The sequence below is a fragment of the Brachybacterium sp. NBEC-018 genome, assembly GCF_024860185.1.
Taxonomy (GTDB): Bacteria; Actinomycetota; Actinomycetes; order Actinomycetales; family Dermabacteraceae; genus Brachybacterium; species Brachybacterium rhamnosum.
The window spans coordinates 3,492,177-3,548,077 of record NZ_CP100650.1 but is presented as its reverse complement, the minus strand read 5'-3'; the positions used below and the strand labels follow the sequence as shown (position 1 = coordinate 3,548,077).

Sequence of the window (55,901 nt, the reverse complement as noted above, 5' to 3'; positions counted from 1 at the left end):
GGGCAAGGGCACGGCGGCGGGGGAGGGAGGACATGACCTCGAGTGTTCCACGGCTCCCCGTGACCGGGGACACGGGCGGGACCGTAGTCTGGCCCCATGCAGGACCTCCCCGTCACGATCCCCCCGCAGGAGCACGCCCAGGCCGCCGCGATCGAGCGCGCCACCGGCACCCCGCTCGCCGAGTGGACCGCGCGCCTGGACGCCGCCGGCGCGCGCGAGCTGGGCCACCGGGAGATCGCCCGGCTGCTCGTGGACCGCCACGGCGTCGAGGAGTGGTGGGCGCAGGGCGTGACCGTCGCCTACGAGCAGGTCGTGGGGCTGCGCGTCGTGGGGCAGACCTGCGAGGGCGACTTCGCCGTCTCCGCCTCCCGCACCGTCCCCGGGGACATGGACGCGGTGCTCGCCGCCTGGAGCGCGTTCATGACCCCTGGGCGCCGCGAGCGCCTCCGGCTCGAGGAGCCCGCGATCAGCGAGACCGCGCGCTGGCGCTACTGGCGCGCCTCCGGGCTCGACGGCTCCCGCGCCTCGATCAACATCTGCGCCAAGGACGAGCAGGGCGGCCGCCCCCGCTGCACCCTCGCCGTCGCCCACAAGGGCATGGAGGACGCCGACCAGCGCGAGGCCTGGAAGGCCGCCTGGAAGCAGACCCTCACCGATTTCACCGACAGCCTCGCCACCACCACGGACACCACGCAGGAGCAGCGATGAGCACGACCCCCACCCCGTCCCTGCCCGCACCGGACGGCTCCTCCGACCCGCACCTGTGGCTCGAGGAGGTCACCGGCGAGAAGGCCCTGGACTGGGTGCGCGAGCACAACGCGCGCGCCGAGGCGGAGCTCGACGCGGTCACCGACGAGGACGGCGCGCCGCTCGCCGCGACCCTCCAGCAGGAGATCCTCGAGATCCTCGACGCGAGCGACCGCATCCCCGGCGTCACCCACCGCGGCGGCCACCTCTACAACGTGTGGACCGACGCCGAGCATGAGCGCGGCCTGTGGCGCCGCACGACGCTCGAGTCCTACCGCACCGAGGAGCCCGAATGGGAGGTGCTGATCGACGTCGACGCGCTCAACGAGGCCGAGGGCGAGGACTGGGTGTGGCACGGCGCCCGCCTGCTGCGCCCCGCCCCCGGGCAGCCCTACCGGCGCGCCCTCGTGGACCTCTCCCACGGCGGCTCCGACGCGGACACGACCCGCGAGTTCGACCTCGAGACCCTCGCCTTCGTGCCCGCCGCCGAGGGCGGCTTCGAGCGCCCCGAGGCGAAGGGCAGCCTCGCCTGGATCGACGAGGACACCGTGTGGGCGTCCACGGACTTCGGCGAGGGCACGCTCACCAGCTCCGGCTACGCCCGGCAGGCGCGGATCTGGCGCCGCGGCACCCCGCTCGACGAGGCCGAGCTCGTGCTCGAGGTCGCGGAGTCCGACCTCGCGGCCTTCGCCTCCCACGACTCGACGCCCGGCTGGGAGCGCGACTGGGCGCTGCAGGCCCACGCCTTCTACGACCAGACCCTCCACCTCGTCGAGGGGATCGGGACCGAGGACGGCGTGCGGCTCACGACGATCGACGTGCCGCGGGACCTCGAGGCGAGCGCCCACCGCGACCTCGGGATCTTCTCCCCGCGCAGCGACTGGACCGTGGGGGAGCAGGTGTTCCCCGCCGGCTCCCTCGTGGTCGGCGACTTCGCCTCCTTCCTCGACGGCGAACCGGACCTCCACCTGCTCTTCGAGCCCACGGACTCCACCTCCCTCGACGGCATGACCATCACCCGCAGCACGATCGTGCTCTCGGTCCTCGAGGACGTCGTGCATCGGCTCGAGGTCCACCACCGCGACGAGGACGGCGCCTGGGTCAGCCAGGACCTCTACCCCGAGCTGCGCGGTGCGCTCGGCGTCGCCGCCTTCGACGCCGACGAGGACGACCGCGTCTGGATCACCGTCACCGACTTCGTGGAGCCCACGGCCCTGCTGCTCGGCGACCTCGCCGAGGTGCCCCACGGCGGCGCCCCCGGCGAGCTCGAGACGATCAAGCGCGCCCCGGCCCGCTTCGACGCCGAGGGCATGGACGTCACCCAGCACTTCACGACGAGCGAGGACGGCACCCGTGTGCCCTACTTCGAGATCTCGCCGCGCGGCGCCGAGCAGGCCGCCGAGGCCGGCACCCCCGTGCCCACCCTGCTCTACGGCTACGGCGGCTTCGAGGTCTCCCTGACCCCGAGCTACCTCGGTCCGATCGGGAAGGCCTGGCTCGAGCGCGGCGGGCGGTACGTCATCGCGAACATCCGCGGCGGCGGCGAGTACGGCCCCCGCTGGCACCAGGCGGCGCTCACCGAGCACCGTCACCGGGCCTATGAGGACTTCGCCGCCGTCGCGAAGGACCTCGTGGAGCGCGGCGTCACGGACCGCGAGCACCTCGCGGTGCGCGGCGGCTCCAACGGCGGGCTGCTCACCGGCAACATGCTCACCCGGTACCCCGAGCTGATCGGCGCCGCCGTGATCCAGGTGCCGCTGCTGGACATGAAGCGCTACTCGCACCTGCTCGCGGGCGCCTCCTGGATGGCCGAGTACGGCGACCCGGACACCGAGGACTGGGAGTTCGTGCGCACCTTCAGCCCGTACCACCTGCTCGCCGAGGGGGTCGAGTACCCGCCCTCCTTCGTGCTCACCTCGACCCGGGACGACCGCGTGCACCCCGGGCACGCCCGCAAGCTCACGGCGGCGCTCGAGTCCCTCGGGGCGGACGTCCGCTCCTTCGAGAACATCGAGGGAGGGCACGGCGGCGCCGCCACGAACGAGCAGGCCGCACGGATGAACGCCCTGCTCTACAGCTTCCTGTGGAGCACGATCGGGCGGGACGAGCCCGCCGCGTGAGGTCCGTCGACCTCTTCGAGCGCTCCGCGCAGGACGACCTGCTGCTGCTGCGCGGGGACGTCATGACCGTACTGCGGGAGATCTCGGGGAAGGACCCGCGGCTGTTCCCGCTGCGGTACGCCCGGCGCACGCCGCGCCATCCGCGGCCGCAGGATCTCGAGGCCGCGCGCCGCGCCGGGGTCGCCGCCCCGCAGGTGCCGCTGCTGCTGATCCCCGACGGGCCCGGCCGCGCCTCGGTGCTGCCCTACGACCGCCTGCGCCGCACCCTCAGCGACCGCGGCGTGGACGTCATCATGATGGAGCACCGCGGGGTGGGGCTCTCGCGTCAGGACGGCGCGGGCCGCGACCTGCCGCGCCACGGCATGCGCCTCACGGAGGTGCTCGCGGATCTCGTCGCCGTCCTCGACCACGCGCACGTGCCGGAGGCGGCCGTCTACGGCGCCGGCTACGGCGGCCATCTCGCGCTCGCCCTCGCCGCGCACCACCCGGAGCGCGTCGCCTCCCTGGTGCTGGACTCCCCGCTCATCACCCCGGACGACGAGGCCGCGGGCCGGGACGCGCTGCGCGCCGCCTACTGGGACGGGAGCGTCCCGGCGACCTCCTCCACGGCGTCCGTGCTGCGGCGGCTCGTGGAGGAGGGGCAGGTGGAGGGCCGGCATGCGGGAGCAGTGGTCCTCGCGGTGCACGAGCACGGCGGGCCCGCCGCGGTGCGCGACCTCGTGGACCTCCTCGCCCTGGGCCGCGGCCGCCTCACCTGGAGCAGCGTGCGCCAGGTGCTCGCCCAGGACTGGCTGCAGTCCACCCCGTACGTCGACGAGCACGACCTCGTCGCCCCGATCGCGCACACCGAGCTCGGGTACGGGCACCATGCCGACGGCGGCCCGCTGGACCCGCTGGGTCTCGCCGCCTCGCAGGGCCACGGGGTCCCGCCCTTCGCGGGGGAGCCCTGGGACATGCCCCGCCTCGCCGCGGGGATCACCACGCCGACGCTCGTGCTCGCGGGGGAGCGGGACCTCGTGCGGCCCCCGCACCTCTCCCGGGCGCTCGCCGCGGCGATGCCGGAGGCGACGATGCTCGAGGTGCCGGGCGCGGGCCACGTGCTGCTCGAGTCGCGCACGCCGCTCGCGCAGGTCGCCGCCCGCTGGGCCGTGAGCGGGGCGCAGACGCAGCTGCCCCGCCTCACCCGGTCGCTCGCGGCGCTCCCCGCGACGCCCGCGGACCAGACCCTCGCAGGCGGTCTCCGGCTCGCGCTCGCCGCGGAGCGGTACTCGCCGTGGCGCCTGCGCGTGGAGTCCGCGCGCACACGACGGCACGAGGCGGCGGTGGACCCGACGGCCCGGCGCAGCCGCTTCGTGAAGCTCTGAGGTCGTGCCCTCCCGACCCCGCGTGACCTGCGCGGACCCCGGTGTCGGAGTCCGGAATCTCCCGATACCCTGTGCGCATGCGCCGTCGAGCCACCGGGATCCGCAGCTCCCTCCCCCTGCCGCCGCGCCGCCGCACGCCCGTGCTCGCGGCCGCCTCGTGCCTCGTCCTCGTGGGCGGGCTGACGGGTGTCGGGCTCGCCGGCTTGGGACCGCTCGGCGCTCTCGGCGGATCCTCAGCACAGGACGGCGCCGGCAGCGCCGTGGCCTCGACGCCGCCGTCCGCGTCGCCGAGCACCTCGCCGTCCGCCTCGGAGGAGCCGACGACGGACGAGCCGACGACCGAGGCGCCCACGACGGAGGCGCCCGTGACCGAGGCGCCGACGACGGACGCACCCGCGGTCGAGGAGCCCACCGCCCGGGAGACCGCGGCCGAGGACACCGCCCCCGTCGAGCCGGCGACCACGCCCTCGACGCGGAGCAGCACGACGCGCGGCACCGACGGGGACCACGGATCCTCGGGGTCGGGGTCGGGGTCGGGGTCGGGGTCGGGGTCGGGGTCGTCCGGCGGGAAGGGCGGCTCCGGTGGCCAGGGCGGCTCCGGTGGCGGCGGCACCGGCGGGTCGAGCACCCCGTCGGAGACGGAGGAGCCCGCGAGCCCGACGCCCTCCGAGCCGGTCGAGCCGGAGCCCGCCGATCCCGATCCCACGACGCCGGACCCCACGGTGCCCGATCCCGATGACGGCACGCCGACCGGCGGCACCCCTGGCGAGGGGACGCCGTCGGAGGGGACCGGCGATCCGGGGGAGCCGGGCGAGGGCACGTCGACCGGCTCGGCCTCACCGGTCACGGATCCCGCCGCGAGGACGGGCGCCGGGACGGGCGCGGAGGGCTGAGGCCCGGCCCGTCCGGTGCTCAGGACCGGCAGGCCACCACGAAGCCGCCGTCGTCCGAGGTCACGGTGTAGTCCGCTCCGTACTGCTCGTGCGCCCAGGCGGCGACGTCCGCCGGCGGGGCGCCGCTCCAGGAGAAGGCCTGCTCGTCCACGAGCACGCACTGCGGGACGCGCCGGTTCGGCCCGTGCACCCACTGCACGTCGTGGTCCGGGACCGCGCGGGCGAGCAGGGTGATGTCGGAGGCGACGACGGCGCCCTCGGGCAGGGCGTCCAGGGCGCGCTCGGCCGCGGGGAGCCGCGGGCTCTCCTGCCAGGCGGAGGGGCGCAGCACGTCCACGAGGGGCAGCGCCCCGCCCAGGGTCGCCGTCACCGCGAGGGACACGCCGATCGCGAGGCCGCGCACCACGGCGCCGGGCCGGACCGCGGAGGTCCCCGTCCAGTCGCCCGCGCGGCCCGTGCGGCGGTCGCCGAGCGCATCGAGCAGCGCCGCGATCACGACCGGCATGAGGATCGCGCTGTAGTGCCAGGTCCAGTCCCAGTAGAACTCGACCGTGCCGGTGAAGCGCCAGGCGAGCGTGGGCAGCACGAGCACCAGGAGCGGCGAGCGCAGGCCCACCATCCCCGCGAGCGCGAGCAGCATGAGCACGACCTGCCACTTCGAGGCGGGGGTGAACACGTCGAAGACGGACCCGAGGTTCCCCGTGTAGTCGTAGCGCCCGCCCACGTTCAGCAGCGGGAGGATCACGAAGGTCGAGAGCACGAACCAGGCGAGCCCCCAGGCGGCGAGGCCGAGGCCCCAGCGCCGTCCCTCGGTGCGTGACCGCTCCTCGGCGCGTGACCGCTCCTCCGTGTGCGACCGCCAGGCGATGACGAGCCCCAGCATCAGCACCGTGAGCCCCAGGTCCTCCTTGACCAGGACCAGCGCCCCGCCCCACAGCGCCGCCGCCCGCACCCGCCCGCGCAGCAGGGCCGTGAGGGACAGGGCCAGCAGCGGCACCCCGAAGGCGATCTCGTGGAACTGCACCGCGGCTGCGGCCTGCAGCCCCCAGGACAGCGCGTAGGCGAGGCCCACGAGGGTGCCGGGGACCGCGCCCAGGCGGTCGATCGCGAGGCGGGCGAGCGGGATCGCGGAGCCGCCCAGCAGGAGCGCCTGCGTCCACAGCAGCGCCGCGCCCGAGGGCCACACCCACCACACGGGGGCGAGCAGCACGAGGATCGGATGGAAGTGGTCGCCCAGCAGGTTCGCGCCGTCCCCCTTGATCGGCACGATCGGGGCGGAGAACGTGCCGTAGTCCTTCGCGAGCTGGGTGAAGATCCCCAGGTCCCAGGACGGTGCGTCGAGCGAGAGCCACTGCTGCACGCCCAGCAGCCCGTAGCCGAGCGCCGCGATCAGGGCGATCAGCGGCGGCACGAGCACCCGCGCCGTGAGCAGGCTCCGCACTGGGCGGGGACCGGCGGCGGCGACGGGGCGGGGCGGGTCGGCGGCGAGGGTCACGGCACGAGCGTAGCGGGAGCGGGACGGCGGGCCCCGGGCCGGCTCACAGGAGCACGATCGCCTGCACCACCAGGATCTTCACGACCATGCCGACGGCGAAGAGGGCGGAGTAGCCGGTCTCCGCGCGCTCGTCGTCCGTGAGCGACTGGACGTGGCCCAGCAGCACCGGCTGGCCCACGAAGCCGGCCATCGCGCCGAGCGTGCGCGGGGTGGACATGCCGAGCCGCCGGCCCAGCTCCCGCAGGGCGAGCACCGAGGCGGCCGTGAGCACCGCGGCGAGCAGGGCGATCTGCAGGCCCGTGAGGCTGAAGGCGGTCGCCGCGAAGGAGTGGCCGCTCGCGAGGCCCACGCAGGCGAGGAAGAGCACGAGCCCCAGCTGCCGGATCGTGAGGTTCGCGGCGCTCGGCATCGTCCACACGAGCCGGCCCGTCCGCTCGATCCGGCCCAGCACGAGGCCCACGACGAGCGGACCGGCGGCCGCCCCGAGCGCGACGGAGGCCCCACCGCCCAGCGGCACCGCGACGAGGCCCGCGAGCACGCCGAGGGCGATGCCGAGGCCCGCGCTCGTCCAGTCCACCTCGGTGATGCGCCGCTCGCTGTCCCCGAACAGGGCGGAGATCTCGCCCATCCGCTCGCGCGGCACGACCACCCGCACCCGGTCGCCGAGGTGCAGCGGCATGTCCGGCACGGCGAGCAGGTCCCGGTCCCCGCGGCGCACCCGGGTGATGATCCCGCCGAACCGCGAGGGGATCCGCAGCTGGGCGACGGTGCGCCCGGCGATCTGCGGGTCCGAGACCACCCAGCGGCGGTAGTCGACGACGGAGCGGTCGTCGGCCAGGTGCTCGGGGACCACGCGGCCGAGCGCCCCCGCGGCGAGCCGCACGGCCTCCGGCACGCCGACGAGCAGCAGCCGGTCGCCCACCTCGAGCGAGTCCTCCGGCCGGGCGACGCGCACCGCGCCGCCGCGCAGCAGGTAGGACATGCGCACCTGGCCTCCTCCGAGGCCCGCCGTCGCGGCGATGCCGGGGATCTCCCGCACCGTCATCGCCCGCTCGACCTCGACGGTCACGGTGAGCAGGCCCGCCGCGGAGGACGGCGCCGGGTCCCGGTGCCCGCGCAGCGGGCGGTGCGCCACGGCGGAGAGCACGAGCAGGGAGACGACCACGCCGACGGGGTACCCGATCGCGAAGCCGATCGCCGGCTGCGGGGAGCCGCCGGTCGCCGCGGTCGCCGTGTCGAGCGCGGGGGAGGCGGTGGTCATGCCGGCGAACATGCCGCCGATCGCGCCCGTGTCCAGTCCCAGCAGCCGCGCCGCACCGAGGCTCGCGGCGCCCACGAGCACGAGCAGCACGGTCGCGCCGAGCACGAGCCGGGTCTGGGTGCGCAGGTCCCGGAAGACCGTCGCGCCCGCGGCGAGGCCCGTCGTGTAGACGAACAGGGCGAGGCCGAGCGCCTGCAGCAGTGCGAGCCCCTCGCCCAGGCGCGGATCGAGCGCGCCCACGGCGAGCCCCACGAACAGCGCGCCCGCCGCACCGAAGCGCACAGGCCCCAGCCGCACCGATCCGAGGGCCGAGCCCGCCGCCATGACGAGGAGCAGGACGAGCAGCGGGGAGGCGGCGAGGAAGTCCAGCATGCGACGAGCCTAGGACGCGGGGACCGTGACGCCGCAGGTCAGAGGGTGACGTGATCGGAACGTCACCGTGTCGTCCCGGTCACGGCCGAATAACGGTTTGCGTCTCCGGGGCGGTTCCGGCCCCGTGACGCGGCGCACATGGTCGAATGCCGCCAGCGGTGCGCCCCGGGAACGGTCCCGGAGGCGCGCGAGCGCGGCGCACCGCCCGTCCCCACCCCGGAGGTCCTCCTCGATGTCCGTCAGATCCACGCCGCCCACTCCCTCCTCGCCGCCGTCGGCCCCGCGCCGGCACCTCCCGCGGGCCCGCGGGCTCCTCGCCGGGACCGCCGGCGCCGCCCTCGTCGCCGGGCTGCTCACCGCCCCCGCCGCCCTCGCCGCCCCCGCGGACCTCGACCCCCTGGGCTCCGCCTCGGAGCTCGGCGTCGACGTCCCCGTCCAGGACGACCTCCTCGACGGCGCCGCCGAGGCGATCCCCGGCCGCTGGCTCGTGCAGGTCTCCGGCGACCCCGCCCTCCAGGGCGGCAGCGCGGGCGCCAACCGCACCACCCAGAAGAAGGTCGAGGACTCGGCGGAGGCCGCCGCGGTCCCCTTCACCGTGCAGCGCTCCTTCACGGGCGGCTGGAACGGCATGTCGGTCTCCATGGACGACGCCGACGTCGCCGCCCTCCGCCAGGTCCCCGGCGTCGAGGCCGTCTTCCCGGTGCTCGCCGTCGAGGCCCCGCGACCCGCCGACGCCGCCCCCGAGGACGAGTACGGCAACGCGATGACCGGGGCGGACACGCTCCAGCAGGTCGACGGCCTCACCGGCGACGGCGTGAAGGTCGCCGTCATCGACTCCGGCATCGACTACAACAACCCCGACCTCGGCGGCGCCGGGACGGACGACGAGACCGCCGACTTCCCCGGCGAGCGCGTGATCGGCGGCTACGACTACGTGGGCGACGACTACGACTCCTCGACCGCGGGCAGCACCCCGCAGCCCGATGCGTACCCCGACGACTGCGGCGGCCACGGCACCCATGTCGCCGGCATCATCGGCGCCGACGGCGAGGTCACCGGGGTGGCGCCCGAGGCGGACCTCCTCGCGTACCGGATCTTCGGCTGCGACGGCACGAGCGACACCGACGTGATCCTCGCGGCGATGGAGCAGGCCCGGGCCGACGGCGCCGACGTCGTCAACATGTCCCTCGGCGCCTCGTTCATGACCTGGCAGGACTACCCGACGGCCCAGCTCGCCGACTCCCTCGTCGCCTCCGGCACGACCGTCGTGATCTCCGCCGGCAACTCCGGCACCTCCGGCACCTTCTCGAGCGGCGCCCCGGGCGTGGCCTCCGACGCGATCACCGTCGCCTCCGTGGACAGCACCCACCGCCGCTCGCCCTTCGCGACCGCCGCCGGCGCCGACCGCGGCTACGCGGCCGCCGAGGGCGCCGTCCCCCCGCCCACCTCCGGTGAGCTCACGCTCGTCGCGGCGGGCGAGGCCGGCACCGACGCCGCGCTCGCCTGCGACCCCGCCGCCGTCCCCGCGGCGACCGGCGAGGGCCAGGCGCTGCTCGTCTCGCGCGGCACCTGCAGCTTCCGCGAGAAGGCGCTCGCCGGCGAGGCCGCCGGCTACGACGCCGTGATCCTCCACAACAACGCCCCCGGCTCCCTCTCGCCGACGGTCGAGGGCGACCCCGCCCTCACGATCCCCGTGGTCATGGCCTCGCAGGCGGACGGCCTCGCCCTCCAGGAGGCGCTCGCCGCCGGCCCGGTCACCTGGGCCTGGCAGGAGGGCACCACGGTGCTCGAGAACGAGACCGCCGGCCTCGTCTCCGACTTCTCCTCCTACGGCCTGACGGCCGAGCTCGAGCTCAAGCCCGACATCGCCGCCCCCGGCGGCTCCATCTGGTCCACGCTCCCGCTCGAGGAGGGCGGGCACGGCTCCATGTCCGGCACCTCGATGGCCGCCCCGCACGTCGCGGGCGCCGCCGCGCTGCTGCTCGAGAAGTCCCCGGAGCTCACCCCGGCGCAGGTCAAGTCCGCGATGATGAACACCGCCGACCCGCTGACCTGGTCCCTCGCCCCGGACCAGGGCTACCTCGAGCCCGTCCACCGCCAAGGCGCGGGCCTGCTCGACCTCGTCTCCGCCGCGCATGCGACGACCAGCGTCGCGGAGCCGTCGATCTCCCTCGGCGAGGGCGAGGACGGCCCCCGCACCGTGACCATCACGGTCGCGAACGCCGCCGACGAGGACCGCACCTACGACGTCGGCGTCCGCCACGGCGTCGCCACCGGCGCCCCGACCTCGGACCCGGAGTTCTACGCCGCCGAGGGGATCGCGGAGCCCTCCGCGAGCACCGTCACCGTCCCCGCCCACGGCAGCGCCGACGTCGAGGTGACCCTCGGCGAGGACTTCGGCGAGGACGGCATCATCTACGGCGGCTGGGTGACGCTCACCGGCACCGACGAGGACCTCGTGGTCCCCTTCGCGGGTCTCTCCGGCGACTACCAGGCGCTCACCGTGCTCGACGACGCCGGCGCCGGCCTGCCCGCGCTCGGCGTCTCCGACGGCGAGGGGAACGTGGACCTCGATCCCGACGGCGGCCACACGTACACGATGCAGGACGGCGACGTCCCCTACCTCGCGTACTCCCTCGCCTACCCGGCGGAGCGCTTCGAGGTCCGCGCCTACGAGGTGAGGAAGAACGGGAAGCTGAAGATCGTGAACCCGTCCGTCGGCCACGTCGCCGCGGAGGACCACCTCGGTCGCACCGAGGCCCCCGAGGTCTGGGCCTGGGACGGCAGCTACGCGCTGAAGAACGAGAAGTCCAAGTCGGTCAAGAACGGCGAGTACCTGCTCGAGCTGCGGGTGCTCAAGCCGCTCGGCGACGCCTCGGACCCCTCGGACTGGGAGACCTACACGTCCCCGACGTTCACCATCGAGAACCCGACGCCCGGCAAGCCCGGGGCGCACTGACGCGCGGACGCGCTGACGCAGGAACGGGCGGCGATCCCCTCGGGGGTCGCCGCCCGCTCCCTGTCCGGAGGGCGGATCAGGTCAGCGTGAGAGGATCCAGTCCATGTCGAGGCGCGCGACGCTGATCGCCGAGCCCACCCCCTCGTAGGCGAGCAGGAACTCGTCCCGGCCCACCGCGATGATCACCGAGTACCCGCAGTCGCCCGGCGCGAAGACCCGCTTGCGGGTCCAGGTGGCGCCGTCGTCCGTGGAGACCTCGATCGTGCCGTTCGCCCGCGTGCTCGGCACGTGCTCCGCATGCGAGAACAGCAGCACCTTGGCCTTGGCGGAGCCTCGCGGCGCCTCCGGGTAGGCGCGGGTGAGCTGCGCGTTGTTGCCCGGGTCCACGAGGGACAGATCCCGGTGGAGGTCCTCCCAGGTCTCGCCGCCGTCATGGCTGAGGGCGATCCAGCGTCGACCCGTGCGGCGGTTCTCGCGCGAGTTCATCATGAGGGTGCCGTCCGAGAGCTCGGCGACCTTGTTCTCGTCCATCTCGGTGCCGACCCTCCCGCCCCTCTCCCAGGTCTCCCCGTGGTCGTCGGAGTAGAGCGAGTACGCGGCGACGTCCTCGCCCCCGGCGGCGTTGCGGAACCAGCCCGCGAACTGCTGGACGAGTCGGCCCCGGTGCGTCCCGTAGCGCAGCTGCACGCCGGCCCCGGAGGATGCGAACATCGCGCGGCAGTCGTCGGGCTTGGCGACCTCGGTGACGGTGCGGTGCTCCCAGGTGCGGCCCGAGTCGCGGCTCACCGAGAGGTTGGCGCTGATGACCATGCGGTCCTCGTCGTCGTTGCCGTAGACGCTCGCCACGACCCCGGCGTCCTTGGAGAACACGCTGAACAGGAAGATCGTCCCGGTCTCCGTGTCCACCACGTAGGAGGGATCCGAGAAGCCGGTCTTCTCCCCGGGGACGGTCGACTCGTTCCCCGCGCGGACCACCTCGGGCTCGCCCCAGGTGCGGCCGCCGTCGGTGGACCGACGCTGCCAGATCGAGTTCGGCGCCGGGGCGTCTCCCTCGACGGGACGCTTGTCGAAGGCGGCGAGGAGGTCGCCGTTGGGCGCGACGGCGAGCGCGGGGATGCGGAAGTTCTTCACGCCCCAGTCGCCGGGGCCGGCGAGGGGCTGCTCCTCGTAGCTGCCCTGGCGGGTGCCCTCGTCCTTCGCGGGCGGGAGCGCGGCGGCCCCGGGCCGGGCGGAGGCACCGGAGGCGGTGGCGCCGAGGGCGGTCAGTGCGGCGGCGGTGCCGATCAGGCCGCGGCGGGTCATGCGGGGTTCCATCGGGTTCTCTCCTTCATCGGGGTCCTTCTTCCTGGTTCCACCCTCGGATCGCGCGGGTGCGCGGTCAGGGGGCGAGTACATCCCGCACGTCCCCCACGAGGACGGGCGCATGGGCGGCACCGGCGTTCGCCTGGTGGCCGAGCAGTCGCACCGGTGCGCCGCCGTCCTGCGTGATCCGCAGGTCGGAGAGGGCGCAGCCGGTGAGGTACCAGACGTCGGCGAGCAGGCCCCGCGCGGTGACGTCCGTGTACCAGAGGGTGTTGGCGCTGAAGGTGGGCGGCAGCACGCCCTCGAGCACGACCCCGGAGCCGGGGTCGCGGAGGGTGCCGCCGATCGGCAGCTCGAGGTGCCGCGTCCAGCGGCGGGCGGCGCCCGCGCTCGCATGGTTGAGGGTGCAGCCCGTGACGGAGCCGTGCCCCCAGTTGTCCTTCGAGGCCTCGCCGAAGGGGCCCGGGGCGGCGATCGAGTAGAGGGCGCCGTGGCAGCCGACGATCACGGTGCCCGTGAGGGTCCAGTTCCCCGAGGAGCACCACACCCCGAGCCGGCAGCTGGTGAGGACGCTCGAGGCGAGCAGCGAGTACTCGCTGCGGTCCGCCGCGGAGAGCCCGATCGTGCAGGCCTCGAAGCGGCAGCCGGTGATCTGCAGGCCGTAGGAGAAGACGTCGTCCCCGGCGTCCCCGGTCGCGGCGATCCCCGCGCCCCGCCAGCCCACGAGGTCGCAGTCGGTCACGCGGAGGTTGCGCGCGCGGTGGGAGCGGATCGCGGTGTGCGCGGTCTCGAGCGGCACGTCGATCTCCGCGAGCGCACCCTCGGCGTCGAGACCGGGCACACCGTGCAGGCGCAGCCCGCGCAGGGTGACGTCGGCGGCGCGGTCGAGGGTGAACAGCCCGTGCTCCCGCGAGGAGGGGACGAGCACCGCGCCGTTGCCCTCCACGAGGGTCCCGCTCGGCAGGGTGACCGCCGCCGGGAGCTCGTAGCGGGCCCCGGCCTCGAGCTGCACCTGCGGCGTCGCGGCGAGCACCGCCTCCCAGTCGTCGCCCGGGTGCAGCACGGGCAGGCCGGTGGCGGCCGGCTCGGCATGGGCGGCCGGGAGCCCGTCGCCCGGGGCGAGCGAGGCGGCGAGCCCCAGGCCCGCCGCCCCCAGCCCGGCGAGCATCGCCGAGCGCGGGACGGCCCGGTGCGGGCGGGCGGTGTGCGGGTGACCGGACTGCCGGGGTCGTCGGGGATGGTCCTGCTCGGTCATGGCTGCTCCGTTCGTCGTCGATCGGATGGCGGGGTCGGGCGGGGCGGCGGCTCAGGCGCCGGTGACCGCCTCGCGGAACCAGGTGGTGATGCTGGAGGGGTGGGTGATGGCGGTGCCGACGACGACGGCGCCGGCTCCGGCGTCACGGGCGGCGGCGGCCTGGGCGGGGGTGTGGACGCGGCCCTCGGCGACGAGGAGGGCGGTGTCGGGGAGGCGGGCCGCGAGCTCGGTGATGAGGGGGAGGTCGGGGCCGACGGTGCTGTCGCGGGCGGGGGTGTAGCCGGCGAGGGTCGTGCCGATGATGTCGATGCCGAGGTCGGCGGCGTGGAGGGCGGAGTCGACGCTGTCGCAGTCGGCCATGATCGGGCCGTCGAAGCGGGTGCGGATCTCCTGGATGGTCCGGTCGAGGGTGCGGCCGTCAGGGCGGGGGCGGTTCGTGGCGTCGAGGGCGAGGATGTCGGCTCCGGCGTCGATGACGGCGAGCGCGTGGTCGAGGGTGGGGGTGATGAAGACGCCGTCCTCGCCGTCCTTCCAGATGCCGATGACGGGGACGGTGACGGCGGCCTTGACCTGGCGGATGTCCTCGAGGCCCTGGGCGCGGACGGCGGTGGCGCCGCCGTCCTGGACGGCGGCGGCGACCTGGGCCATGGTGCGGGGGTCGCGCATCGGTTCGCCGGGGTAGGCCTGGCAGGAGACGATGAGGGTGCCCGCGAGCGGGGCGACGAGGGGATGCATGGGAGCTCCTTCTCGGGAGGGACGGTGGTCAGAGGGCGTGCGCGGAGGCGTGGGCCGCGGCGCCGAGCAGCGCCGCGTGCTGGCCCGAGCGGGCGGGGACGACCGGCGTCGCGGCGACGACGTCCATCGCCTCCTGGGCGAGGCCGGCCTCGAGGGCGCGCCGCCACGGCTCGCCGTCCCCGCTCATGCCGTGCGCAGCGCTGACCCCGCCGGTGAGCACCACGAGGTCGGTGTCGAGCAGGTTGAGCGCGCCGCCCAGCACGCGCCCGGTCGCACGGCCCGCGATCGTGTAGGCGCCGGCCGCGGGGCCCTCGGGATCCGCGACGGCGAGCGCGGCGAGCGCCCGGCCGTCGGCCACGGGGGAGCCGTCGGATCCCGCGGCGCCGAGCCGCCGGGCGAGGGCGAGGATGCCGGGACCGGAGGCGAGGCCCTCGAGGTGTCCGCTGCGGCCGCAGGGGCAGGGGACCCCCTCGGCCTCGGGCACCGGGAGATGCCCCAGGTGCCCCGCCGCGCCGCGCGCCCCGGTGACGACCTCGCCGCCGATCACCTGGCAGCCGCCGATCCCCGTGCCCACCGCGAGCAGCAGCATCGAGGAGGCGTCGCGGCCGGCGCCGTGGAGCGCCTCGCCGAGACCGTGGGCGTGGACGTCGTTGAGCACCGCGACCGGCAGACCGAGGCGGGAGGAGACCGCCGCGGCGACGTCCGTGCCCGCCCAGCCGCGCAGGGCGTCGGTCGCATGGGTGATGCGGCCGCGCGCGGTGTCCACGACCCCCGCGGAGGCCACACCCACCGCGAGCGGGGCGGCGTCCCCGGCGGCCGCCACCGCGAGGTCGAGGGCCGCCGCGAGGATCTCGGCGGGCCCCTCCTGTGCGGGGGTGGGGACCGTGAGCACCTCACCCGCGGTGCCGTCGCGGACGAGCGCGGCGCTGGTCTTCGTGCCGCCGATGTCGAGGGCGAGCACCCCGCCCGTCGACCCGGCGGAGGTCGGTGCCGGATCAGGCATCGGCGAGCAGCCCGGTGCTGCGGAGGATCCCGCGGATCTTCTCCACGGCCTCGCCCTCGAGCGCGGACATCGGCGTGCTCATCGTGTTCGTCGAGATCACTCCGAGCTCGCGCAGCGCCGTCTTGAAGGCGCCCACGCCGGCCGCGGGGCCGGTCTTCCCGACGGGCTGGAAGACGATCTCGAAGAGGGCCGCGAGGCGGTCCTGCTCGATCCGCACCGTCTCCCAGTCGCCGGCGCGGGCGGCGCGGTCCATGCGCACGTAGCCGGCGGGGTCCACGTTGCCGAGGCCCGGGACGGAGCCGTCGGCCCCGGCGAGGTAGGCGCCGTCGACGACGACCTCGTGGCCCGTGAGCAGCGTGAGCGGGGAGCCGGCGGCGCGGTTCATCGCGGCCAGGCGGCGGAAGGAGACGTCGTCCCCGCTGGAGTCCTTCACCCCGGTGAGGACGCCGTCGGCGCCGAGCTGCACGAGGTGCGCGGGGGAGAGCTTCGTGTGCACGCAGACGGGGATGTCGTAGGCCCAGACGGGGGCGTTCGCCGCGGCGCCGATCGTGCGGAAGTGGGTGTCGATCTCCTCGGGGCCGGTGATCGCGTAGAAGGGCGCGGTGACGACGTAGCCGGCGAGGTCCAGCTTCTCCGCGGCGCGCAGGTGCTGGAGCACGCGCGAGGTCTGCGTGTCGATGAGCCCCGCGAGCACGGGCACCTGGCCCGCGACGAGGGAGGTGACGACCTCGAGCACCTGGGCGCGCAGCGCGTCGTCGAAGAAGGCGATCTCGCCGCTCGAGCCGAGCGCGAAGAGGCCGTCGACGCCGCCCTCGAGGTGGCGGGCCACGAGCCGCTCGAGCGAGGGCACGTCGAGCGCGCCCTCGGGGGTGAGCGGGGTGAGCAGCGGCGGGACGACACCGGTCAGGGGAGCGGTCTCGGTCGAGGTCGCGGGGGCGGTGGTGGTCATGGGAGCTCCTGAGGTCTGCGTGAGGAAGGTGAGAGGTGGGAGGGAGGGGTCAGAGGAGGGACGGTGCGGCGGCCAGCAGGCTGCGCGTGTACTCGTCGGTCGCGGAGGCGAAGACGCTCGCCGCGTCGCCCTGCTCCACGACCTTGCCGCGGTGCATGACGATGATCGAGTCGGAGACGAACCGGACGGTCGAGATGTCGTGGGAGATGAACACGAGGCCCAGTCCCAGCTCCTTCTTGAGGTCCGTGAGCAGGTTCAGCACCTGCGCGCGCACCGAGACGTCGAGGGCGCTCGTGGGCTCGTCCGCGACGATGACGTCCGGCTGGAGCGCGAGCGCGCGGGCGATCGCCACGCGCTGGCGCTGACCGCCGGAGATCTGCCGGGGCAGCACGTCGAGCGCGGAGGCGGGCAGGCCCACCTTGTGCACGAGCTCGGTGACGGTCGCGAGGCGCTGCGCCTCGGTGCCGATCCCGTGCACGCGCAGCGGATCCATGAGCGCCTCGCGCACGAGCATCCGCGGGTTCAGCGCCGTCGCCGGGTCCTGGAAGACCACGGAGACGGTGCGTCCCAGCTCGCGGCGCGCCGCCCGGGAGCGGCCCAGGCGCTTGCCCTGGAAGAGCACCTCGCCGCTGGTCACCGGCTGCAGGCCGGTCATCACCCGGGCCAGGGTCGACTTCCCGGAGCCGGACTCGCCGACGATCCCGAGGACCTCGCCGCGGCCCAGCGAGACGCTGATGCCGTCCACGGCGCGGATCGTGTCCGGTCGCAGCAGGGAGCCGGTGCGCAGCTTGTGCACGACGTGCACGTCCCGCAGCTCGATGACGGGGGTGGTGGTCTCGCTCATCGCTTCTCTCCTGCCTCGGCGGCGGCCAGGGCGCCGGGGAGGTCCCCGGTCGCGGCCACGAGATGGGTGGTGCCCGGGACGGGGAGCAGCCGCGGCGGGAGGTCCGCGCGGGCGGCGGGGTCCTGGCTGCGCGGGGCGAAGCGGTCGCCGCGCGCGAACTCCCGCGGGGAGGGCACGGTGCCCGGCACCTGCAGCAGCCGCTCGGCCTGCGCCTCGATCGAGAGCACCGATCCCAGCAGGCCGCGGGTGTACTCGTGACGGGGATCCACGAGCAGGTCACGGGTGTCGCCCTGCTCGACGACCTGGCCGGCGTACATGACGGTCACGCGGTGGGCGAGCTGCGCGACGAGCGCGAGGTCGTGGCTGACGAACACCATCGCGAAGCCGAGCTCGTCGCGCAGCCGCAGCAGCAGCTCGACGACCTGCTTCTGGACGGTGACGTCCAGGGCCGTGGTGGGCTCGTCGGCGATGACCACGCGCGGGTCCCGGGTGAGCGCCATGGCGATGAGCACGCGCTGGCGCTGGCCGCCGGAGAGCTCGTGCGGGTACGAGGCGAGGGTGCGCTTCGCGTCCAGTCCCACGAGCTCGAGCAGCTCCGCGGCGCTGCGGGTGCCGCCGCGACGGGTCAGCTGCGCCATCTGGGAGCGGATGAGCATCGAGGGGTTCAGCGAGCTCAGCGCGTCCTGGTAGATCATCGCGACGCCGTGTCCGCGCAGCTCGTTGAGCCGGCGGGCGTCGAGGTCCAGCAGGTTCACGCCGTCCAGCAGGACCTCGCCGGAGACCTTCGCGGTGCGGGGCAGGAGCCCCATCACGGCGAGGCTCGTGACGGACTTGCCGGAGCCGGACTCGCCCACCAGGCCCATCGTCTCGCCGGGGCGCACGGTGAAGGAGACGCCGTCCACGATGTCCACGTCGCCGTGGGCCTCGGGGAAGGAGACGTGGAGGTCCTTGACCTCGAGCACGGGGGCGGCGGCGGGGTCGATCCCGGTGCGGGCGGGGCGGGCGAGCTCCGCGGTGCGCAGGCGCCGCAGGGACTCGGCGAGCACGTGGTCGGTCGTGGTGTGGTCGACGGCGCCGAGCACCTCATCGGGACCGGTGTCGCCCGTGGCGGCGGTCTCGACGGCGCGCTCGTCGGCGTCGACGTCGACCGTGTGCTTCACGCGGGGGCTCGCGAGGGCGTCGGTGAGCCCCTCGGAGAGGATGTTCAGCGAGAGCACCGTCAGCAGGATCGCGACGCCCGGGAAGAAGGTGGGCCACCAGTAGCCGGCCAGGAGCACGGCCTTGCCCTCGGCGATGATGTTGCCCCACGAGGGGTTCGGGGGCTGCACGCCGGCGTTGATGAAGGACAGCGACGCCTCGAAGACGATCGCGTCGGCCACGAGCACGGTCGTGAACACGAGAATCGGGGCGAGGCAGTTGCGGGCCACGTGCTTGATCAGGATCCAGCCGGTGGAGGCGCCCATGACCTGGGAGGCGGCCACGTAGTCCTCGCCGAACTGGGCGAGCACGTTCGCGCGTACCACGCGCGCCAGCTGCGGCACGTAGAGGAAGGCGATCGCGAGGATCAGCACCGGCAGCGAGGTGCCGAACACGGCGACGAACACGGCGGCGAGCGCGATGCCCGGGAAGGACATGATCACGTCGAGCACGCGCATGAGGATCTCGGAGGGGATCCGGGCGGCGGTCGCCGCGAAGGAGCCCAGCAGCGCGGCGACCACGAGGGCGGCGCCGGTCGCGCAGAGGCCGATCAGCAGCGAGGCGCGGGCGCCGTGGAGGATCCGGCTGAGCACGTCGCGGCCCACCGAGTCGGTGCCCATGAGGTGCTCGCCGCTCGGCGGCTGCACGGGGGTGCCGGTCGCGAGCGGGTCGTAGGGGGAGATGAGGGGGGCCAGCGCCGCCGCCAGGATCAGCAGCAGCAGGAAGCCCACGGCGATCCTCGAAGCGAGGGGCAGGTCCCGGAGGCCGCCCAGGCGGCCGCCGGAGACGGAGGTGAGTCGGTTCTGGAGTCGCGCTCGCATGTCAGATGCTCCTGATCCGCGGGTTGACGAGGACGTACAGCAGGTCCACGAGGATGTTCACGACGATGAAGGCGATCGCGACGGTGAGGGTCACGCCCTGCACGAGGAACACGTCGTTGCGCTTCACGCCGTCGAGGATGAGCTGGCCCATCGCCTGGATGTTGAAGATGATCTCGATGATCACGGCGCCGCCCATGAGGTAGCCGACCCGCAGGCCGAGCACCGTGATCGGGGTGATCAGGGCGTTGCGCAGCACGTTGCGGGAGACGACGACGGGGTAGGGGACACCGGCGCCGACGGCGGTGCGGACGTAGTCGCGGTCCAGCTCCTCGACCATCGCGGTGCGGACCACGCGGGTGAGGGAGCCGGCGACGGGCACGCCGAGCGCGATCGCGGGGAGGGCGACGTTGCGGGCCCAGGTGGCCGGGTCGGCGAGGGCGCCGACCCACTGCGCGACGAGGGCGGGGAAGACTCCCCAGCCGCCGGGCACCTCGCCGAGCCACTGGATGAGCAGGATCGCGAGCCAGAAGCTGGGGGTCGCGAGCGCGGCGATCGAGAGCACGCGGATCACCTGGTCGACCCAGCGGTCGCGGAAGAGGGCCGCGAGCACGCCGAGCACGGCGGCGACGACGATCGCGAAGGCGAGGCCCAGGAAGGTCAGCTGCAGCGTGATCGGGAAGGCCTTCGCGACGACCTCGGTGACCGGGGTGCTGCCGGAGGTGGTGCCGAGGTCACCGTGCAGCATGCCGCCGAGGAAGGAGAGGTAGCGGACGATCAGCGGGTCGTCCAGGCCGTTGGCCTCCCGGTAGTTCTGGAGCGCCTCGGCGGAGGCGGACTCCCCGAGCGCGAGGCGCGCGGGGTCCGAGGGGGAGAAGGACATGACGACGAAGACGAGCAGGGTGACGCCGAGGATCATCAGCGGCAGGGAGACGAGGCGTCGTCCGACGAGTCGGAGGAGCTGGGTCACGGGAGGGCCTCCAGGAGGGCCGGGTGCGGCGGGCGGTGGCGGGCGGGGCGCGTCGCGCGGCGGCGACGGGCCCCGCCCGCGGGAGGGGTCGGGGCGGGGCGCCTTACTGCGCGGAGCCGACGCCCACGAAGCTCAGGCCGGTGAGGGCCGTGGGCGTGAAGTCCACGAGCGTGGAGGCGTCCCAGGCGGTGGGGGACTTGCGGTGCAGCAGCGGGTACAGCGGGACCTCGTCGGAGAGGAGGTCGAAGAGCTGGTGCCAGATGTCCACCTGGGCGGCCTCGTCGGTCTGCTCCATGCCCTGGTCCAGGAGGTCGTGGACCTTCTGGTAGCTGTCCGAGCCCTTCCAGTGCATGCGGCCGTCGGTCCAGGTGTCGCCGTAGTACCACCAGCGCATGAGCAGGTCGGGGTCGTTGCCGAACACGGAGGGGTCGCCGGGGGCGATGACGACGTCGAACGCCTCGGGCTTGCCGTCGATCGTGTTGTAGACGTCCGCGGACTGCTTCTCCGTGAACTCGATGGTCACGCCGGCGGCCTCGAGGGACTGCTGGATGATCGGCGAGACCTGCTTGACCCAGTCGTGGTCGGTGCACAGCAGGCGGAACGAGGTCAGGCCGGTCTCCGCGAAGAGGCCCGTGGCCTTCTCGAGGTCCTGCGCGTAGACCGTCGAGGCCTCCTTGTACTGCGGGTGGTCCTTCTGGACGAAGCTCGTGGCGGCCTCGGCCTGGCCGGCGAGGCCGTCGGTGATGACCTTCTCGATGTCGAGGGCGTAGAGGAACGCCTGGCGGTTCCTGACGTCCGCGAAGGGGTTGCCCTCGGCGTTGTTGAACATCGCGAACAGGAGGCCGAAGCCCTGAGCGGACTCGACGGTGCTCGTGGCCTTCAGCTGGTCGATCGAGAGGTAGGGCACCGAGTCGACGGCCTGCGCGGTCCTGGACTGCAGCGCGTTGGTGCGGGTCGAGGCGTCCGGGATGATCTGCCAGGTCATGGACTTCGCGAGCGCCGGCTGCGGGCCGTTGTAGGCGTCGAAGCGCTCGAAGGTGACGGCCTTGGAGGACGCGCCGCCGTCGGTCATGGTCCAGGGGCCGGAGCCCACGGGCTTCGCGTCGAAGGCCTCGGGGTCCTTCTCGACGGCGGCCCGGGGGACGATCTTCACGACGCTGAGTCGCTCGGCGAGGATCGCGACCGGGTGCTTGAGGGCGATGGTGACGGTGGAGTCGTCCTTCGCGGTGACGCCCTCGATGACGTCGATGAAGCTCGCGTAGAGCGAGGCGTTCTCCGGGTCGAGCACGCGCTCGAAGGAGAAGACGACGTCGTCCGCGGTGACGGGGGTGCCGTCGTGGAAGGTCGCGCCGTCGCGCAGGGCCACGTCGACGCTGGTCCCGGTCGAGGTGGGGAGCTCCGCGGCGAGGGCCGCGTAGACCTCGCGGGTCACCGGGTGCAGCTCGGTGAGCCCTTCGAGGGTGTGCCAGTTGACGGCGACGGTGAGGGCGGCGGAGGTCGTCATGGGGTCGTAGCCGTTGGTGCCGAGCTCGTAGGAGATCGCGGCGGTGATGGTGCCGTCCTCCTCGGCCTCGGCGCCGGCGTCGGAGGCCTGGCTCCCGGTGCCGCCGGAGGTCTCCCGGGGGGCGCAGGCGCCCACGGTCGCGACGATGCCGGCGGCGCCGGCGAGGACGGTGGTGCCGCGGAGGAAGCCGCGGCGGCTGGTCGAGGTGCTCACGGGGTGCATCCCTTCGGTCGGGCGGCCCGCTCGGGACCGGCTCCACGCTGAAGAGCTCCGGCGGGCGTGGTGGACACCGACAGTGGTGCCCTCCTGGCGGCGGTTCGCGACCCGCTGCGTCGTGAGAGCGACCGCTTCGTCCTCCGGAACATCAGACGTATGATGTCTGATGTTCGGGACTGTACCGCCTTCCCCGCCGTGGCGCGAACCACGATCCGGGGGCCGTGACCTCTTCGAGACCTTCACGGCGCAGCAGGGGACCCGGGCAGAATGGACCCGGCCCCGAGAAGGAGACGACATGGCACGCAGCAGCACCACGGAGGGGACCGCCGTGCGGCGCATCCAGGACCTCATCCTCGAGGAGGGCCTCCGCCCCGGCGATCCGATGCCGACCGAGAACGCGCTGTGCGAGCGGCTCGAGATCTCCCGCTCCTCACTGCGGGAGGCCATGCGCACCCTCGCCTCCCTCGACATCGTCGAGGTCCGTCACGGGCACGGCACCTTCGTCGGCGGCCTCTCCCTCGCGCCGCTCGTGGACGGCCTGCTCTTCCGCGCGCAGCTCGACGACGGCTCGGATCTGCGATCCCTGCGCGAGGTGGTCGAGCTGCGCATCGCGCTCGACCTCGCCGTCGCGTCCGAGCTCGCGGACCACTACCGCGGCAGCACCAACCCCGAGCTCGAGGAGCTCGTGGGGGAGATGCGGCGGCTCGCGGACGCCGGCGAGCCCTTCCCGGAGGCGGACGCCGCCTTCCACGCCGCGCTGCTCGCCCCCGTCTCCAACCACCTGCTCGCCCAGCTCGCGCAGGCCTTCTGGGAGATCCACACCTCCGCCGTGCCGCTGCTCGGGCTGCCTCCGGCGACCGACATCCTCGACACCGTCGAGGCGCACCGGGCGATGGTCACCGCGCTCGAGGCCGGGGACGCGGAGGCCTATCGGGCCGCCGTCCACGCGCACTACGCCCCGCTGTCCCGCGTGCTCGCGGCGGCCGGCGGCGCCTGAGCGCCGCGCTCAGGGGGACGTCGTCACGGGAGGGGCTCAGCCGATCGAGCAGGCCACGCCGTTGAAGCCGTGGTTGCAGTACCCGCCGGGGTTCTTCGCGAGGTACTGCTGGTGCTCGGGCTCCGCCGTGTAGTAGCGGCCGTCGCCGGCCTCCGCGAGCGGGGCGAGCTCCGTCGTGATCGCGCCGCGGCCCGCCGCGTCGAGGGCGCGCTGGTAGCGCTCGGCGCTGTCGCGCACCACACGGCCCTGGGCCTCGGAGGTCCAGTACACGGCGCTGCGGTACTCGGTGCCCACGTCGTTGCCCTGGCGGTTCGCCGTCGTGGGATCGTGCTGCTCCCAGAACGCGGTGAGCAGGGCGCGGAGGGTCTCCTCGCCGCCCGTGTAGACCACCCGCACGGCCTCCGCGTGACCCGTCCGTGCGGAGAAGACCTCCTCGTAGGTGGGGTGCGCGGTGAAGCCGCCCGCGTAGCCGGCGGAGGTCGTGTGCACGCCCGGGACCTCCCAGGCGATGCGCTCCACGCCCCAGAAGCAGCCGCCCGCGAGGACGATCTCCTCGGCGCCCGCCGGCCAGGGGGCCGGGTCCGTCGGCGCATCGGGGCCGAGCATGTCCGTGCCGAGCACCGCGTGCTCGCGCACCAGGGGATAGGCGTAGCCGGGGCGCCCCGGGAGAGCCTCCTCGCGCGAGACCATCTGCTTCTTGTGCCCGTACAGGAGGTCCATCATCTGCCACATGCCGGCCACGCTAGACCTCCCGCGCACGGCGGTGGAAGCGGAGGTCGCGCACGGAACACGGGGATCCGCCCAGGGCGTACCGGACGGGCCCCGACGGCCGACGGGGTCCGCCTCAGCGCTCCCGGCGGGGGAGCACCACGACGGTGAGCGCGGCGAGCGCGAGCACCGCGGGGACCAGCATCCAGGGGCCGAGGTCCACCCGGGAGACGAGCAGCACGAGCCCGGCGCCCGCCGCGGAGGCCACGAGCACCACCAGGTGCGCACGTCCCGTGAGCGCCCACGCGGCGCGGGTGAGGCGGCCGTGCAGCGGGATCGTCGCCGCGAGCGCCCACGCGCAGTGCGCCGCGAGCAGGCACAGCGCCACGAGCACGGCCCGGCCCGCGGTCAGCTCCGCCTGCGGCACGAGCGCGAGCACCACGGCGGCGGGGGCGAGCAGCCCGAGGTCCGAGTCCGGGGCGAGGGTCGAGGCGATCAGCCCCGCGATCGCGGCGAGGGAGAGCAGCGCCGGGCCGAGGCCCGAGAACAGGCCCCCGGGCAGCGTGAGCAGCAGCGCGGCCGCGGTCGCGGCGATGCCGAGCAGGCGCAGGCCCGCCTGCTCGGGGCTCACCGTGCGCAGCAGGAGCAGCCCCCGGGCGAGCGGGTCGACGAACCGCTGGATCCACCGCATCAGGACCGCCTCCGTCGCGGCGCGGTGCGGGCGGCGGTCAGCGAGAGCAGCACGGGCGCGAGCGAGCTCGGCCCCTCCCAGGGCGTGACCGGCACCCCGGACTCCCGCAGCTCGCGCACGGTCTCCTCCCGCTGCAGGCGCCGCAGCGCCCAGGCCTCCGCCCAGAATCGCTCGCTCGCGCGGCCGTCCACGGCGAGCGGCCGGCCGTGGAGCACCGAGGTGTCGCCCACGCTCGCGGGCAGGGTGTCCACGACGACGACGTCCGCCCCGTGCGCGACGAGCACGCCGATCTGCTCGATCGCGGGCACGGCGAGCAGCGGGGAGCAGACCACCACGAGCGTGCCCGGGCGCACCGAGCGCAGCCGCCGCGCGGGCTTCGGGGCGCCCGTGTCACGGGCGGCGCGCGAGAGGGCGTCGGTGAGCACGCGCAGCTGCCGCGGCCCGGTCCCCGGGCGCACGGGGCCCAGCAGGTGGCCCACGTCGAACACGCCCACCCGGTCCCCGGCGGTCAGGTAGTGGCGGGCCACGGCGGCCGTCGCCCGCACGGTCACGTCGAGGCTGCTGGGGGCGTCCGGTCCCGCCCACGGCGCGGGCAGGACGTCCGCGATCGTGTCCGTCACGATGAGCACGTCCGTGTCCTGCTCGGTGAAGGTCGCGTTGGTGTGGAGGGTGCCGGTGCGGCTCGTGACCCGCCAGTTCACGCGGTGCAGGCGGTCGCCCGGGCGGAAGGCCCGCACCTCCGCGAGGGCCGTGCCGTCCCCGCGCCGGCGGGAGAGGTGCACACCGCTCACGCCGATCGGGGTGGGCACCTCGACGGGGGCCTCGAGCACCGAGGCGTCCGGCAGCACCTGCACGTGCACGGGAGCGAGCTCGACCTGTGCACGCGAGGCGCCGAGCGGGTCGGAGGCGAGGACGTGCAGCGGGCCCACCGCGATCCGGCCCCAGCGCCGGGCGCGCACCGCGATCCGCACCGCGCCGTCCCCCGCGAGGGAGCCGTGCGGCGGCGTGAGGTCGCTGTGGCTGGTGAGCGGCACGGTCACCGCGGTGAGCACCCCCGGCCCCGTGCGCACGTCCACCGCGACGCTCGACCCCTCCTCGACGATCCGCCGCGACGCCGCGACCCGCGCGGAGGGCACGCCCTCGGGATCACGGCGGAGCATCGCGACGAGCGCCCACACGAGCAGCGGGACGACGACGAGGAGCACGAGCGGCCGCCCCACGAGCACCGCGAGCAGCGCCCCGCCGCAGCCCACGGCCCCGGCGCGCACGAGCGCGGCCGACGGCCGGTCGCGCAGGCGCCGGGTCGTCGCCGGGGGAGCGGGGGAGGAGGTCATCCGTCGCTGCCGGCCCGCTCGCCGGCGGGCCCGACGGTCCCGCCGGTCCCGGCTGCGGAGGGCTGCTCCGCGGCGGGGACCGGGACCTGCTCGAGCACCGCGGAGACCACGCCCGCCCCGGTCGCGTTCTGCAGCCACAGCTCCGGCTTGACGGTCACGCGGTGGTCGAGCGCCGGGTGGGCGAGGGCCTTGACGTCCTCGGGGACCACGTAGTCGCGGCCGCGGATCACCGCGAGCGCCCGCGCGCACGTGATGAGCGCGAGGGTCCCGCGGGGCGAGGCGCCCACGAGGGCGTGCGCGTGCTCGCGGGTGCGGCCCACGAGCTCGACCGCGTACCGGCCCACGGCGTCGGCCACGTGCACCGTCTCCACGGCGGCCTGCACGGCGAGCAGACCCTCGCCGTCGAGCACCTGGGGGACGGACTGCTCCTCCCGGCGCCGCACGAGGCGGCGGGAGACGACGTCCCACTCCTCCTCGGGCGTCGGGTAGCCGAAGGAGAGCCGCAGCAGGAAGCGGTCCAGCTGGGCCTCCGGGAGCGGGTACGTGCCCTCGTGCTCGACGGGGTTCGCGGTCGCGAGCACGTGGAAGGGGCGGGGCAGCGGGCGGGTCGTCCCCTCGACGGAGACCTGCCGCTCCTGCATCGCCTCGAGCAGCGCGGACTGGGTCTTCGGCGGGGTCCGGTTGATCTCGTCGGCGAGCAGGAGGCCCGTGAAGACGGGACCGGGCCGGAACACGAACTCCCCCGTGCGCTGGTCGAACACCTCGGCGCCGGTGAGATCGGCGGGCAGCAGGTCCGGCGTGAACTGGGCGCGCGTGAAGGGCAGCCCGAGCGCCTGCGCGAAGGAGCGCGCGGCGAGGGTCTTGCCGAGCCCCGGGAGGTCCTCGAGCAGCACGTGGCCGCCCGCGAGGACCCCGGCGAGCACGAGCTCGAGGGCGGTGCGCTTGCCCACCACGGCGCCCTCGACGGCGTCGAGCACGCGGGCGGCCGCACGGCTCGCGGCGGGGACGTCCGACGGCGGGGGCGCTCCCGCTCCGGTCGTGGGGGCGGGGTGCTGCGGGGTGTCGGTCATGGGAGCCTCTCCTCGTCGGCGGCGGCGAGCTGTCTCAGGTGTCGGTGCAGGGCGGCCCTGTCCACGGGCACGGCCTCGGGGCCGTCGGGCCCGCTGCGGCGCGGCAGGTCCAGGTGCACGCCGCGCGCCGCGGCGAGGCCCTCGAGCTCCCGCACGAGCGCGCCGGTCGTCATCCGGCGGCGCGGGCCGGCGCCGTGGATCGTCTCCTCGAGCCGGCGCACCCGCTGGTCCTGCGCATGGGGCAGGGCGTAGTCGACGTCGAGGTCCAGCGGCGGGGAGTGCAGCTGATCGGCATGGTCCACGCCGACGTGCACCCACCAGGCGATCGCGCCCGCCGCGAGGCCGAGGGCGAGCGGCAGCGGGAGCGCGAGCTGCAGGTCGAACAGGGAGCACACGAGCACGACGACGAGCGCGGTCGCGGCGCCGATCAGCAGCCGCACCGCGAGACCCGTGCCGCGCCCGTTCACGATGCCTCCTGCAGCTGCGTCTCGAGCCGCTCGAGCAGCAGCAGGGCGCGGTCCCGGTCCGCCTCGGCGAGCGGGTGCGGGTCGAACAGGGCGCGCCGGTACAGTCCGGCGAGCTCGTCGAGGGCGGCGGCGTCGAGTGCGAGCGCGCCGAGCACCGCCACCACGTACTCGAGGGTCGTCTGCGAGGGCGCCCGGCTCACCCCGGCCCGGCCGATCGCCCGCTCGAGGGCGAGCCAGGCGGCGATCACGGCGTCGTGCGCGGAGACGACGGTGGAGAGCGAGCGGCGGGCCTCGGCGAGCGCGTCCCGGGCCTGCTCCGTCGTGAAGCCCGCCTCGTCCTCCACCTCGCCGGCGCTGCGCAGCCGCTCCGGGGCGAGGCGCCACATGCGGTAGGCGACGAGGGCCACGAGGGCCGCGGCGATCACGCCGAGCACCACGAGGATCCGCACGAAGGACTCCCGGGACATGGGCTGGATCGGCGGGGGGATCGTGGGCTGGTCCTCCGTCGCCCATTCGGGCTCCTCGTAGGCCTGGCCCTCGGCGGGCGGCGGGGGAGCGGTGCGCTCCTGCCCGTCGAACAGGGCGAGCGTGCCGCGATCCGCTCCGGCGCCCAGGGCGAGCATCACCAGGGCGAGCACACCGAGCAGGACCAGCAGCGGCGCGAGCGCGCGGCGGCGTGGAGCCCTGCCCGGGGTGGTCATGCCCCCGTGCTCCCGTGCGGTGACGCGACGATCACCGACTGCTCCCCGGCGATCCGGGTGAGCACGAGCGTCGCGGCCTCGTGGCCGAAGCGGCGGGGACGCAGCCTGCGGCGCAGCTCCTCGGGCTCGACGGCGGTGCCCCGCTTCTTGATCTCGAGCACCCCGATCCGGTGCTCGCGCAGGTAGCCCGTGAGGGCCTTGATCGAGAAGGGCATGACGTCGCGGACGGCGTAGCCGCGCGCGAGGGGCGAGTCGACGCGGCGATCCGCGGTGAGATAGGCGATCGTCGGGTCGAGGGTGCGCGCCCCGAGCCGCTCGGCGAGGGCGCCGAGCAGACCGGCCCGGATGACGGCGCCGTCGGGCTCGTAGAGATGGTCGCCGAGCGCGCCGGGCACCGGGTCGCCGGGGGAGTCCGCGCGCAGGTCCAGTCGGTGCGCCCCCTCGCGGCCGATGACGAGGGCGGAGGAGCGGACCCCCTCGCGCGCGAGCGGCCCGCACCACAGGACCGCCTCGAGCACGCTCCCGTGCAGCGACAGCCACTGGACCTCGACGTCCTCGGGCAGCGCGGAGCGGTCCACGGCCGGGCCGAGCTTCGCGCCGAGCGCGCCGAGCGTCCCGGGCGCGGCACCGCCGCGCTCCCCGAGCCGGTGGGCGAGGTCGAGCACGAAGGACAGCGGCGGCTCGTACTCCTCGGGGTCGTGGAGCCGGCGTGCGCCGCGCGCCGAACCGCGCGCGGGAGCGCGGCGGGCGGGATCCAGCCAGATGCCGTCGGTCAGCCCGGGGTCGTGGTCCTCCGCGCTACCCAGGTGCACGGCCGCGGAGGGGAAGGGGCGCAGGTTGACCGTCGCGACGGCCACCGTGAGCGGGTCACGGTCCACGGCGCGCACGTCGAGGCCGAGGCCCGCGAGGGCCATCGCGTCCCCGCCGATCCCGCAGCCCAGATCCGCCACGGCGGAGACCCCGGCGCGCTGGAAGCGCTCGGCGTGCAGGGCCGCGACCGGCAGGCGGGTCGCCTGCTCGAGGCCGTGCTCGGTGAACAGCATGGAGCGCGCGAACTCGCCGAACTTCTCCTCCCCGCGGGCGCGCAGGCGCGACTGGGTGAGGGCGGCGGAGACGAGCTCCGGGGCGTGCCCCGCCTCGCGCAGGGAGCTCGAGCGGGACAGGACGTCCTGCTCGCGGTACGGCGGGAGGGAGTTCAGCAGCGCCCAGCCCTGGGGGTGCAGCAGGGGCTCGATCGCCCGCGCGGCGTCGTCGGCAGGGGCGGAGGGCATACCCGACACCCTACCGGCGGCGCCGCGCCGGGGCGGCCGTTCAGGCGTGCGCGTCCAGCACGAGCTTGCCGCGCGTGTGGCCCTCCGCGAGCAGGCGGTGCGCGCGGGCGATCTCGCCGAGCGGCAGCACCGTGGAGGCCTCGAGCGGGTAGGCGCCCGAGCGCAGGCCCTGCACGAGGTGGTCCAGGCGGTCGCGGCCGGGCACCAGCTGCGGCACGTGCACCTCGATGCCGCGCTCGGTCGCGGGGGCGGTGTCCGCGAGGGTGGGGAGGGTGACGATCCGCCCGCCCGGGGCGAGATGGTCCAGGCTCGGCACGAAGGTCGTGAAGTAGTGCGTGTCCAGCACGACGTCCACGCCGCGGCCGCCCGTCGCCTCGTCGATCTCGGCGCGCCAGTCGGCGTCGTCGTACGCGATCGGGGTCGCGCCCAGCTCGCGGATCCGCTCCGCGTTCGCCGCGCGGCCCGTCGCCCACACCTGGCTGGCGCCGGCCTCGAGGGCCATGGGGATCAGCAGCTGGCCCACGCCGCCCGCGCCGCCGTGCACGAGCACCGTCTCGCCCTCGGTGATCCGGGCGCTGTCGCGCACCGCGGCGATCGCCGTGAGGCCCACGAGGGCGAGGCCCGCCCAGCGGGGGAGCTCCTCGGCGGTGACCTCGTCCGGGATCGGGGCGAGATCGTCCGCCGCGATCGCGATGACCTCCGCCGCCGTGCCGCGCTGGTCCGCGCCGGCGCGCATGCCGAACACCCGGGTGCCGGGGGCGACGCCGCGCGCCTCGAGCTCCGCCTCGTCGAGGTCGGGACCGGCGGAGAGCACCACGCCCGCCATCTCGCGGCCCGTCCCGGCCGGGAGCACGAGATCCTTCGAGCGGCCGGAGGAGCCGTCGCGGATCTTGTAGTCCAGGGGGTTCAGACCCACGTAGGAGACCTCCACGAGCACCTCGCCCGGGCCGGCCACGGGCTGCGGGGCGTCGGTGTGGAGCGTCAGGACCTCGGGGCCGCCGAAGCTGTCGAAACGGATCTCACGCATGGCTCCATGATGCACCGGGAGACGGGGAGGTGGCAGGGTGCCCCATGGGAGCGGCCCGTGATGGGACGATGCCCCCGAGCACGGCCCCGCAGGCCGGGGAGGAGCAGCATGGGCGAGCACCGCGGCGATCCGTGGCAGTGGCGGGACGAGATCGTGCAGGCGCACCGCGCCCTGCGAGAGAGGGCCCGGCGTGACAGGACCTTGCGTGACGGGACCCCGCGCACCGCTCGCGTCCCGCTCGCGGAGGCGGCCGGCCGGGTGCTCGCCGCGCCCCTGACCAGCCCCGAGGAGCTCCCCGCCCAGGACCTCTCCGCGATGGACGGCTTCGCGGTGCGCCGCGCGGAGCTCACCGCCCCCGGCACGACCGTGCTCCCCGTCGTCGCGGACCTCCCCGCCCGACCCGGACGACCCGCACCGCTCGCGCCCGGCACCGCCGCCCGCATCATGACCGGCGCCCCGCTGCCGCCCGGGGCGGACGCCGTCGTCCCCGTCGAGGACACCGACGCGGATCCCGTCGGCCCCGCCCCCGCCACCGTGCGGATCACCCTCGCGTCGCCGCTGCCCCCGCGCAAGCACGTGCGCGGCCCCGGGGAGGAGGTCACCCGCGGCGAGGAGCTCGCCCCCGCCGGGACCCGGGTGGGCGCCGCCCTCATCGGGCTCGCGGCCGCCCTCGGCGTGACCGACCTCGAGGTGCACGCGCCGCCGCGGGTGGGCGTCGTCGTCACCGGGGACGAGCTCACGGGCGCCGGCCCGGCCGTCCCCGGGACCGTCCGCGAGTCCGACGGGACGATGCTCGCCGCGGCGCTCGTCACCCACGGCGCGATCCCGCGGGTGCTCCGCGGCCCCGACGACCCCGCCCGGCTCCGCGCGGTGCTCGCGGACGCCGCCCGGGCAGCGGACCTCGTCGTCACGACCGGCGGGATCGGCCACGGCGCCTACGACGTGGTGAAGTCGCTGCTGGGCCCGGGCGGCGCCGGCACCTCCCGCTTCGCGCACCTCGCCCTGCGGCCCGGCGGGCCGCAGGGGCACGGGACCCTGCCTCCTGCCGACGGGGCCGACCGCGGCACGCCCGTCGTCCACCTGCCCGGCACCCCCGTCGGCGCGCTCGTGGGCTACCACCTGTTCGTGCGGCCGCTGCTGCCGGGGCCCGCCCTCGCTCCGCGCCGCGTCCTCGTGGGGGAGGGGTCCTTCGCGGTGCGCCGCCCGGGGCTCACCGTCGTCGCCGGGAGGCTGCGCCGCGGGGCCGGCGGCCGCGAGAGCGTGGACACGCTGCCCGGACGACGGCTCGCCCCCTACGGCCGGGCGGACGCGCTCGTGCTGCTCGACGGGTCGCTCCCCGACGCGGCCGCGCCGGGGGAGAGCGTGCTCGTCCTCGATCTGTGAGCAGGTCATGGACAGGTCGTTCCACTACCGTGGGCGCATGCCCGCTGCGCCCGATCCCGCCCGACCGCTGACCCTGCGCCCCCGCAGCGCGGAGGTGATCATGATCGTCGTGGCCGTCGCCGCGGCGCTGCTCGCCCTCGACGCGGTGCTGCGCGCCGGGCTCACCGGTGCGCTGCTGCTGCCCGGGCTGCTGCTGCTCCTCGCCGTCGTCTGGGCGCTCCTGTGGGCGCCCCGGGTGGTGCTGCACCGGGAGAGCCTCGAGATCCGCAACGTGTGGCGCACCCACGTGCTGCCCTTCACCGCGATCCGCGAGGTGCGCCTCGGCGCCATGCTCCGCGTCGACGCGATCACGGCCGACGGCACCGAGCAGACCCTCACCGCCTGGAACGCCCCCGGCCTGCGCCGCGACAACCCCCTGCGCCGCCGCGAGGCCGCGGCCGACGGCGGACCCCGCGTGCGCATGGGCCCCGAGGAGCGGCTGCGCAAGGACCAGCGCGACGCCCGCAGTGCCGTCGTCGTCGACCGCGTCGAGGCCTGGCAGGAGCACCACGAGGCGGAGGTCGGCACCGGCCGCGCCCGCACCCGCTGGAACGTTCCCGTCATCGCCGTGCTCGGGGCGACGCTCCTTCTCGTCGTGCTCCGCGCGGTGCTCTGAGCGCACAGCGAAGGGCCCGGCCACCGCAGGTGCGGTGACCGGGCCCTTCGCATGTGAGGGGAAGGCTCAGGCCTTGATCCCGACCTGGGTCCAGTCGGTGCTCTCGAACTGGGACGCGCCGTGGTTCACGACGCCCGTCTTCACGCCCACGATGTTCGGGGTCGCGTAGAAGGGGATGAGCACGAAGGACTCGGCGATGACCTTCGAGATCTCGTTGGCGACCTTGTGGCGCTCGTCGAGGTCGAAGGCGGCCTTGATCTGCTTGTCCAGATCGCCCAGGCGGTCGTCCGCGAAATTCGTGTAGTTCTGCTCGGAGTCCATCGGGTACACGAGGTTCACGGAGGAGGACTCCGGGAACTGCGAGCCCACCCACGAGAAGGTCACCATGTCGAACGTCTTCGGGTTGATGTAGTCGTCGAAGTACGCGTCGGAGGGGACCGTCTGCAGCTCGACGTTCAGACCCACCGCGTTGAGGTTGGTCTGGACCTGGCGGGCGCGGTCGGAGTTCGACTTGGTGTCCGCCGGGATGATGATCGAGAGGTCGAAGGTCTTGCCGTCCTTCTTCCGCTTGTCGCCGTCGAGCGCCCAGCCGGCCTCGTCGAGCAGCTTGCCCGCGGCCTCGGCGTCGTACTTCAGACCCCCGAAGGAGTCCTCGTAGCCGTCCTGGCCGGGCATGTACACGAAGTTGTCGACCAGCTGGATCGGGGCCTCGAGCGGGCCCACCACGGCGCGGCCGATCGCGTCGCGGTCGATCGCACGGGCGATCGCCTCGCGCACCTTGACGTCCTCGAGCTTGCCGTCCCCGCCCTTGACGTTCAGGGTCAGGTGCGTCCAGGTGAGGCCGTTCGTGGACTGGATCGCCGCATCGGAGCGGGTCTTCGCCTGGGAGAGCACGTCGCCGTTCGCGATCGAGAGCAGGTCGATCTCGCCGTTCGCGAAGGACTGCGGCTGCGTGGTCTGGTCCACGACGGAGAAGGTGATCGTCTCGAGCTTGGGGGCGCGGCCCCACCACTTGTCGTTGCGCTTGATGTTCACGACGCCGCCGGTGGTGTCCACCGAGTCGACCGTGAAGGGGCCCTTGGACGGGGTCGGGGTCGAGACGTAGGACTCGTTCCACGCCTTCGCGGACTCCGAGACCTTCTTCGGGACGTCCGGGTGCAGGACGGTGATCCAGTCGATGAAGGGGGCGGAGAAGACGATCTCGCCGGTGTACTCGTCATCGGTCTGGGTGATCGACTTGATCTGGTCCCAGCCCACCGTGGAGCCCACCTGATAGTCCTCGTTCTCGCCGGAGTTGGCCTTCCACTGCGAGATGAGGTCCTCGACCACGATCGGGGAGCCGTCGTCCCACACGCCCTTGGGGTTGTAGGAGAAGGCGACCGTCTGCGGGTCCTCGCTCGTGAGCTCGGCCTTCGCGATGTAGTCCGGGTTCAGGGTCTTCTCGCCGGACTCGGAGTAGGCGATCTCCGCGCCGGCGCCGAGCGGGCCGCGGATGTCGGAGAGGTCGGCGAGGAGGCCGTCGGCGTGGTTGTAGTTCCAGTTGTTGGGCAGCTGGGACACGGCGAGCTTCAGCGAGCCGCCGTCCGGCACCTGGTCGTAGTCCAGACGCTCCCAGGCGGTGCTGGGCAGCGCGGCCGCGTCCTCCGCGGCCGAGGAGTTCTCCTCGGCGGCCTTCGAGGCCTGCTCCTCGGCGGACTGCTGGCCGCAGGCGGCGAGCGCGGCGGCGCTGCCGACGACGCCGGTGCCGGCGAGGAACAGACGGCGGGTGCTCGTGATCTTCATGGTGGTTCTCTCTTCCTGGGTGGGATGCTGCGTCAGGCGCTGGTCACGGACGACTGGGAGGCGGCGTCGACGGTGTCGAGCCGGGAGATGGAGTCCACGTGGTGGCAGGCCACCCGTGAACCCCCGTGGAGCACGGGGACCGGGTCCTCGCCGCGGCACCGCTGCTGCTTCCCCTCGGGGAGGAGCGAGATCAGCGGGCACCGGGAGGCGAAGTTGCAGCCGGCGATGTCCTCCGCCGGGCTGGGCTGGTCGCCGGCGAGGATGATCCGGCGGCGCGTGCGCTCGACCTCGGGATCCGGGACCGGCACCGCGCTCATGAGCGCCCGCGTGTACGGGTGGCGCGGCGAGGCGTAGACCTCCGCGACCGGGCCGTACTCGACGATGCGCCCCAGGTACATGACGGCGATCGTGTCCGCGATCTCGCGGACGATCGCCAGGTCGTGGGCGACGAACAGGTAGGACAGGCCCAGCTTGTCCCGCAGGTCCTCGAGCAGGTTGACGACGCCCGCCTGCACCGACACGTCCAGCGCGGAGACCGGCTCGTCGAGCACGAGCACCTTGGGCTCCGTGATGAGCGCGCGGGCGATGCCGATGCGCTGACGCTGCCCGCCGGAGAACTCGTGCGGGTAGCGGTCCGCCATCTCGGGGTCCAGGCCCACGAGCTCGAGCATCTCGGCGACCTTGCGCTGGCGCTCGGCGCGCGGCACCTTGTGGACCGTCAGCGGCTCGGCGACGATGTCGCCCACCGGGAGCCGCGGGTCCACCGCGGCCATCGGGTCCTGGAAGACGATCTGCACGTCCTTGCGCATCGCGAGGCGGTCCGCCTTGCTGAGCTTCGAGACGTCGTGACCGGCGACGTGGAGGCTGCCCGCCTGCGGCGCGGTGAGCTCCATGAGCTCGAGGCTCGTCGTCGACTTCCCGGAGCCGGACTCGCCGACGAGGCCGAGGGTCTGGCCGGGCAGGACCTCGAAGTCCACGCCGTCCACGGCCTTGACCGTGCCCACGGCGCGCCGGAACACGGCGCCCTTGTACAGCGGGAAGTGCTTGACCAGGCCCTTCGCGGAGACCACGGGCTCGGTGTCACGGTCCTCGAGGACCTCGCGCTCGTGGAACGGGGGCCTGGGGAAGATGTCCACGGGGCGCAGCGTTCCCGCGGCGATCTCGTCCGCACGATGGCAGGCGACCTGGCGGCCGGTGCCGTCGGTGACGAGCAGCTGCGGCTCCGCCTCGCGGCAGCGATCCTGCGCGGCGGGGCAGCGGGCCGCGAAGGGGCAGCCCTGGGGGAGCTTCGCGAGGTTCGGCGGGCGCCCCTCGAGCGGCACGAGCCGGCTGGTGCCGGCCGTGAGCATGTTCGGCACCGAGCGCAGCAGGCCCATCGTGTACGGCATGCGCGGGGCGGAGAAGATCTCGTCCACGGGGCCCGTCTCGACGAGCTTGCCCGCGTACATGACGGCGACCCGGTCCACGTTGCCGGCGACCACGCCGAGGTCGTGCGTGATGAGCACGACCGAGGCGCCCGTGACCTCCTTGGCCTTCTGGAGGACCTCGAGGATCTGCGCCTGGATCGTCACGTCCAGGGCGGTCGTGGGCTCGTCGGCGATGATCAGCGAGGGGTCGTTCGCCATGGCGATCGCGATCATCGCGCGCTGTCGCATGCCGCCGGAGAACTCGTGGGGGAACGCCTTCACCCGGCGCTCCGCGGCGGGGATGCCGACGATCTTCAGCAGCTCGACGGCCCGCTTGTGGGCGAGGTCGCCGCTGATCCCCTTGTTGTGCAGGGTCAGGGCCTCCTCGATCTGCTGGCCCACCGTGTAGACGGGGGTGAGCGCGGAGAGCGGGTCCTGGAAGATCATCGCCATCTCGCGGCCGCGCAGCCGGGAGAGCTGCTTGTCGCCCATCCCCAGCAGCGACTGCCCGCGGAAGGTGATGTCCCCGGTGATCTTCGCGGAGGAGGGCAGCAGACCCATGACGGCGAGCGAGGAGACGGACTTGCCGGAGCCGGACTCGCCGACGATGCCGAGGAACTCGCCCTCGGCGACCGAGTAGTCGACGCCGCGCACCGCGCGGACGTCGCCGTTCGCGTTCGGGAAGGAGACGGTCAGGTCCTTGACCTCGAGAAGGGGCTCAGGCACGGTTCACCTCACTGGTGGGATCGATCGCGTCGCGCAGTCCGTCGCCGATCAGGGCGACGGCCGTGAGGAGCGTGACGAGGAAGCCGGCGGGGATCAGGAACAGCCACGGCCGGGAGACGGCGGCGCTCGTGCCGTCCTGCAGGAGCGTCCCGAGGGAGACGTCCGGCGCCTGGATGCCCAGGCCGAAGTAGGACAGCGAGGTCTCCGCGAGGATCGCGGAGGCCACGCCGAGGGTGGCGTCGATGATCAGCAGCGAGGCGACGTTGGGGATAATGTGGCGGCGCAGGATGGTCAGCGTGCCGACCCCCATGTAGCGGGCCGCCTTGACGTACTCCCTCTCCTTGAGGGACTTCGTCTGGTTCTTGACGATCTGGGCCATGATCATCCAGCCGAACAGGCCGATCGCGACGACCAGGATCACCCAGCTCATCGAGGACAGCAGCGGCGAGATGATCATGAGGACGTAGAACACCGGCAGCACGAGCAGCAGGTTGATGACCCAGTTGGTCGCGGTCTCCACGAAGCCGCCGAGGTAACCGGCGAGGGAGCCGATGAAGGCGGCGAGCACGGTCGCGAGAGGCGCGGCGAGGAAGCCGATCAGCAGCGACTTGCGCAGCGCCTCCGTCATCGAGGCGTAGAGGTCCACGCCGATCGCGTCGGTGCCGAAGAAGTGCTGCCCGCTGGGCTTCGCGTTGAAGCTGTACGGGTCCTGCTGGCCGAGCTCGTAGATGTTCAACAGGTCGCCGAACAGGGCGAAGAGGACGATCAGCGCGAGGATCACGGCGCCGATCCAGAAGTTCGGCTTGCGCCGCAGGCGACGCCAGACGAGGCGGCCGCGGGAGACGGGACGGTAGGCCTTCTGGGCCGCGGAGCCGGCGCCCACGCCGGCCTCGTCCGCGAGGGAGGCGGTGGGCTCGAGGTCCGTGGGGAGGTCGACGGCCTGGTCGGTGGGAGGGGTCGGAGTCATCGACATGGGTCAGACCCTCACTCTCGGGTCGAGCGCCGCGTAGAGGACTTCGGAGAGCGTGGAGCTGATCAGCAGCAGGATCGCGGTGAAGCAGACGGTGCCCGCGAGGGCGTTCACGTCGGACTGCTGGACCGCCATGATCCCGTACTGGCCCATGCCGGCCCACGAGAAGATGATCTCGAGGAAGGCGGAGCCGGAGACGAGCGTGCCGAAGTTGTACGCGAAGTAGGTGGACATGGGGATGAGGGCCACGCGCACGCCGTGCTTGACGAGGGCGTGGGTGCGGGTCGCGCCCTTGGCGCGGGCCGTGCGGATGAAGTCGCTGCCGAGCACGTCGAGCATGACCGCGCGCTGGTAGCGCGAGTAGCCGGCGGCGCCGAACAGCGCGAGCGCGATGGTGGGCAGCAGCAGGTGCACGCCCTTGTCCATGAGCTGAGGCCAGAAGCCCGTGATGCCGGGGGTGTAGGCGCCCGTGAAGCGGATCAGCTGGTGACCGGTCGCGTTGTTGAAGTTCGTCGCGAGGATCTGCAGGATCACGCCGCCCACGAAGGTGGGGGTCGAGATGAGGATGAACGAGGCGTAGGAGACGATCTGGTCCGAGGCCTTGTACTGGCGCACCGCGCCCCACACGCCGAGGACCACGCCGAGGATCGCCGCGATGATCGCGCCCACGAGCAGGAGTCGCAGGCTCACGCCGGCCCGGGAGAAGATCTCGGAGATGACCGCGTTGTTGCCGAGGTCGTGCCCGAGCTTGTCCGGCAGCGGGTTCGTGACGATGCGCTCGATCCACCACCAGGTCCGCAGGAGGACCGGGTCCTTGTCGTTGATGCCGTATCCGGTGAGGATGCTGTCGATCGAGTCCTCGGGGATCGGGGGGTTGCGCCCCAGGTACCGGCGCCGAGGATAGAAGAACGTGGACGCGGCGATGTAGACGAACACCGTCGCGAGCGCCGTGAGGATGGCGTAGTTGACGAAGCGTCGCAGGATGTAGCTGGTCACGCAGCGGCTCCTCGTCGTGCACGCGCTCCACCGATGGTGCGGTCGACGTCACTGGACCCGACCGCGGGGCGATCGGGGAGCCGTCCCGACGGGGGCGGTGAGAAGGGGTGGAGCACGAGAGGGTCCTCACGGATCGGAAGGTGGTTCCCGCTTCGGCGCGGGACCTGTCAGTAAGTTGTGGAGACTGTATGCCGAGTCACAGGGTGTTCAGCGCCAGATCGAGAGGCCATGGCCGAATCGTTATCGAGGGACACGGAAGCGCCGGTGAGAGCGACGTGCCTCACATGGTGGACGGAGATGGCGGAGCGGGAGCGGACGTGCAGGGCAAAAGTGCTGGACAGGTGTCGGAACAGGGTGCGCTGGGGCCCCGCTACACCCGGCAGCGCCGGCTGCCCGAGCTCGGCGACGCGGGCCAGGAGCGGCTCGCGACCTCCCGAGCGGTCGTGATCGGCGCCGGCGGCCTGGGCGCCCCGCTGCTGTCCTATCTCGCCGCCGCCGGCATCGGCTCGCTGACGGTCGTGGACCCCGATCTCGTGGACCTCACGAACCTCCACCGCCAGGTGCTGTTCACCCCGGCGGACGTCGGCCGCGCGAAGGCGGAGGTCGCCGCGGAGCGGCTGACCCTCCAGAACCCCGAGGTCGAGGTGCGGGCGGTGGTGGACGCGGTGACCCCCGCGACCGCGCTCGACCTGCTCGCCGGCCACGACCTCGTCCTCGACGGCAGCGACAACTTCCCCACCCGCTACCTCGCCTCCGATGCCTGCGAGATCCTCCGCCTCCCGCTCGTGTGGGGCTCGATCCTCGCCTTCTCCGGGCAGGTGGCCGTGTTCCGCGCCGACGCCTGCGGCCCCACCTACCGCGACCTCCACCCCGTGCCCCCGCGACCCGGCGAGGTGCCGTCCTGCGCCGAGGCCGGCGTGCTCGGCATGCTGTGCGGCGTCATCGGCTCGACCATGGCGCTCGAGGCCGTCAAGGTGCTCACCGGCATGGGGGACCTGCTCCAGGGGAGGGTCGCGCTCTACGACGCGCTGCGCTCGCGCTGGGACGAGCTGCCGCTCGCCCGCGACCCCTCCCGCGCCGCCGTGACCGCGCTCGAGGACCTGCGGGTGACCTGCGCGCTCCCCGGTCCCTCGGGGCCCGCGGGATCCGCGGCGGCGCCCGAGGTGCTGCCCGTGGAGCTCCCGGCCCTGCTCGCCGCCGGGGTGCGGGTGATCGACCTGCGCGAGAGCACGGAGATCGCCGAGCGCGGCGCCGTCGCGGGCGCGGAGCACGTCCCGCTCGCGGAGCTGCTCGCGCTCACGGGGGAGGCGCGGGCCGCGCTCGAGGGGGCGGTGCTGCTGTGCGCGGGCGGCACGCGCTCCGGCAGCGCCCAGCGGGTGCTCGCCGAGCACGGCGTGGGCGTGCGCTCCCTGCGCGGCGGGGCAGAGGCCCTGCGCGCCCTCCGCACGCGCTGACGCGGCCGCAGCGGCGGGCTCAGCCGCCCGCGAAGGGCGGGAGCACGTCGATCCGGTCGTCGTCGGCCAGCGTCCTCCCGGGATCGGTGCAGGCCACGGCGTTCACGAGCAGGCTCGAACGGCCCACCACGGTGCGGGCCTCCGCGGAGGCCCCCTCGAGCAGGTCGGCGATCGCCGCCCCGACGGTCGCCCCGTGCACGGTCGCGTCGTCGGCCCCGTAGGCCGCCGCCGCCCCGGCGAACAGCCGCACCCGGATCGCCGGGCTCCCTGCTGCGCTCATGCTCATCCTCCGATCGCGCTCATGGGCCGCTCGGGCGGCACGAAGTCCGCCCGGTCCATGCCGTGCCCGGCCTTCTTGCCCCAGTGGGCGGCGCGCCAGAGGTCCGCGACCTGCGCGTCCGTCGCGCCGGAGCGCAGGGCCGTGCGCAGGTCCGTCTCCTCCCGGGAGAACAGGCACGTGCGCACGCTGCCCTCCGCGGTGAGCCGGGTGCGGCGGCAGTCCGCGCAGAAGGGCTCGGTGACCGAGGCGATGATCCCGAGGCGCCCCCGGTGCTCCCCGCCGTCCCGGGCGGCGACGTCGAACAGCTCCGCGGGGGCGCCCTCGCGGGCCACCGGCGCGGGGGAGAGGACGAAGCGCTCGTCGAGGATCTCCCGCACCGCCCCGGCGGTGACCATCGCGCCGCGGTCCCAGGCGTGGTCCGCGTCCAGCGGCATCTGCTCGATCACGCGCAGCTGGAGGTCCCGCTCGAGGCACCAGGCCAGGAGGTCCGGCAGCTCGTGGTCGTTGACGCCCGGCAGGATCACGGCGTTGATCTTGATCGGGGAGAGCCCCGCCGCCCGCGCCCCGTCGATGCCCTCGAGCACGCGGTGCAGCAGGGGCCGGCGGGTGATGCGCTCGAAGGTCTCGGAGACCACCGTGTCCAGGGAGACGTTGATCCGGTCCAGGCCGGCGGCGGCGAGTCCGGCCGCCCGATGGTCCAGGCCGATCGCGTTCGTGGTGAGCGAGAGCTCGGGCCGCCCGGGCAGGGCCGCGCAGCCGGCGAGGATCTCCTCGAGGTCCGGGCGGGTGAGCGGCTCCCCTCCGGTGAAGCGCACCTGCTCCACCCCCAGCTCCTCGACGCCGATCCGCACCAGGCGGACGATCTCCTCCGTGGAGAGCAGCTGGTCGCGCCTCAGGAAGGTGAGCCCGGACTCCGGCATGCAGTAGCTGCAGCGCAGGTTGCAGAAGTCGGTGAGCGAGACCCGCAGGTCCGTCGCCGCGCGGCCGAAGCGGTCCACGAGGGCGGGGGAGGCGGGGCGGTCGGAGACGTCCGGCAGGGCGCCGCGGGGGTCGGTGCGGCGGGGCACGGGGATGCCGAGCGCGATGCGGGCCATGCGGCGGCTCCTTCCGTGGCGCGGGACGGCGGGCGTCCCTCCAGGATAGGCCGGGCGCTACCCTCGGTGGTGGCCCGCTCATCGCGCCGGATCGGTGAGGAGGCGCCCAGAAGGAGGCCCCGCCATGGCATCGCGCCGCATCCCCCTCGCGGACCACGTGGCGGACGCCACCGCCCTGCTCGCGGGGACCCTGGGGGCGCTGCCCGTGCCGCTCGGCGCCGCGGCCGTGGGGCGCGTGGCCGCGCAGGAGCTGCGCAGCCCGCTCGACGTCCCCGCGGCGGACGTCTCCCAGATGGACGGCTACGCGGTGCGCGCCGCGGACCTCCCCGCCGCGGGCGAGGAGGTCACCCTTCCGCTCGGGGGCATGATCGCCGCCGGCGACCTGCCCGGCGAGCTCGCTCCCGGCACCGCCCGCGCGATCATGACCGGCGCGCCCGTCCCCGCCGGCGCGGACCTCGTGGTCCCCGTCGAGGAGAGCGCCGGCGGACGCTTCGTCCTCGGTGGGTCCGGCAGCGCCGACGGTGCCGACGGCGGAGCGGGCTCCGTGGCGCTGATCCCGCTCGAGACCGGGCCCGGGCGCTACGTCCGTCCCCGCGGCTCCGCGACCCGCCGCGGGGACACGATCCTGCGCGAGGGGCAGGTGCTCACCCCCGGCCGCATCGCCCACCTCGCCGCGTGCGGCGCCCGCGAGGTCGAGGCCCGCACCCCGCCGCGCGTGCTCGTCCTCTCCACCGGCAGCGAGGTCGCCCCCGCGGGCGGGGACCCCGGCCCCGGGCGCACCCACGACGCGAACGGGCCCGGCCTCGCCGCCGCGCTCGCCGAGGCCGGCGCCGAGGTCGTCGCGACCGCCGCCGTGCCGGACGATCCCGCCCTCCTGCTCGAGCGCCTCCACGCGGAGCTCGGCCGCACCGATGCGGACCTGATCGTCACGAGCGGCGGCGTGAGCCAGGGCGCCCGCGAGGTGGTGCGGATGGCCGCCCAGCACGCGGACGTGACCCTCGCCTTCCCGACCCTCGCCCTCCAGCCCGGCGGGCCCCAGGGCATCGGCACCCTGCTCCACGAGGGACGCCGCGTCCCCTGGATCGCCCTGCCCGGCAACCCCGTCTCCGCGCTGCTGAGCTGCGAGCTGATCCTGCGACCCGCCCTCGGCGCCCCACCCCGCCGGCGCCTGCGCCTCCCGCTGCGGCTCGAGGACCCCTCCCGCCCCGAGCCCTCGCCCGCCCACCTGCTCCAGCACCGCCGGGCGCGCGTGCTCCCCTCGGGCCAGGTGCGGCTCGTGGGCGGCCCTGGCTCCCACCTCGTCGCCGCGCTCGCCGCCGCGGACGCCCTCGTCGCCGTGCCGGTCGGCACCGACCTCCTCCACGACGGCGACCTCGTGGAGACGATCCTGCTCACGGAAGGCTCCTGATGACCCGACCCGACGGCCTCTCCCATGTGCGCGCGGACGGCTCCGCCCACATGGTCGACGTCACCGACAAGCCCGTGACCTCCCGCGAGGCGACCGCCCGCGGGCTCCTGCGCACGCGGCCGGACGTCCGCGAGCGGATCCTCGCCGGGGACCTCCCCAAGGGCGAGGCGGTGCCCGTGGCCCGCATCGCCGGGATCATGGGCGCGAAGCGCACGAGCGACCTCGTGCCGCTGTGCCATCCGCTGCCGATCTCCGGCGTCACCGTCGACGTGGTCCCCGCGGGGGAGGACGCCCTCGAGATCACCGCCCGGGTGCGCACCACGGGCGTCACCGGGGTGGAGATGGAGGCGCTCACCGCGGTGAGCGTGACCGCCCTGACCCTCTACGACATGATCAAGGCCGTGGACCGGGAGGCGAGCATCGAGGGGATCCGGGTGCTCGCGAAGTCCGGGGGCCGCAGCGGCGACTGGCGCCGCGAGGAGGAGCGATGAAGGAGATGCCCGCCCGGCGCACCGACGCCGACTGCTCCGCCCGCGACGGGGACGCGCCGCCGCCCGCGCTGCGCGGCCGGGCCCACGTGGTCGTCGCCTCGACCCGCGCCGCCGACGGCACCTACGAGGACCGCACCGGCCCGCTGCTCGTCTCCTGGCTCGAGGGCCGGGGACTGGATCCCGTCGTCCGCGAGGTCGTGGCCGACGGCCCCGAGGTGGGCGCCGCGATCCGCCGGGGCCTCGACGCGGGGGCCGACGTGGTCGTCACGACCGGCGGCACCGGCATCGGCCCCGGGGACGTGACGCCCGAGCAGACCGCGCCCCTCATCGAGCGGGAGATGCCGGGCGTGCTCGAGGCGGTGCGCCGGCGCGGGGAGGCCGCCTCGCCCGCGGCGCTGCTCAGCCGCGGCCTCGCCGGCATGGCCGGCCGCTGCTTCGTCGTGAACCTGCCGGGATCCCGCGGCGGCGTGAAGGACGGCATCGCCGTGCTCGACCCGATCCTCGACCACCTGCTCGAGCAGCGCGACGGGGCGGGGCACGCGTGAGCGCCGGCGATCCCGCGATGGGCGAGGCGGTGGAGCGCCTCCGGCACGCCGCGGTGACGACCGCGGTCATCGACGTCGCCGCGATGGTCGAGGCGGTCGCCGATCCGCGCTGCGGCGCCGTGGTCACCTTCGACGGCGTGGTCCGCGACCACGACGAGGGCAGGGGCGTCACGGCGCTCACCTACACGGCGCATCCGTCGGCCGAGGAGGTCCTCGCGCAGGTGGCGACGGGGATCGCGGAGCGCTTCCCGGAGGTGCGCCTCGCGGTGGCGCACCGTCACGGACCGCTCGCGATCGGGGACAGCGCGCTCGTCGCCGCGGTCGCCGCCGCGCACCGCAAGGCGGCCTTCGCGGCGTGCGACGCGCTCGTGGACGAGGTCAAGGCGCAGGTGCCGATCTGGAAGCACCAGCGGTTCACCGACGGCTCCGACGAATGGGTCGGGGCGCTCGGCTAGAGGATCCGCGCGCCCGGGTCGGGTGCTCCCGTTCACCCGCGGGACACCCCCGCTCGCTACGGTGCCCGCATGCGCATCCTCCAGATCACGGACACCCACCTCTACGGCGACCCCGCCGCCCGCCACTACGACCGCATCGACACCGGCGCGGCGCTCGAGGGCCTGCTCGCGGCGCTCGGCCCGATCGGTCCCGTGGACGCCGTGGTGCACACGGGGGACGCCTCGGAGGACGGCACGGAGGAGTCCTACCGGCGCCTGCACGCGATCCTCGACCCCGTCGCGGAGCGCCTCGGCGCGCCGCTCGTGGTGACGATGGGCAACCACGACGTGAGCGCGGCCTACGCGGCGGTGCGGGGCCCGGGGGCGCGCGGCACGGAGGTGCAGGACCGGGTGCACGCGCTCGCGGGCGGCGGGCGCGTCGTGGTGCTCGACTCGAGCCGGCCGGGGGCGGGCTACGGGGAGCTCACGGCGGAGCAGCTGGACTGGCTGCGCGGCGTGCTCGCGGAGCCCGCGGCGGGCGGGACCGTGCTCGCGATCCACCACCCGCCGCTCGTGGCGGCGACGCCGCTGCTGCGCAGCCTCGACCTCGAGCCGCTCGACGAGCTCGCGGGGGTGCTCGCGGGGAGCGATGTGCGGATCGTGCTCGCGGGGCACTACCACCACGAGATGAGCGGCAGCATCGGCGGGGTGCCGGTGCACGTCGCCCCTGGGGTCACGAACGTGGTGGACCCGCTGGGGGCGGGGGAGAGCGAGCGGGCGCTCGCGCTGAGCGGGGCGAGCCTCGTCGAGGTCGGGGAGGGCGCCCCGCGCGTCGTCACCTCGGTGCTGCCGAGCGCGGGGGACGCGCTCGGGGACGTGACCGTGCCGGTCTACCTGTTCGGGTCGGACCAGGTGCGGGCGATCGCGGAGGCCGCGGGGCGCTGAGCCCCGCGTCCGGCACTCAGCGGTCGTCGATCAGCGACGGGCGGTCAGCGGCCCAGGCCGAGGGGGCTCACGCCCTGGGAGGTGCGGGCCTGGGTCACGGCGGCGACGTCGCCGCCCATGCGGTTGCCGACGACGGCGTTGTGCCGCTCGACGTCCTGGCCCTGCATGCGGTCGGCCATGCGGCCGAGGGCGGTGGAGAGGCTGCGGAGGAAGGTCATGGGGGTCTCCTGGTGGATCGGTCCTCGTACGGGCCGCCCGGGGTCTCCGGTGCGGCCGTGTCCCTCTTGTTGTACGCGGGCGCGGACGGGTCGTCACGGGTTCCGTCATGTCCAGTTGCCAGGTTCACAATAAGTGTGTGACCTGGGGCGCAGAGGAGTTCGCCGGGGGCGGACGTCCGGCCGTTAGCACTCGTCTTGCATGAGTGCCAGGACGGTCCTAGAGTGGTCCCGTTGGCAGTCGAAGGCCGAGAGTGCCAGAGGCTGCCGTGAGGGTCCCGTCCCGGTCGGCACCGCGACGACGTCCAGGACACCGGGTCCCTCCGCCCAGAACTCAGCAGAGTCCATTCTTCTATGAAGGAGTGAGCCGCATGTCGGTCTCCATCAAGCCCCTCGAGGATCGCGTCGTCGTCAAGCCGCTCGAGGCCGAGCAGACCACGGCCTCCGGCCTGGTCATCCCGGACACCGCGAAGGAGAAGCCCCAGGAGGGCGAGGTCGTCGCCGTCGGCGAGGGCCGCTTCGACGACAAGGGTGCCCGCATCCCGGTCGACGTCAAGGTCGGCGACAAGGTCGTCTTCTCCAAGTACGGCGGCACCGAGCTCAAGTACGGCAACGAGGAGTTCCTCGTGCTGGGCGCCCGCGACATCCTCGCGATCATCGAGGCCTGATCCATGGCCAAGGAGATCCTGTACAACGAGGAGGCGCGCCGCGCCCTCGAGCGCGGCGTCGACAAGCTCGCCGACACCGTCAAGGTGACGCTCGGCCCCAAGGGCCGCAACGTCGTCCTCGACAAGAAGTGGGGCGCCCCCACGATCACGAACGACGGCGTCACCATCGCCCGTGAGATCGAGCTCGAGGACCCCTACGAGAACCTCGGCGCACAGCTGGCGAAGGAGGTCTCCACCAAGACCAACGACGTCGCCGGCGACGGCACCACCACCGCCACCGTGCTCGCCCAGGCGCTCGTCCACGAGGGTCTGCGCAATGTCACCTCCGGTGCGGCCCCGGCCGCGCTCAAGCGGGGCATCGAGAAGGCCGTCGAGGCCGTCTCGGAGAAGCTCGGCGAGCTGTCCATCCCGGTCGACGGCAAGGAGCAGATCGCGTCCGTCGCGGCCGTCTCCAGCCAGGACCGCGAGATCGGCGAGCTGCTCGCCGAGGCGTTCGACAAGGTCGGCAAGGACGGCGTCATCACGGTCGAGGAGTCCTCCACGACCGCGATGGAGCTCGACTTCACCGAGGGCATGCAGTTCGACAAGGGCTTCATCTCCCCGCACTTCGTGACCGACGGCGACCGCCAGGAGGCCGTGCTCGAGGACGCCCAGGTGCTGCTGCACCAGGGCAAGATCTCGGCCGTGGCCGACATCCTCCCGCTGCTCGAGAAGGTCGTGGAGGGCGGCAAGCCGCTCTTCATCATCGCCGAGGACGTCGACGGCGAGGCCCTGTCCACGCTGGTCGTCAACCGCATCCGCGGCAACTTCAAGGGCGCCGCCGTGAAGGCCCCGGCCTTCGGCGACCGTCGCAAGGCGATGCTCCAGGACATCGCGGTCCTCACCGGTGCGCAGGTCGTCACCGCGGACCTCGGCCTGGACCTCAAGTCCGTGGGCACCGACGTGCTCGGCCACGCCGGGCGCGTCGTCATCACCAAGGACTCCACCACGATCGTGGGCGGGGCCGGCGACGAGCAGGCCGTGGCCGATCGCGTGGCGCAGATCCGCTCCGAGATCGAGAACACCGATTCCGACTGGGACCGCGAGAAGCTCCAGGAGCGTCTCGCCAAGCTCGCCGGCGGCGTGTCCGTCATCAAGGTGGGCGCCCACACGGAGGTGGAGCTCAAGGAGAAGAAGATGCGCATCGAGGACGCGGTCTCCGCGACTCGTGCGGCCATCGAGGAGGGCATCGTGGCCGGTGGCGGAAGCGCCATCGTCCAGGCGTCCACCGTCCTCGAGGGCGACCTCGGGCTCTCCGGCGACGAGGCCGTGGGCGTGCGCGCCGTGGCCCGCGCCGTCGTCGAGCCGCTGCGCTGGATCGCGGAGAACGCGGGCCTCGAGGGCTACGTCGTCGTCGAGAAGGTGCGCGACGCGCAGGCCGGCCACGGCCTGAACGCCGCGACCGACGAGTACGTCGACCTCGTCGCGGCCGGCATCATCGACCCGGTCAAGGTGACCCGCTCCGCGCTGCGGAACGCCGCCTCGATCGCGGCGCTGGTGCTCACCACCGAGACGCTCGTCATCGAGAAGAAGGACGACGAGGAGGCCTGAGCCCCCTCGCCCCACCGGGACGGCCGGTCGATCCTCGGATCGACCGGCCGTCCTCGTGCGCGCGCCCCTCGTCAACGGGCAATCGCCGGCAACCGCTCCCGCCCGACGGCGGCGGCGACCTCCGTGACCTGCGGTGATGCCGGTGGCGAGGGACATCACCAGTGATCCGCTCCCACCGCCCTGTCCTTCCTGGGAGTTCAGGGATAGGTTGCTGAGAGGTCGGAGCGCGCGGCGAGGGAGCCCGCGGTCCGCCGGTCCTCATCCCGAACCGCTGCCCCACGCCACCCCGTGCCCTGCGTCGCCCGACCGCGTTCGAGTCGACCCAGCACATGGAGGCAGCCCGTGACAGGACCCCAGCAGGAGAGCACCCCGAGCGGGAGGGGCACCGAGCCTCCCGCCCCCACCGCGCACCAGGACCCCCGGGGCCCCGAGCGGGTCGCCGGCGACGCGGTGCGCTCGCGCCTCGGCGCGGAGAGCCGGCTCGAGCGCCGCGAGGAGAAGGAGACGCAGCGGCCCCCGGTGGCCCGCGAGGAGCTCTCCCGCGGTCCCGTCGAGCTCGCCACGCCCTCCGGCGTGCGCGTGAACCGCCGGGTGCTCGGGGTCTCCGCCGCGGTCATCCTCGCCTTCTCGCTCTGGGCGATCCTCGCCCCCGACCAGGCCGCGACCACCATGCACGGCGTGGTCGGCTGGATCGCGGAGGACCTCGGATGGTTCTACGTCCTGACCGTCACCGCGGTGATCCTCTTCGTGCTCTGGGTCGCGCTGTCCCCCGAGGGGAAGGTGCGCCTGGGACCCGACCACTCCCGCCCGGAGTACCGGCTCTTCACCTGGGTCGCGATGCTCTTCGCCGCCGGCGTCGGCATCGACATGCTCTTCTACTCCGTCACCGGCCCGATCTCCCACTTCGTCACGCCGCCGGACGCGGCCCCGGAATCCGCCGCGGCGCTGCAGGACGCCGTGGTGTGGACGATGTTCCACTACGGCGTCGCCGGCTGGGCCATGTACGCGCTGCTCGGCATGGCCATGGGCTACTTCGCCTACCGCTGGGGGATGCCGCTGTCCATCCGCGCGGCGCTCTACCCGCTGCTGGGCAGGCGCGTGCGCGGGGCCGCCGGCGACCTCATCGACGTCCTCGCGCTGCTGGGCACCGTGTTCGGCGTCGCGACCTCGATGGGCATCGGCGTGGTGCTGCTGAACGTCGGCTTCTCGCTGCTGCTGGGCCTGCCCCAGGGGCTGGGCCTGCAGATCGCCCTCGTGGTCGTCGCGGTCGTGCTCACCGTCGCCGCCTGCACCTCCGGCGTGGACAAGGGCATCCGCCTCGTCTCCGAGCTGAACCTGTGGTGCGCGGCCGCACTGCTGCTGTACCTCCTCGTCACCGGGCGGACGGCGTTCCTGCTGAACGCGATCGTGGAGAACGTGGGCCGCTTCGTCGCGACCCTGCCCGGCCGGACCTTCCAGACGATGGCCTACCAGGAGGGCGGCTCCGACTGGATGGCCGGCGCCACCCTCTTCTTCTGGGCGTTCTGGCTCGCCTGGGGGCCCTTCGTGGGACTGTTCCTCGCGCGGATCTCCCGGGGCCGCACCCTGCGCGAGTTCGTCATCGCCGCGATCACCGCACCGGTGCTGTGCGACCTGCTCGTGGTGACGATCTTCGGCAACAGCGCCCTGTCCGTGGTGCTCGAGGGCACCCCGGCGGCCCGTGCCTTCGCGCAGCTCGCGATCGACAGCCCTGAGCAGGGCTGGTACGCGCTGCTGGAGATGTTCCCCGGCGCGGGCTTCCTCATCGGCCTGGCGACGCTCTCCGGTCTGCTGTTCTACCTCACGAGCGCGAACTCCGGCGCGATGGTCATGAGCAACTTCTCCTCGACGATCCCCGATCCCGCCGACGACGGCCCGAAGTGGCTGCGCATCTTCTGGGCGGTGCTCACCGCGGTGCTCACGATCGCCATGCTCGTCGCGGGCGGCGTGACCACGATGGAGTACGCGACCCTCATCTTCGGCCTGCCGGTCACGGTCGTCGCGCACCTCGTCATGGTGAGCTTCTCGAAGGCGCTGCGGATGGAGCGGGCGGAGCGGGAGGGGCGCGTGCTGCGACGTGCGGGAGTCGCCGCCCACGGCGGCATGGCGCCCGAGCGCTCCTTCCGCGAGCGGCTCGCGGACCTGCGCTCCCTCCCGAGCACCCGGTCCGTGGCGCAGTTCGCCGAGGCCACCGTCGGCCCCGCCCTGGCCGACGTCGCGCGCGAGTTCGAGGCCCAGGGGTATCGGGCCGAGGTCTCGAGCGCCGCCGACCCGTCCACCGGCATCACGGTCACCTCCCTGCTCATCGCGATGGACGAGGACCGCGACTTCCTCTACCGGGTCGCCCCGGTGACCACCCCGGCCGCGAACTTCGGGGCCCGGGTGGCGCAGGACCGTGCGACCTACGAGCGGCTCGAGGTGTTCACCCAGAACGGCTCCGAGGGGTACGGCGTCCACGGGCTCAGCCGCACGCGGATCGCCGCGGACGTCCTGGACCGCTACGAGGACCACGTGCGCTACCTCGCCCATGCTCGCGCCGTGGACACGGCGAGCGTGCTCACCCCCGCCGGGGGGCTCCTGGGGGACGACGCCCGCCGGGACTGAGCGCGGTGCGGGCGGGCGGGATCTCGCGGTGACCCCTCCCGCCCGCCCGGACCGTGGCGGTGCGTCCCGGTCGTCAGGGAGGGGACCTAGGATGTGCGGGTCCGATGTGTCCGATCGTTGCGTGGCAGGAGGCGGTTCCGTGGCCGGAGGCCCCCGTGTCGACGAGGAGTCCCTGCCCACCCGGACCTTCTCCCCGCCGGCGATCGTGATCGGGGCGGCCCTGCTCGCCGGCGTCGTCTTCGGCGTGGTCCTCGAGTTCCTCGTCATCGTGAGCCTCATCGGTCAGCGTCTGTGGCACGACCCCGCCCTCGGCCACGACCTCCTGTTCACGCTCCCGCTGCTGCTCTGGGTCGCCGTGCTCGCGGCGACCGTGCTGGGCGTGGTGCGGGTGGTCTCCTCCTGGCTCGAGGTGGACGAGCACGGCTTCCGCCTCCACGGGCTCGTGCGCCGCGACAGCGCCGCCGGCTGGGACGAGGTCGCCAAGGTGCTCGCGATCCGGGAGATCGACCGCGGACTGACCCCCGTCGAGCTGCTCGACGTCCCCGAGACCGCGTACGACGGGATCTACCTCCTCGACGCGCAGGGCCGGCGGATGCTCGCCGTCTCGAGCCGCATGTTCGGCCACCGCGCCCAGCGGATCACCCTCGAGCGGGCGCGCGCCGCCGGCGTCGAGGTCGAGGACATCGAGGTGCTCGCCTTCACCGAGCTGCGGGCCCGGGCGCCCCAGGCGCTCACCGTGCTCGACCGCCACCCGAACCTCTGCCTGGCCCTGCTGGCGCTGTTCTACGTGGGTCACAACGTGCTCACCTTCGTCGTCTGGGGACTGTGAGCGCACCCGGTCCCCGGCCCGGCCGTGCGGCCCGTCGGCGGGCGCGGCGGCCTCCCGCCCCGCTCCCGCAGCGGGACGGCCTGGACCCCGTGCGCTGGAGCGTCCCTCCCGCCTGGGACGGGCCCACCACCGCTCTCGCCGCCCTGCTCCACCGCTTCCCGCCGCTCGCCGATCCCGCAGCCACCCCGATCGCGGACCGGTTCCGGGCCGGGGAGATCATGCGCACCGACGGCACGCCCTGGGCCGCCGAGGACGCCGTGCACCCGGGGGAGGAGCTGTGGTTCCACCGCGAGCTCGCCGCGGAGGAGGTACCCCCGGCGCGGATCCCTGTGCTGCTGCACGACGCGCATCTGCTCGTGGTGGACAAGCCCCACGACATGGCCACCATGCCCCGTGGGGCGCACGTCCGCTCGAGCCTGCTCGTGCGCCTGCGCCGTGAGACCGGCATCGCGGAGCTGAGCCCCCTGCACCGGCTGGACCGGCGCACCGCCGGCGTGATCGCGCTCGGCATCCGCGCCGAGGAGCGCTCCGCCTACCAGCAGCTCTTCGCCGCGCGCGGCGTGCGCAAGGAGTACCTCGCCCGGGTGCGGCCCGCCGAGGGGTCGACGCTGCCGCGGGCGGTGGGGGAGCGGGCGCTGCTCGAGGACCGTCTCGAGAAGCGCCGCGGGGAGCTCACCACCCGGGTGCTGGCCGGGGAGCCGAACTCCTCCACCGAGGTCGAGGTGCTCGCGGCGGAGGGCGACGGCACGCTCCTGCTGCGGCTCGTGCCGCTCACCGGCCGCACCCACCAGCTGCGCGCCCAGCTCTCCTCCCGCGGCGCACCGATCGTGGGGGAGGACCTCTACCCGAGCCCCGCGGAGGCCGCTCGCACGGCAGGCGGCGGAGCCCTCCAGCTGCTCGCCCGCACCCTCGCCTTCACCGACCCGGTGACGGGGGAGGCGCGTCACGTCACGAGCACGCGGACCCTCGGGCCGGGCCCCCGTACGCTGGCACGATGAACGAGAGCGCGCCCGCGGAGGGACCCCCCGAGGAGGCCCCGGGGAGGCCCGACGGGCCCGCGGGGTCGCCCGACGGTCCCGTCGCCGAGCCTCCCGCGCCCCGGCGCACCCGCTCCGGCGCCGTCGTCGTGGGCCCCACCGCGATCGCGCGCTGGCGACCGCTCGCCCTCGTCGGGCTCCCGATCATCGCCCTGCTCCTGTGCCCCTTCGCCGCGACCGGCATCGCCCAGTGGCAGCAGGGCCGCGCCGCCGCCGGCCTCGACGACCTGCTCACCCGGGCCCTCGGCCACGGAGCGCTCCAGCTGCTGGCCGGCGCGATCGTGCTGTGGATCCTCTTCGCGCTGTGGGCCCTCGTCCCGATCCTCGCGACCCACAAGGTGGCCCTGCTCGACGAGGACGCCCGCACGCTCACCCTGCGCCGCGGGCTGCGCACCGCGGGGACGACGCCGCTCGCGCAGGTGGTCTACGCCGTCGGCGAGGCGGAGCGCGGCAGCACCGGTCTCATCGGCGTGGACCGCGGTGGCGAGGAGCCCGAGCGCTGGACGCTGCCCGAGGTCGCCTGGGACGAGGGGTCCTTCGACGGGCTGCGGGTCCTGCAGGCCGCGGCCGGACTGCGGCCCGCCCCGAGCCGGCAGGTGCTCGCCGCCCTCGCGCGACGGAGCCGCCGCGGCGCCGCCCACCGCGAGCTCGCCGCGCGCCTGGGCATGCCCTGGCGGCCGGAGTACGAGGAGGACGAGGCCGCCTTCCGCGCCGAGTTCGACCGCGTGCGCCGGGTGCTCGGCGGCAAGGAGCCGCCGCGCGAGGGGGATCCGCGCCCCTGACCCTCCCCGTCGGCCGTCGCTCACTGCGCCGGGCCGACGTGGCCGGTCCCACGTCTCACGGCCTGCCGCCCCCCGGGAGGCCCCGAGTAGCATCGGTGCATGACGAGCGCGGACCCCTTCGGCTTCATCGGACTGACCTACGACGACGTCCTCCTCCTCCCCGGGGAGACGGACATCATCCCCTCCGAGGTGGACACCAGCAGTCGCCTCACCAAGGAGATCTCGCTGCGGATCCCGCTGGCCAGCGCCGCGATGGACACCGTCACCGAGTCCCGGATGGCGATCGCCATGGCCCGCCACGGCGGCATCGGCATCCTCCACCGCAACCTCTCGATCGAGGACCAGGCCCACCAGGTGGACCTCGTCAAGCGCACCCAGACCGGCCGCATCACGAACCCCGTCACGATCGGCCCCGAGGCGACCCTCGAGGACTTCGACGCCGTGTGCGGCCAGTACCGCGTCTCCGGCCTGCCCGTCGTCGACGAGGGCCTGCGCCTGCTGGGCATCTGCACCAACCGCGACCTCCGCTTCATCCCCGTCGCCGAGTGGGCCACCACCAAGGTCGGCGACGTCATGACCACCGAGCTGTTCACCGCGCCGAGCGACGTCTCCCACGAGGACGCGACCGCGCTGCTGCGGAAGAACAAGCGCGAGCGCCTGCCCCTCGTCGACGAGCGCGGCATCCTCACCGGCCTCATCACCGTGAAGGACTTCGTGAAGTCCGAGCAGTTCCCCGACGCCTCCAAGGACGGCCAGGGCCGCCTGCTCGTCGGCGCCGGCGTCGGCTTCTTCGGCGACTCCCTCGAGCGCGCGGGCGCCCTCCGCGACGCCGGGGTGGACGTGCTCGTCGTCGACACCGCGAACGGCCACGCGCGCCTCGCGCTCGAGATGATCCGTCGCATCAAGGGCGACCCGGCCTTCAAAGACGTCCAGGTGATCGGCGGCAACGTCGCCACCCGGGCGGGCGCGCAGGCGCTCGTGGACGCGGGCGCGGACGCTGTGAAGGTCGGCGTCGGCCCCGGATCCATCTGCACCACCCGCGTCGTCGCCGGGGTCGGCGTCCCCCAGGTCACCGCGATCCACGAGGCCTCCAAGGCCACGAAGCCCGCGGGCGTCCCGCTCATCGGCGACGGCGGCCTGCAGTACTCGGGCGACATCGCCAAGGCGCTCGTCGCCGGCGCGGACACCGTCATGCTCGGCTCGCTGCTCGCGGGCACCGAGGAGTCCCCGGGCGAGGTCGTCCTCGTGGCGGGCAAGCAGTTCAAGGCCTACCGCGGCATGGGCTCGCTGGGCGCCATGTCCTCGCGCGGCAAGAAGTCCTTCTCGAAGGACCGCTACTTCCAGGCCGACGTCGACTCCGACGACAAGATCGTCCCGGAGGGCATCGAGGGCCGCGTCTCCTACAAGGGACAGCTGCGCTCCGTGATCCACCAGCTCGTGGGCGGCCTGCACCAGACCATGTTCTACGTGGGCTCGCAGGACATCACGCAGCTCAAGGAGCGCGGTCAGTTCGTGCGCATCACTCCGGCGGGCCTCAAGGAGTCCCACCCGCACGACATGGCCGCGATCATCGAGGCGCCGAACTACACGGCGCGCTGAGCGGACCTCCCCGCTGAGTCACCCCGCCCGCTGGGCGGGATCCGCCTCGGCGTGCTCGAAGCCGATCAGCCAGAGCACGCCGAAGCGGTCCCGCACCTGCCCGTCGGAGGCACCCCAGGGGCGACGCTGCAGCGGGTCGACCACCTCGCCGCCCTCGGAGAGCGCCGCGAACCAGGTGCGCAGCGTCGTCGGCTCCGCCCTCCCCAGGAGCGCCATCATGAGCCCGCGGGAGGCGAACACCTCGTCCTGCTCGGTCGCGTCCGAGGCGCACACGTCCACCGCGCCGCGCAGCTCGCCGTGGGCGATCGCGTGCGCCGGTCCGTCGGTGCGGGAGAAGTCCTCGTAGGTCGCGAGCACGAGCTCACCGCCGAACACCCGCTGGTAGAGCTCGAGCGCCTCGCGCGCGGTGCCGGGCAGGTGCAGGTACGGGGTGGGCGCGGGCATCGGGATCTCCTCGGGGAGCGGGGTCGGGCGTCCCGTGATCATTCCTCCCCAGCGCGGCGCCGTCCACCGCCCCGGCCGGCGGGGGCGTGGACGGTCGGTGCCGGTGCATAGGCTGGGGGCATGACGACGGACACCGCCTCCCGCTGGATCGACCGGCCCCTGCTCGGCTTCGACACCGAGACCACCGGCACCTCGACGAGCGAGGACCGCATCGTCACCGTCGCCCTCGTCCACTCGGTCGGCGGCGGCCGTGACCAGGAGACCGTCGCGACCTGGCTCATCGACCCCGGTGTGCCGATCCCCGAGCAGGCGGCCGCGATCCACGGCATCAGCACCGAGCACGCCGCCTCCCACGGGATGGCGCCGGCCGTCGCCCTCGAGGAGGTCGCCGCGCTCATCGCGGAGTCCCTCGCGAAGGACGTCCCGCTCGTCGCCTTCAACGGCGCCTTCGACGTGCAGATCCTCGAGAACGAGCTGCGCCGCCACGAGCTGCTGACGGTCGCCGAGCGCCTGGGCCATGACGTCGCTCCGCTCGTGGACCCGCTGGTCATCGACCGCGGTGTGGACCGCTACCGCAAGGGCAAGCGCAAGCTCGTGGACCTCCTCGAGGTCTACGGCGTGCAGCAGGACGGCCGCCTCCACACGGCCGACGTCGACGTCTCCTCGACCCTCGACGTGCTGCGCGCGATGGTCGCCAAGCACCCGCGGCTCGGTGAGTCCTCCCTCGAGGAGCTGTTCCGCCAGGAGATGGAGTGGCACCGTGAATGGGCGGAGAACTTCATCGGCTACATGAAGAAGCAGGGCAAGACGGTCGACGTCAGCACGACCTGGCCGCTGTGATCCCGGCTCCGGGCCGCGTCGCCGGTAGACTCCTCGCGTGATGAACGAGATCGAGATCGGCCGGAACAAGCGCGGGCGCCGCAGCTACAGCTTCGACGACGTGGCGGTGGTCCCCTCCCGGCGCACCCGTGACCCCGAGGACGTCTCGACCGCCTGGCAGGTGGACGCGTACCACTTCGACATCCCCATCTTCGCGGCCCCCATGGACTCGATCATGTCCCCCGAGGTCGCGATCGAGCTGGGGCGCCTGGGCGGTCTGGGCGTGCTGGACCTCGAGGGCCTGTGGACCCGCTACGAGGACCCCACCGCCCAGTACGAGCGCATCGCGACCGCCTCCGAGGCCGAGTCCGTGCAGGTCATGCGCGAGATCTACAGCGAGCCCGTGAAGGGCGAGCTGATCCGCGACCGGATCGCGCAGCTGCGCGACGCGGGCGTC

At 74.1% G+C, this 55,901-nt stretch carries 51 protein-coding genes (2 of these 51 cut by a window edge); 23 read left to right on the top strand and 28 right to left on the bottom strand.

Annotated elements, in window-relative coordinates:
• Window positions 1-34, bottom strand: the 5' end (the start) of a protein-coding gene (locus NLU66_RS16135; protein ID WP_259360616.1) for a glycoside hydrolase family 3 N-terminal domain-containing protein. It extends 1,199 nt beyond the left edge of the window; 34 of the gene's 1,233 nt are visible here — the first part of the coding sequence; its start codon is at window positions 32-34; the stop codon falls past the left edge of the window.
• Between the two features lie 62 nt (window positions 35-96).
• On the opposite strand from NLU66_RS16135, the gene NLU66_RS16130 reads away from it, so the two are divergent.
• From NLU66_RS16130 to NLU66_RS16115, 4 genes are all read left to right on the top strand, one after another.
• The gene (locus NLU66_RS16130) at window positions 97-708 is read left to right on the top strand and encodes a hypothetical protein (RefSeq protein WP_259360615.1); all 612 of its coding nucleotides are present in this window, start codon (window positions 97-99) and stop codon (window positions 706-708) included.
• On the top strand, window positions 705-2,867 hold the full coding sequence (locus tag NLU66_RS16125) for a prolyl oligopeptidase family serine peptidase (RefSeq protein WP_259360614.1): 2,163 nt from the start codon (window positions 705-707) through the stop codon (window positions 2,865-2,867). Before NLU66_RS16130 ends, NLU66_RS16125 begins: the two co-directional genes overlap by 4 nt.
• Window positions 2,864-4,231, top strand: a complete 1,368-nt coding sequence (locus NLU66_RS16120; RefSeq protein WP_259360613.1) for an alpha/beta hydrolase — start codon at window positions 2,864-2,866, stop codon at window positions 4,229-4,231. The genes NLU66_RS16125 and NLU66_RS16120 overlap by 4 nt, the downstream gene beginning before the upstream one ends.
• Window positions 4,232-4,308: 77 nt before the next feature.
• Complete coding sequence (locus NLU66_RS16115; protein WP_259360612.1) at window positions 4,309-5,124, top strand: hypothetical protein; 816 nt, start codon at window positions 4,309-4,311, stop codon at window positions 5,122-5,124.
• A gap of 19 nt (window positions 5,125-5,143) precedes the next feature.
• Here NLU66_RS16115 and NLU66_RS16110 read toward each other — a convergent pair whose 3' ends face one another.
• Both NLU66_RS16110 and NLU66_RS16105 read right to left on the bottom strand, forming a co-directional pair.
• The gene (locus tag NLU66_RS16110) at window positions 5,144-6,619 is read right to left on the bottom strand and encodes a DUF2079 domain-containing protein (RefSeq protein WP_259360611.1); all 1,476 of its coding nucleotides are present in this window, start codon (window positions 6,617-6,619) and stop codon (window positions 5,144-5,146) included.
• Window positions 6,620-6,662: 43 nt separating this feature from the next.
• Window positions 6,663-8,252, bottom strand: coding sequence for an aspartate:alanine exchanger family transporter (locus NLU66_RS16105; RefSeq protein ID WP_259360610.1), 1,590 nt, complete (start codon window positions 8,250-8,252; stop codon window positions 6,663-6,665).
• A gap of 232 nt (window positions 8,253-8,484) precedes the next feature.
• On the opposite strand from NLU66_RS16105, the gene NLU66_RS17715 reads away from it, so the two are divergent.
• Entirely contained in the window at window positions 8,485-11,211 is a 2,727-nt protein-coding gene (locus NLU66_RS17715) for a S8 family serine peptidase (RefSeq protein ID WP_323374429.1), read from the top strand.
• Window positions 11,212-11,292: 81 nt separating this feature from the next.
• On the opposite strand, the gene NLU66_RS16090 is transcribed toward NLU66_RS17715, so the two are convergent.
• The 9 genes from NLU66_RS16090 to NLU66_RS16050 form a co-directional block, all read right to left on the bottom strand.
• Window positions 11,293-12,525, bottom strand: coding sequence for a sialidase family protein (locus NLU66_RS16090; protein WP_259360609.1), 1,233 nt, complete (start codon window positions 12,523-12,525; stop codon window positions 11,293-11,295).
• Window positions 12,526-12,589: 64 nt separating this feature from the next.
• On the bottom strand, window positions 12,590-13,768 hold the full coding sequence (locus tag NLU66_RS16085; RefSeq protein WP_259360608.1) for a hypothetical protein: 1,179 nt from the start codon (window positions 13,766-13,768) through the stop codon (window positions 12,590-12,592).
• Window positions 13,769-13,819: 51 nt separating this feature from the next.
• Window positions 13,820-14,503, bottom strand: a complete 684-nt coding sequence (locus NLU66_RS16080; protein ID WP_259360607.1) for an N-acetylmannosamine-6-phosphate 2-epimerase — start codon at window positions 14,501-14,503, stop codon at window positions 13,820-13,822.
• 28 nt (window positions 14,504-14,531) lie between these two features.
• Window positions 14,532-15,506, bottom strand: a complete 975-nt coding sequence (locus NLU66_RS16075) for an ROK family protein (protein ID WP_259360606.1) — start codon at window positions 15,504-15,506, stop codon at window positions 14,532-14,534.
• A complete protein-coding gene (locus tag NLU66_RS16070; RefSeq protein WP_259360605.1) occupies window positions 15,499-16,455 on the bottom strand; it encodes a dihydrodipicolinate synthase family protein in 957 nt (318 codons plus the stop codon). The genes NLU66_RS16075 and NLU66_RS16070 overlap by 8 nt, the downstream gene beginning before the upstream one ends.
• Window positions 16,456-16,504: 49 nt before the next feature.
• Window positions 16,505-17,299, bottom strand: a complete 795-nt coding sequence (locus NLU66_RS16065) for an ABC transporter ATP-binding protein (protein WP_259360604.1) — start codon at window positions 17,297-17,299, stop codon at window positions 16,505-16,507.
• The gene (locus tag NLU66_RS16060; RefSeq protein ID WP_259360603.1) at window positions 17,296-19,317 is read right to left on the bottom strand and encodes a dipeptide/oligopeptide/nickel ABC transporter permease/ATP-binding protein; all 2,022 of its coding nucleotides are present in this window, start codon (window positions 19,315-19,317) and stop codon (window positions 17,296-17,298) included. Before NLU66_RS16060 ends, NLU66_RS16065 begins: the two co-directional genes overlap by 4 nt.
• Before the next feature lies 1 nt (window position 19,318).
• Window positions 19,319-20,284: an ABC transporter permease gene (locus NLU66_RS16055; protein ID WP_259360602.1), complete on the bottom strand. Its 966-nt coding sequence runs from the start codon at window positions 20,282-20,284 to the stop codon at window positions 19,319-19,321.
• A 103-nt stretch (window positions 20,285-20,387) separates the two neighbouring features.
• Complete coding sequence (locus NLU66_RS16050; protein ID WP_267136237.1) at window positions 20,388-22,010, bottom strand: ABC transporter substrate-binding protein; 1,623 nt, start codon at window positions 22,008-22,010, stop codon at window positions 20,388-20,390.
• A gap of 289 nt (window positions 22,011-22,299) precedes the next feature.
• Between NLU66_RS16050 and NLU66_RS16045 the strand changes: the two genes are divergently transcribed.
• Entirely contained in the window at window positions 22,300-23,001 is a 702-nt protein-coding gene (locus NLU66_RS16045; RefSeq protein ID WP_259360600.1) for a FadR/GntR family transcriptional regulator, read from the top strand.
• Between the two features lie 36 nt (window positions 23,002-23,037).
• Here the strand turns inward: NLU66_RS16045 and msrA are convergent, their stop codons facing one another.
• The 8 genes from msrA to NLU66_RS16005 all read right to left on the bottom strand — a co-directional run bounded on the left by msrA (window position 23,038) and on the right by NLU66_RS16005 (window position 30,270).
• Window positions 23,038-23,733 (bottom strand): peptide-methionine (S)-S-oxide reductase MsrA, encoded by a 696-nt coding sequence (gene msrA, locus NLU66_RS16040; RefSeq protein ID WP_259360599.1) that lies wholly within the window; start codon window positions 23,731-23,733, stop codon window positions 23,038-23,040.
• Between the two features lie 112 nt (window positions 23,734-23,845).
• Window positions 23,846-24,400, bottom strand: coding sequence for a hypothetical protein (locus NLU66_RS16035; protein WP_259360598.1), 555 nt, complete (start codon window positions 24,398-24,400; stop codon window positions 23,846-23,848).
• Window positions 24,400-25,734, bottom strand: coding sequence for a DUF58 domain-containing protein (locus NLU66_RS16030; protein ID WP_259360597.1), 1,335 nt, complete (start codon window positions 25,732-25,734; stop codon window positions 24,400-24,402). The genes NLU66_RS16035 and NLU66_RS16030 overlap by 1 nt, the downstream gene beginning before the upstream one ends.
• Window positions 25,731-26,804: an AAA family ATPase gene (locus NLU66_RS16025; protein ID WP_259360596.1), complete on the bottom strand. Its 1,074-nt coding sequence runs from the start codon at window positions 26,802-26,804 to the stop codon at window positions 25,731-25,733. The genes NLU66_RS16030 and NLU66_RS16025 overlap by 4 nt, the downstream gene beginning before the upstream one ends.
• Window positions 26,801-27,271 (bottom strand): hypothetical protein, encoded by a 471-nt coding sequence (locus NLU66_RS16020; RefSeq protein ID WP_137771451.1) that lies wholly within the window; start codon window positions 27,269-27,271, stop codon window positions 26,801-26,803. The genes NLU66_RS16025 and NLU66_RS16020 overlap by 4 nt, the downstream gene beginning before the upstream one ends.
• Window positions 27,268-27,972: a DUF4129 domain-containing protein gene (locus NLU66_RS16015; protein ID WP_259360595.1), complete on the bottom strand. Its 705-nt coding sequence runs from the start codon at window positions 27,970-27,972 to the stop codon at window positions 27,268-27,270. The genes NLU66_RS16020 and NLU66_RS16015 overlap by 4 nt, the downstream gene beginning before the upstream one ends.
• A complete protein-coding gene (locus NLU66_RS16010; protein ID WP_259360594.1) occupies window positions 27,969-29,243 on the bottom strand; it encodes a class I SAM-dependent methyltransferase in 1,275 nt (424 codons plus the stop codon). Before NLU66_RS16010 ends, NLU66_RS16015 begins: the two co-directional genes overlap by 4 nt.
• A gap of 40 nt (window positions 29,244-29,283) precedes the next feature.
• On the bottom strand, window positions 29,284-30,270 hold the full coding sequence (locus NLU66_RS16005) for an NADP-dependent oxidoreductase (RefSeq protein WP_259360593.1): 987 nt from the start codon (window positions 30,268-30,270) through the stop codon (window positions 29,284-29,286).
• Window positions 30,271-30,378: 108 nt separating this feature from the next.
• Between NLU66_RS16005 and NLU66_RS16000 the strand changes: the two genes are divergently transcribed.
• Both NLU66_RS16000 and NLU66_RS15995 read left to right on the top strand, forming a co-directional pair.
• Window positions 30,379-31,653 (top strand): molybdopterin molybdotransferase MoeA, encoded by a 1,275-nt coding sequence (locus NLU66_RS16000; RefSeq protein ID WP_259360592.1) that lies wholly within the window; start codon window positions 30,379-30,381, stop codon window positions 31,651-31,653.
• Window positions 31,654-31,690: 37 nt separating this feature from the next.
• Window positions 31,691-32,308 carry a PH domain-containing protein gene (locus tag NLU66_RS15995; protein ID WP_259360591.1) on the top strand — a complete coding sequence of 206 codons (618 nt, stop codon included), beginning with the start codon at window positions 31,691-31,693 and terminating at the stop codon, window positions 32,306-32,308.
• Between the two features lie 66 nt (window positions 32,309-32,374).
• Here NLU66_RS15995 and NLU66_RS15990 read toward each other — a convergent pair whose 3' ends face one another.
• From NLU66_RS15990 to NLU66_RS15975, 4 genes are read right to left on the bottom strand one after another with little or no spacing between them, the layout of a single operon-like run.
• Window positions 32,375-34,090 carry an ABC transporter family substrate-binding protein gene (locus NLU66_RS15990; protein WP_259360590.1) on the bottom strand — a complete coding sequence of 572 codons (1,716 nt, stop codon included), beginning with the start codon at window positions 34,088-34,090 and terminating at the stop codon, window positions 32,375-32,377.
• A 32-nt stretch (window positions 34,091-34,122) separates the two neighbouring features.
• Window positions 34,123-36,222: an ABC transporter ATP-binding protein gene (locus NLU66_RS15985; protein ID WP_259360589.1), complete on the bottom strand. Its 2,100-nt coding sequence runs from the start codon at window positions 36,220-36,222 to the stop codon at window positions 34,123-34,125.
• Window positions 36,215-37,195, bottom strand: a complete 981-nt coding sequence (locus NLU66_RS15980) for an ABC transporter permease (protein WP_323374428.1) — start codon at window positions 37,193-37,195, stop codon at window positions 36,215-36,217. Before NLU66_RS15980 ends, NLU66_RS15985 begins: the two co-directional genes overlap by 8 nt.
• A gap of 3 nt (window positions 37,196-37,198) precedes the next feature.
• Window positions 37,199-38,188: an ABC transporter permease gene (locus NLU66_RS15975; RefSeq protein ID WP_259360588.1), complete on the bottom strand. Its 990-nt coding sequence runs from the start codon at window positions 38,186-38,188 to the stop codon at window positions 37,199-37,201.
• A 341-nt stretch (window positions 38,189-38,529) separates the two neighbouring features.
• Here NLU66_RS15975 and NLU66_RS15970 point away from each other — a divergent pair, with 341 nt between their 5' ends.
• Window positions 38,530-39,642 carry a ThiF family adenylyltransferase gene (locus NLU66_RS15970; RefSeq protein WP_259360587.1) on the top strand — a complete coding sequence of 371 codons (1,113 nt, stop codon included), beginning with the start codon at window positions 38,530-38,532 and terminating at the stop codon, window positions 39,640-39,642.
• A gap of 19 nt (window positions 39,643-39,661) precedes the next feature.
• On the opposite strand, the gene NLU66_RS15965 is transcribed toward NLU66_RS15970, so the two are convergent.
• Window positions 39,662-39,922 (bottom strand): MoaD/ThiS family protein, encoded by a 261-nt coding sequence (locus NLU66_RS15965; protein ID WP_259360586.1) that lies wholly within the window; start codon window positions 39,920-39,922, stop codon window positions 39,662-39,664.
• Between the two features lie 2 nt (window positions 39,923-39,924).
• Window positions 39,925-41,016, bottom strand: coding sequence for a GTP 3',8-cyclase MoaA (gene moaA / locus NLU66_RS15960; protein ID WP_259360585.1), 1,092 nt, complete (start codon window positions 41,014-41,016; stop codon window positions 39,925-39,927).
• 124 nt (window positions 41,017-41,140) lie between these two features.
• Here moaA and glp point away from each other — a divergent pair, with 124 nt between their 5' ends.
• The 5 genes from glp to NLU66_RS15935 all read left to right on the top strand — a co-directional run bounded on the left by glp (window position 41,141) and on the right by NLU66_RS15935 (window position 44,839).
• Window positions 41,141-42,424 carry a gephyrin-like molybdotransferase Glp gene (gene glp / locus NLU66_RS15955; RefSeq protein ID WP_259360584.1) on the top strand — a complete coding sequence of 428 codons (1,284 nt, stop codon included), beginning with the start codon at window positions 41,141-41,143 and terminating at the stop codon, window positions 42,422-42,424.
• Window positions 42,424-42,915 carry a cyclic pyranopterin monophosphate synthase MoaC gene (moaC, locus tag NLU66_RS15950; protein WP_259360583.1) on the top strand — a complete coding sequence of 164 codons (492 nt, stop codon included), beginning with the start codon at window positions 42,424-42,426 and terminating at the stop codon, window positions 42,913-42,915. Before glp ends, moaC begins: the two co-directional genes overlap by 1 nt.
• Complete coding sequence (locus tag NLU66_RS15945) at window positions 42,912-43,460, top strand: MogA/MoaB family molybdenum cofactor biosynthesis protein (protein WP_259360582.1); 549 nt, start codon at window positions 42,912-42,914, stop codon at window positions 43,458-43,460. The genes moaC and NLU66_RS15945 overlap by 4 nt, the downstream gene beginning before the upstream one ends.
• Window positions 43,461-43,477: 17 nt before the next feature.
• The gene (locus NLU66_RS15940; RefSeq protein WP_259362608.1) at window positions 43,478-43,915 is read left to right on the top strand and encodes a molybdenum cofactor biosynthesis protein MoaE; all 438 of its coding nucleotides are present in this window, start codon (window positions 43,478-43,480) and stop codon (window positions 43,913-43,915) included.
• Between the two features lie 69 nt (window positions 43,916-43,984).
• Window positions 43,985-44,839, top strand: a complete 855-nt coding sequence (locus tag NLU66_RS15935; protein WP_259360581.1) for a metallophosphoesterase family protein — start codon at window positions 43,985-43,987, stop codon at window positions 44,837-44,839.
• Window positions 44,840-44,883: 44 nt separating this feature from the next.
• Here the strand turns inward: NLU66_RS15935 and NLU66_RS15930 are convergent, their stop codons facing one another.
• Window positions 44,884-45,057 (bottom strand): hypothetical protein, encoded by a 174-nt coding sequence (locus NLU66_RS15930; RefSeq protein ID WP_168198124.1) that lies wholly within the window; start codon window positions 45,055-45,057, stop codon window positions 44,884-44,886.
• 368 nt (window positions 45,058-45,425) lie between these two features.
• Between NLU66_RS15930 and groES the strand changes: the two genes are divergently transcribed.
• The 7 genes from groES (at window position 45,426) to guaB (ending at window position 54,181) form a co-directional block, all read left to right on the top strand.
• Window positions 45,426-45,722: a co-chaperone GroES gene (groES, locus tag NLU66_RS15925; protein WP_137771436.1), complete on the top strand. Its 297-nt coding sequence runs from the start codon at window positions 45,426-45,428 to the stop codon at window positions 45,720-45,722.
• 3 nt (window positions 45,723-45,725) lie between these two features.
• Window positions 45,726-47,312, top strand: coding sequence for a chaperonin GroEL (gene groL, locus NLU66_RS15920; RefSeq protein WP_137771435.1), 1,587 nt, complete (start codon window positions 45,726-45,728; stop codon window positions 47,310-47,312).
• Between the two features lie 342 nt (window positions 47,313-47,654).
• Complete coding sequence (gene betT, locus NLU66_RS15915; protein WP_323374427.1) at window positions 47,655-49,934, top strand: choline BCCT transporter BetT; 2,280 nt, start codon at window positions 47,655-47,657, stop codon at window positions 49,932-49,934.
• A gap of 139 nt (window positions 49,935-50,073) precedes the next feature.
• Window positions 50,074-50,763 carry a hypothetical protein gene (locus tag NLU66_RS15910; RefSeq protein ID WP_137771434.1) on the top strand — a complete coding sequence of 230 codons (690 nt, stop codon included), beginning with the start codon at window positions 50,074-50,076 and terminating at the stop codon, window positions 50,761-50,763.
• Entirely contained in the window at window positions 50,760-51,761 is a 1,002-nt protein-coding gene (locus tag NLU66_RS15905; protein ID WP_259360580.1) for a pseudouridine synthase, read from the top strand. Before NLU66_RS15910 ends, NLU66_RS15905 begins: the two co-directional genes overlap by 4 nt.
• Window positions 51,758-52,582 (top strand): hypothetical protein, encoded by an 825-nt coding sequence (locus tag NLU66_RS15900; RefSeq protein ID WP_259360579.1) that lies wholly within the window; start codon window positions 51,758-51,760, stop codon window positions 52,580-52,582. The genes NLU66_RS15905 and NLU66_RS15900 overlap by 4 nt, the downstream gene beginning before the upstream one ends.
• Window positions 52,583-52,681: 99 nt before the next feature.
• Window positions 52,682-54,181: an IMP dehydrogenase gene (guaB, locus tag NLU66_RS15895; RefSeq protein WP_259360578.1), complete on the top strand. Its 1,500-nt coding sequence runs from the start codon at window positions 52,682-52,684 to the stop codon at window positions 54,179-54,181.
• Window positions 54,182-54,199: 18 nt separating this feature from the next.
• Here guaB and NLU66_RS15890 read toward each other — a convergent pair whose 3' ends face one another.
• Entirely contained in the window at window positions 54,200-54,625 is a 426-nt protein-coding gene (locus NLU66_RS15890; RefSeq protein ID WP_259360577.1) for a VOC family protein, read from the bottom strand.
• 120 nt (window positions 54,626-54,745) lie between these two features.
• Here NLU66_RS15890 and NLU66_RS15885 point away from each other — a divergent pair, with 120 nt between their 5' ends.
• Both NLU66_RS15885 and NLU66_RS15880 read left to right on the top strand, forming a co-directional pair.
• Window positions 54,746-55,465 carry an exonuclease domain-containing protein gene (locus NLU66_RS15885; RefSeq protein ID WP_259360576.1) on the top strand — a complete coding sequence of 240 codons (720 nt, stop codon included), beginning with the start codon at window positions 54,746-54,748 and terminating at the stop codon, window positions 55,463-55,465.
• Between the two features lie 40 nt (window positions 55,466-55,505).
• A protein-coding gene (locus NLU66_RS15880) for a GuaB3 family IMP dehydrogenase-related protein (RefSeq protein ID WP_259362606.1) crosses the window boundary here: on the top strand, window positions 55,506-55,901 show its 5' end (the start). 714 nt of this gene lie beyond the right edge of the window; only the first 396 of its 1,110 coding nucleotides appear in the window; the start codon lies at window positions 55,506-55,508; its stop codon lies beyond the right edge, outside the window.

Excerpts from the sequence above, each read along its gene's own strand:
- NLU66_RS15930 (WP_168198124.1), bottom strand. The coding sequence starts at position 45,057 with ATGACCTTCCTCCGCAGCCTCTCCACCGCCCTCGGCCGCATGGCCGAC.
- NLU66_RS16045 (WP_259360600.1), top strand. The coding sequence starts at position 22,300 with ATGGCACGCAGCAGCACCACGGAGGGGACCGCCGTGCGGCGCATCCAG.
- NLU66_RS15890 (WP_259360577.1), bottom strand. The coding sequence starts at position 54,625 with ATGCCCGCGCCCACCCCGTACCTGCACCTGCCCGGCACCGCGCGCGAG.
- NLU66_RS17715 (WP_323374429.1), top strand. The coding sequence starts at position 8,485 with ATGTCCGTCAGATCCACGCCGCCCACTCCCTCCTCGCCGCCGTCGGCC.
- msrA (WP_259360599.1), bottom strand. The coding sequence starts at position 23,733 with ATGTGGCAGATGATGGACCTCCTGTACGGGCACAAGAAGCAGATGGTC.
- glp (WP_259360584.1), top strand. The coding sequence starts at position 41,141 with ATGGCATCGCGCCGCATCCCCCTCGCGGACCACGTGGCGGACGCCACC.
- NLU66_RS15945 (WP_259360582.1), top strand. The coding sequence starts at position 42,912 with ATGAAGGAGATGCCCGCCCGGCGCACCGACGCCGACTGCTCCGCCCGC.
- NLU66_RS15980 (WP_323374428.1), bottom strand. The coding sequence starts at position 37,195 with ATGTCGATGACTCCGACCCCTCCCACCGACCAGGCCGTCGACCTCCCC.
- NLU66_RS16050 (WP_267136237.1), bottom strand. The coding sequence starts at position 22,010 with ATGCACCCCGTGAGCACCTCGACCAGCCGCCGCGGCTTCCTCCGCGGC.
- NLU66_RS16000 (WP_259360592.1), top strand. The coding sequence starts at position 30,379 with ATGGGCGAGCACCGCGGCGATCCGTGGCAGTGGCGGGACGAGATCGTG.
- NLU66_RS16015 (WP_259360595.1), bottom strand. The coding sequence starts at position 27,972 with ATGACCACCCCGGGCAGGGCTCCACGCCGCCGCGCGCTCGCGCCGCTG.
- moaC (WP_259360583.1), top strand. The coding sequence starts at position 42,424 with ATGACCCGACCCGACGGCCTCTCCCATGTGCGCGCGGACGGCTCCGCC.
- NLU66_RS16105 (WP_259360610.1), bottom strand. The coding sequence starts at position 8,252 with ATGCTGGACTTCCTCGCCGCCTCCCCGCTGCTCGTCCTGCTCCTCGTC.
- NLU66_RS15935 (WP_259360581.1), top strand. The coding sequence starts at position 43,985 with ATGCGCATCCTCCAGATCACGGACACCCACCTCTACGGCGACCCCGCC.
- NLU66_RS16065 (WP_259360604.1), bottom strand. The coding sequence starts at position 17,299 with ATGAGCGAGACCACCACCCCCGTCATCGAGCTGCGGGACGTGCACGTC.
- moaA (WP_259360585.1), bottom strand. The coding sequence starts at position 41,016 with ATGGCCCGCATCGCGCTCGGCATCCCCGTGCCCCGCCGCACCGACCCC.
- NLU66_RS15965 (WP_259360586.1), bottom strand. The coding sequence starts at position 39,922 with ATGAGCGCAGCAGGGAGCCCGGCGATCCGGGTGCGGCTGTTCGCCGGG.
- NLU66_RS16090 (WP_259360609.1), bottom strand. The coding sequence starts at position 12,525 with ATGGAACCCCGCATGACCCGCCGCGGCCTGATCGGCACCGCCGCCGCA.
- NLU66_RS16130 (WP_259360615.1), top strand. The coding sequence starts at position 97 with ATGCAGGACCTCCCCGTCACGATCCCCCCGCAGGAGCACGCCCAGGCC.
- NLU66_RS16060 (WP_259360603.1), bottom strand. The coding sequence starts at position 19,317 with ATGCGAGCGCGACTCCAGAACCGACTCACCTCCGTCTCCGGCGGCCGC.
- NLU66_RS15940 (WP_259362608.1), top strand. The coding sequence starts at position 43,478 with ATGGGCGAGGCGGTGGAGCGCCTCCGGCACGCCGCGGTGACGACCGCG.
- NLU66_RS15885 (WP_259360576.1), top strand. The coding sequence starts at position 54,746 with ATGACGACGGACACCGCCTCCCGCTGGATCGACCGGCCCCTGCTCGGC.
- NLU66_RS15900 (WP_259360579.1), top strand. The coding sequence starts at position 51,758 with ATGAACGAGAGCGCGCCCGCGGAGGGACCCCCCGAGGAGGCCCCGGGG.
- NLU66_RS16005 (WP_259360593.1), bottom strand. The coding sequence starts at position 30,270 with ATGCGTGAGATCCGTTTCGACAGCTTCGGCGGCCCCGAGGTCCTGACG.
- guaB (WP_259360578.1), top strand. The coding sequence starts at position 52,682 with ATGACGAGCGCGGACCCCTTCGGCTTCATCGGACTGACCTACGACGAC.
- NLU66_RS16035 (WP_259360598.1), bottom strand. The coding sequence starts at position 24,400 with ATGCGGTGGATCCAGCGGTTCGTCGACCCGCTCGCCCGGGGGCTGCTC.
- NLU66_RS16070 (WP_259360605.1), bottom strand. The coding sequence starts at position 16,455 with ATGACCACCACCGCCCCCGCGACCTCGACCGAGACCGCTCCCCTGACC.
- NLU66_RS15995 (WP_259360591.1), top strand. The coding sequence starts at position 31,691 with ATGCCCGCTGCGCCCGATCCCGCCCGACCGCTGACCCTGCGCCCCCGC.
- NLU66_RS15990 (WP_259360590.1), bottom strand. The coding sequence starts at position 34,090 with ATGAAGATCACGAGCACCCGCCGTCTGTTCCTCGCCGGCACCGGCGTC.
- NLU66_RS16080 (WP_259360607.1), bottom strand. The coding sequence starts at position 14,503 with ATGCATCCCCTCGTCGCCCCGCTCGCGGGCACCCTCATCGTCTCCTGC.
- groES (WP_137771436.1), top strand. The coding sequence starts at position 45,426 with ATGTCGGTCTCCATCAAGCCCCTCGAGGATCGCGTCGTCGTCAAGCCG.
- NLU66_RS16115 (WP_259360612.1), top strand. The coding sequence starts at position 4,309 with ATGCGCCGTCGAGCCACCGGGATCCGCAGCTCCCTCCCCCTGCCGCCG.
- NLU66_RS16025 (WP_259360596.1), bottom strand. The coding sequence starts at position 26,804 with ATGACCGACACCCCGCAGCACCCCGCCCCCACGACCGGAGCGGGAGCG.
- groL (WP_137771435.1), top strand. The coding sequence starts at position 45,726 with ATGGCCAAGGAGATCCTGTACAACGAGGAGGCGCGCCGCGCCCTCGAG.
- NLU66_RS16085 (WP_259360608.1), bottom strand. The coding sequence starts at position 13,768 with ATGACCGAGCAGGACCATCCCCGACGACCCCGGCAGTCCGGTCACCCG.
- NLU66_RS16030 (WP_259360597.1), bottom strand. The coding sequence starts at position 25,734 with ATGACCTCCTCCCCCGCTCCCCCGGCGACGACCCGGCGCCTGCGCGAC.
- NLU66_RS16010 (WP_259360594.1), bottom strand. The coding sequence starts at position 29,243 with ATGCCCTCCGCCCCTGCCGACGACGCCGCGCGGGCGATCGAGCCCCTG.
- NLU66_RS16125 (WP_259360614.1), top strand. The coding sequence starts at position 705 with ATGAGCACGACCCCCACCCCGTCCCTGCCCGCACCGGACGGCTCCTCC.
- NLU66_RS16075 (WP_259360606.1), bottom strand. The coding sequence starts at position 15,506 with ATGCCTGATCCGGCACCGACCTCCGCCGGGTCGACGGGCGGGGTGCTC.